Raw genomic sequence first — 57,671 nt, forward strand, 5'->3', positions numbered from 1 at the left:
GGCACCGCCGCCGCCCGTAGCAACCGCCGAAACGCCGTCCGCAGCCACGCCCGCGCCGCCACCCACGGCCGAGCCCGCGCCCGCGCCGCCGCCTACAGCCGCCTCCGCGCCGCCACCCATGGCCGAGCTCGCACCCGCGCCGCCGCCTACAGCCGCCTCCGCGCCGCCACCCACGGCCGAGCCCGCGCCGCCACCCACACCCGCACCGGCACCGGCACCGCCGCCGCCCGTAGCAACCGCCGAAACGCCGTCCGCAGCCACGCCCGCGCCGCCACCCACAGCCACGCCCGCGCCGGCGCCCGTCGCCATCCGCGGGGCGCCCTCTGCGGCAACCGCGGGCGCACCCGCGGCTGCCATCGTTGCGGCGGCGGTGTCGGGCTTGGCCTCCATGTCGCCGAGGGTTGCCGGTCGCGGGTCCTCCGGCGTGGGCGGCGCGTCGGCCGACGGCGAGTAGGTGATCGTCGAGGGCGCTTCCCATTGGATGTGGGGCGGCTCGGCGATGGCCTGGCCGCCGAACTCCGCCAGCCAAGCCGCCACCAGGGCCAGATTTTCCCGCCACTGAGCCTCGGGAATCACCGGCAGGATGTCGTCCCACAGCGAGAGGAACGTGCCCCGCAACTGGAGGCGCCCGTAAGGCCGGGCCAGGAACCAGAGGTGGAGGTGGGCAGAGCCGTCGCCCCAACGGTTGACGTGAACCCGCGCCACACCGTCGAGGGAACGGATCGCGCGCTCGAGCCGAACCGTCATGACGCCGAGCTCGGCGGCCAGCAGGTTCGGTAGGTCTCCGAGGTCGAGGTGCGAGCGGCACTCGAGGATCAGAACCATGGGGAGGCCCGTTGGCCGGTCCATGGCCCGCACCCGCCATCGCTCGCTGACCCAGATATACGCGTCGTCGGGCGTGCCGCAGGCGATGCAGTCGGCCGCGTCCTCGCCGCTGCGGGGCGGCTCAACCTCGACCGGGGCGGCCAGCGGTTTGACCCGCATGTCGCCCTCGAAGGGGAACGAAGGCCATCGTGTGAAGTCGGGCAGGGGGACCGTGTTGTCGGGCACGGGCGAACTTTAGCCCAGGCCAGGGCCCGTGTCCCGGGTCAATTTTCGGCCTGTGGAGCAACGGTGCGTCAGCCCTCAAATCGTCGAGATCAACGTCGATGCTCATCACCGTCGGTGGGCACCACAACACCCGCAAAGTTATCCACAGAAGTTATCCACAGCCCGCCCAGTTTCACGTGAAACACGACGTCGCAGGCTTGCACCGCCTGTGGATGAACCGTCGGACGCCGCCACCCACATCGGCCATGTTTCACGTGAAACGCCTCGGGCCGGTTTCTCAACAGCCGTTACACACAGCCTGTGGATAACCCACCCAGGTTCGGATCCTCAGTTTGATTTGCTCTCGGGTAGGCACACACTCCATCGACAGAGGGACGACCCGTTCGGCGATATCGGTTGAGCGGAGCTTCTCATCGCCGGGGATCGCCAGGGCGAGCAACCGGCTCCCTCTCTTTGGGCGTCGCTCCTCACCGTGCCCCTCCGACCGCCGGCCCGCCCGTGCCTCCCCTCGACGGTCTGGAAGGCGTTACGCCCATCCACTTGCCTTCCGACCTTCGAGGCCACGCCGATGCTCTCTTGTCTTCCGCCATCATCGCGCCAGGGTCGCGAGCGAGCGAGTCACGTTTCACGTGAAACGGGCTCCGGGCTCCGGGCTCCGGGCTCCGGGCTCCGGGCTCCGGGCTCCGGGCTCCGGGCTCCGGGCTCCGGGCTCCGGGCTCCGGGCTCCGGGCTCCGGGCTCCGGGCTCCGGGCTCCGGGCTCCGGGGGATTGTAGAGCGGACGGTTTCACGTGAAACAAGGCGAACTCTGAGATCCCCATTCGGCAAACGCAGTCCGACGAGCCCCGGCCCGCACGCCATCCGACAGCAGCGCGACGCACCGTGCCCGGCACAGCGTTCAAGCCAGCGCACCGTCTCGGCTCTGGAGGATCGGTCCGAGGATCCGCCAACACGACGGTCGGCCTATTCGCCGACGGCAGTCACGGGATACAAGGCCCGCCCGTCGCCCGTCCGACCGATCCCCGGGAGGCGCGTCTGGTGCCGCCAAAGTCGCGCTTCGTGCAGAGGGCGCGGCACGCCTGGCGTTTCACGTGAAACGCCGACACGGGAGCGCGCCGCACTAACGGCTGCGGCCATTTGAGCGGTCAGCGTCGCCCGCCTGATCGGTCCGACACCCACGACGCGCCGAGTTCGAACTGGAGGCGCAACGAAGTATGGGAAGCGGGCACAGACGGCGCCCGGGGTTGCCGTTAACGGCGGCGGCTCGACCGAGGCGATGCCGACCCCGCGGACCCACATTGGGCACGCGAGCAACGCGCCGTTTCACGTGAAACCTCCGGAGAGAAGTGCCGATGCCAAGAAGACCGCAAGCCGCACCAACCACCACCTCCAAGCGGGTCGGTCGCTAGATGGTCACGAGAAAGCCCTCCCGTAAAGAGACGATGATCAACGCCAACCGAGGACGAATGCCCAGTTCGGTTCTGTCAGAGCCATTCTCCTGAGATTTCTCGGCGGCCAAGATCTCGGGACGGACGCTTCCCAAACCGTGACAAAATGATCGGGCACCGGCCAAGTGCCCGCAGCCATGAGAACGGGGCTCAACAAGAGCCGGGGCCAGCAGTAAAGGCCACGAGAAGACAACAAGAAAGGCACGTGACGAATCACGTGCCTCCAAGACCAACGAATGAACTCTAGTCTGTCGACGACAAGCCCTCGTCCTCCACGCCGATCATCCCGACTATCCGTTCGAGGTCGTCCACCGTCGCGAACTCGATGGTGATCTTTCCCTTGTTTCGGCCGATGTCTACCTTCACCCTGGTGTCGAACCGATCCGACAGCCGGTCGGCCAACTCGTTCAGGGCCGGCGCGTGCACCTTCGCCCGCCGAGTGGGCGCGGCCTTCTTGGCCGGCGACCCGTCCGCGAGAGCCAGCGTCACGATCTCCTCGGTGGACCGCACGGAGATCCCCTCGGCCACGATCCGGTTCGCCAGATCGATCTGCGCCTGCCCGTCGCTCAACCCGAGCAGCGCCCGAGCGTGCCCGGCGGACAGCACCCCGGCCGCCACCCGCTGCTGCACCTGCGGCGGCAGATTCAACAGCCGGATCGTGTTGGAGATCTGCGGCCGGCTGCGCCCGATCCGCTTGGCCAACTCCTCGTGCGTGGCGCCGAACTCCTCCAGCAGCTGCTGATAGGCGGCCGCCTCTTCGAGCGGGTTCAGGTTCGCTCGGTGGATGTTCTCGAGGAGCGCGTCTCGCAGCATCGCATCGTCGCGGGTGTCGCGCACGATCGCGGGAATCGTCTCCTTGCCGACGGCCTGCGCGGCCCGCCAGCGACGCTCACCCATGACGAGCTCGAACTGCCCGTCGCCCAGGTCGCGCACGACGATGGGCTGAAGGAAGCCGACCTCCCGGATCGAGGTCTTCAGCTCCTCGAGCGCCTCCTCGTCGAAATGGTGCCGCGGCTGCTTGGCGTTCGGCACGATCGAGGTGACCGGCAGCTCGGCGAAGCGCGCGCCCGGCACCGGCGCCAACTGATCATCGGCGGCCGGCGGGGCAGAGGTCTCCAGCGGAGGCGGCGCCGGCATCGGCGCCACCGGCGGAGATGACGGGTCGACGGCCGGCGCCGTCGGGATCAGCGCGCCCAGGCCGCGGCCCAGGCCGCCCCGTGGACGATTTTTCATGCCGTGCCTCCCGTGTTGACGCCACGCATCGCGATCTCCAGGGCGGCCTCGAAGTAGCTGGTGGCACCCCTCGATCCGGGATCGTAGGTCATCACGGATTGCCCATAGCTCGGAGCCTCGGACACCCGCACGTTCCGCGGGATGACGGCATTGAGCACCTTGTTGCCGAAGTGATTGCGCACGTCCTGCTCGACCGCGTCGGCGAGCCGGGTCCGGCGGTCGTACATGGTCAGCAGGATGGTGGAGACGTCGAGGGTCGGATTCAGGTGCTGACGAACCAGGTTGATGTTGTTGATCAGCTGGTTCAGCCCTTCAAGCGCGTAGTACTCGCACTGGATCGGGATCAGCACCTCCTGTGCCGCGCAGAGCGCGTTGACCGTGAGGAGGCCGAGCGACGGCGGGCAGTCGATGAAGACGTAGTCGAACTTTTCCGGATGGGCCGCGATCGCCCGCGCCAGGCGAGACTCGCGCGCCACCACCGAGACCAGCTCGATCTCCGCACCGGCCAGGTCGATCGTGGCCGGCACGCAGAACAGGTTCGGAATGCCATCGACCGGCTGCGCGACCTCGGACAACGGCACGTTGTCGATCAGGCAGTCGTAGACATCCGGCACGCCGGCGTGGTGGGGCACATTGAGACCGGTGGAGGCGTTGCCCTGCGGGTCGAGGTCGACGACGAGCACACGGTTGCCATGCAGCGCCAGGGCGACCGCGAGGTTCACGGTCGTGGTCGTCTTGCCGACGCCACCCTTCTGGTTCGCGACGCAGAGCACCCTCGGGTGGTCCGGACGCGGCATGGTGATTTCGCCGCTCGGGTTGAGGATCTGCACAGCTCGCAACGCTTCCATGGCTAGCGGGGGATCGTCTTCATCCTGGCTCGGCGTTTCACGTGAAACATGCTCGTCAGCGCCGAAGGTGGGACTCGCCGGCCCGAATGACGGCCCCGCGGGCGCGACCGGGCCACCCGATTCCGAGGTCGGCGCGGGCGAGGACGAGACGGGGGACGACGAAGCCGCGGAAGGGGAAACCGGGGCGGACGAGACCGGCACCGGCGACGACGCAACCGCGGGCGGGCCCGAGCGGGGCGCCGGAAGGCGCGGCTCTTCCGGGCCGGGCTGCGGCGCCGGCGTCCCATAGACCTGCCCGGAAGAGGCCCGCGGCATGTAGCCGCTGCCCGCCCGAGGCGAAGGCACGCCCTGGTCGAGAATGAACGCGCCAGTGGGGACGCCGAAGCCGGTGCCCGCGGGGCCGGTAGGACCTAGAGGCGACTCGGTTTCACGTGAAACACCGAACTCATGCACCGTTTTATCCCTGTTGGTGAGGAACGGGTCGGTAGGCGACACATGCGTTCCGGAAGCAGCGGACCGGTCCACACTATCGACGCCCGGCCAGCCTACGGCGGTCGGGCGAGCCTCGCCACGGCCGTCCGCCTGTTGAGGCGAGTGCAACGTAGACAGATCGTCGACCGGCGGCGCCGCAAAGACCATCATGCCCGGCACCAGCCGTAACGCCGCGGCCTCGGCACAGCCACCTCGGCGCGCGCCGTCCCCCTCAAAACCACCCAAAAACCCCGCGACCTCATCGTTGAGCCGATCAACGCGAGGCGGCTGATTCTCGGTGACATTTTTATCCGTACGCGATAAAGCGTCCGCTCGCCGCCGCTCCCGAGGCTCGGGCGCCTCCTCCCGGCCACCTCGCGAAGATGGTGGCTTGGCCGCGTCGGGACGTCGGTTCTTGACGTTTCTCTTCCGGGCGCCCCGCTTGGCCATTTATCCCCTCCGCGTTCTCCTTCGCCCGGAGTCGCGCCCGCCGGCCCTTCCGCCGGTGCCGCGCCCCTGAGCCTCCGCCCGGCTGGACGGCTTTGGCCGTGGCGGCACAACTTCGCGCTCCTTGACGATCTCCACGACCGTCGTCGGCGGGTCGATGACCCCCACTCCGCAGGCGTGAAGCACCGGCGCGGCGCCGCCCAGCGAGGCGATCACCGCACGGTGCTCCGCCACCTCGTCGGCCGCCGAGCTGCCCTTCAGCGCCAGCAGCCGCCCGCCGGTGCGGGCAAGCGGCAGGCACCAGCCGGCCAGCCGGTCGAGCGGGGCGACCGCCCGCGCGGTGACGACGTCGGCGCCGGCGGGGGGTCCGTCGACAACGTCCTCGGCGCGGCCCCGGACGACCGTGACGGTCGACTCGAGGCCGAGGGCGGTCACCGCCTCCGACAGGAACGCGGTTCGTCGTGCCAGCGGCTCGACCAGGGCGATGCTCAGATCCGGCCGGGCCACTGCCAGCACGATACCGGGCAAACCGGCACCAGACCCAACGTCGACGACCGAAGCGCCGATAGGGATGATCTCTGCCATAACTGCACAATTCACTAGGTGCCGCTCCCAGATCCGCGGCGCCTCCCGTGGACCGATCAGCCCCCGCACGACTCCGTCGGTGACGAGCAGCCGCGCATACTCCACCGCCAGCCCGAACCGGTCGCCGAAGACCCGCTCCGCTTCCGCCGCGAACTCCGCAGGGGGAGCAGCGCCGACCGAGTCGGATGCGGCCGGCGGTGAAGGAGAAGGCGGAGTCGAAGCAGGCGAAGCAGGCGAAGGGGGAGACGGCCGCGAAGGGACAGACGAAGAAGCAGGCGAAGCGGGAGACGCAGGCGCGGCAGACGAGGGCTTACGCCCGGGAAACGCGATGGGCCGTCGCGGAGTCCGGCGCCCCGGGAAAGACGACGGCCCGGACGAAGACTCGCCCGGGCCGCTCTCACCCGCGCCGAAGCGGGGTTCGGTCATGCTCAGTCCGCCGCCCGCACCACGATGCGGCGATTCGGCTCGACGCCCTCCGATTCGCTCTCCACGCCCGGGATGGCGTTGACCACGTCGTGCACGCATTTGCGCTCGAACGCCGACATCGGCTCGAGCCGCACCGGGTCGCCGTGCTCCTTGACCTTCTCGACCGCGTTGCGGGCGACCGCGGCCAGTTCCTTGCGGCGCGACGCCCGGTAGCCGCCGATGTCCAGCAGCAGGCGTGACGGCGATCCGGTGGCCCGGAAGATCGCCAGGCGGGTGAGCTCCTGCAGCGCCTCCAGCGTGGCGCCGCGCTGGCCGACGAGCGGTTGCAGCCGGCCGCCGACCACCTCGACCATCGGGCGCCCGGCCGACACGAGTTCGTCGATGTCGCCGTCGTAGTCGAGGATGTCCAACAGCCCCTCGACGTAGTCGGCCGCGATCTCGCTCTGCCGGAACAGGTCACTCTCGGAGGTGACGGTCTCCGACTTCTTGGTCTCCTCGGTCGCCTCCTCCGCCGCCGGCGCCTCGGGCGCGGACGACGGGGCGGGCGATTCGGCGGAGACCGAAGAATCGGGAGTGCTGGTGTCGGTCACGGTTCATCTCCGTACTCATCGGGCCGGACCTGCTCGGTCCGCTGTTTCCCGCGGCGGCGCCCGCGGGCAGGTTCAGGAAGGGGAGCGCTCGGACGCCGTACGACGCCCGAGCCGCGATCATCCCTTGGGTTTGCTCGCCGGTCGGGCGCCCTTCTTCGGATTCACCGGTTTGGCGCCGGGCCGCGGGGCGAGCTTCTTGGTGTCCACGACCGGGGTCTCGGGCTCGGCCTGCGCCTTGTTGCGGCCGAACAGGCCACCAGTGCGGCCGGGCTGGACCGGGTTCTTCGGGGCGCCGGTCGGCTTCTTGGTCGGGCCGGACGGCTTGGCCGGCGAACCGCCACCCTTGCCGGCCATCGGCGGCGGCGGGAACTTGCGGAGCACCCACTGCTGCTGGGCCAGCGTGAACAGGTTGTTGGTGACCCAGTAGATGATCACACCGATCGGGAACAGCGAGCCGGAGACGAGCAGCGACAGCGGGATGCCGTAGAGCATCAGGCGCTGGATCATCTTCTGCTGCGGGTCCTCGGCCCAGCCGGTCTTGAGGATCATCTGCCGGCTGGTCGCGTACGTGGTGGTCATCATGATCAGGACCAGCACGCCGGCGACGATCTTGACGGTGGCGCTGTTGGCCTGGAGGGCGGTCAGCTCCTGCGCCGTCGAGCCGAATTTCGAGGCCAGCGGGGCGTTGAACAGCGACGCGTGGGTGGCGTCCCGGAACTGGTCGGTGGTCCAGCCGTACAGCGTGGTCTGGGTGTTCGACGGGTTGAGGCGGCGCAGCACGTGGAACAGGCCGAGGAAGACGGGAATCTGCAAGAACATCGGAAGGCAGCCCATCAGCGGGTTCGCCTTCTCGGTCTTGTAGAGCTCCATCATTTCTTTCTGGAGCGTCTCGCGGTCGCCCTTGTGCTTCTCCTGCAGAGCCTTGACCTTGGGCTGCAACGCCTGCATGGCCCGCTGGCTCTTGATCTGCTTGACGAAGACCGGGAACAGGATGACGCGGACCGTCACCACCAGGAAGACGATGGCCAGCACCCAGGACCAGTTGGTCCCGAGGAACTTGCCGTCCATCCCGATGGAGCTCCACAGGGATTGCCAGCGCAGGAGGATCCACGAAATGGCGTAGTAGATCCAGTCGAGGCTCAATTCAGGCTCCAGTCACATCGGCAGGACGGTGACGGATCGGGTCAGGCACCGGGTCGTACCCGCCAGGGTGGAAGGGGTGGCAGCGCAGGAGCCGCCAGATCGTCAGGCCCGTCCCTCGGATCGCACCGTGCTTCTGCAGCGCCTCCAAGGAGTACGCGCTGCACGAGGGGTAGAACCGACAGCGGGCCGGCAGCACCGGGCTCACATAACGACGGTACGCGACGACCATCGCGGTCAGCACACGGGCGAGCACGCTCATCGCTGCCGCCTGGGCCGGCGGGCCGCCGCGAGGGCCGCCGCGAGATCGGCGCCCAGCTCGGCGTACGACGCCGACGCCGACGCCGGGAGCGCCCGGACCACCAGCAACGACCCGTCGGGCAGGTCGCCGAGCAGCGGCCGGACCAGGTGACGGAGCCGGCGGCGGACCTTGTTGCGCACCACCGCGTTGCCGACCGCCTTGGATACGACGAAGCCGGCGCGTGCCGTGGAGGCTCGCACCGGCTCCTCGAGAAGCAGATGAACGACGACCGTGCCCCGGCCGGCTCGCCGGCCACCGCGAATGGTCGCGGCGAACTCGGCGCTACGCCGCATACGCTGCGCGGCGGCCAGCACGACTACCTGGGCATTCCGGCCCGCAAGCCGCCGGCTCAGGCCGACAGCTTGGCGCGACCCTTGGAGCGACGGCCGGACAGGATGGCACGGCCGGCCCGGGTGCGCATCCGCAGCCGGAAGCCGTGGGTCTTGGCGCGCCGGCGGTTGTTCGGCTGGTAGGTGCGCTTGCTCACGTCGAAACTCCGTCTTCATTACTGACGTCTGTTGAGGACAACGTCCAGGGGGCATCAGGGCTGCAAGACGCCACTTTACCAGAACGCGGCGGAGCAACCGCCCGACCCTACGCAGGGCGGCGATGCAGGTCAACCATATCGTGCGTCGGCACGCCGACATCCGGGACGACCACCTCGCGGTGGGTGGTCTTTCTGCGCGGGTCGTGAATCTTTTCCCGCGCGGGGGCGCTTGTCGGCCGGTGGGACAGTTGTAGCTTCGGCGACCTCGCTGTTAGCGTGCCCGTTTGCTGGTCATCAGCGCTTTGTGCATACCACGACGTACCTGGCCAAAACCGGACAAGCGGGTGAATCGTTCGGCACGGTGAGCCTGTACAACCGCGCCGTACCAGGCTCCGGTAAGTCTGCCGACCGTCCGGCCGGGAGCGACCGCCGGTCAGTGCACAGGTTGTGGATAACCTGTGGACAACCGGTGGCGTCGAGCGTGTTCAGCACGTTAAATGTGGTGCTGGATGGGGGGAGCTGTCGGACGCCCCAGAGGCGGCGGGGCAAAGGCGGTAAGCCGGACAAGGTCCACCGGGGGTCGGTGGCGATGGGGGTGGCGCGGCGGTGGCCGATCAGGTCGACCTGAGCGACGTGTGGAAGGCGACGCTGGAGGAGCTGGCCGACGAGATCTCGTCGCGCCAGCAGCGGGCATACCTCCAGCTCACCAACCTGCGCGCCATCGTCGAGGACACCGCGCTGTTGGCCGTGCCGGACGCCTTCACCCGGGACGTGATCGAGTCGCGGCTGCGCCCGGCGATCACCGAGGCGCTGAGCCGCCGGCTGAACCGGCCGATCCAGGTCGCCGTCACCGTGAAGCCTCCGGAGGACGGCACCGGGCTGCCCGGCACCGTCTACGGCACGCCCGTCGACCAGCCGACGGAAGCCGAGCCGCAGCCGCGGCACTACGCCGAGCCGGAGCAGCGCCCGCAACCCGAGGCACAGGCGTACGCGGATGACCCGTACGCCGAAAATCTGCCCTCCTATCGCAACGTGCCCACGGCCCGGGGTGGGCAGGAAGCCCTTTTCGACGCCGCGCCGGCGGCGTCGCCACCGGCCGCGCCGATACCCCCCGCGCCGATCAGTCCGATGAGCCGTCCGCCGATGGCGCCAGAGCCGCCCCCGGCCGGCGAGCCGCCGCACCGGATGCCGCCCGACCAGCTGCGTGACCAGCCGCGCCCGGACAATCGCCCCACGCTGATCGAGGACGCGCTGCCCACCCGCGGCGACAACGGCCCCGGCCGCGCGCCCATGGACATCCGGCCGGCGAGCAACCCGCGCGGTACCAACGACGGCAACCGGCTCAACCCGAAGTACATGTTCGAGACGTTCGTCATCGGCTCGTCCAACCGCTTCGCCCACGCCGCCGCCGTCGCGGTCGCCGAGTCACCGGCCAAGGCCTACAACCCGCTGTTCATCTACGGCAGCTCCGGTCTGGGCAAGACGCACCTGTTGCACGCGATCGGTCACTACGCGACGACGCTAGGTCACGCCCGCGCCGTGCGCTACGTCTCGACCGAGGAATTCACCAACGACTTCATCAACAGCCTGCGCGACGACAAGACCCAGGCGTTCCAGCGGCGCTACCGCGACGTCGACATCCTGCTGATCGACGACATCCAGTTCCTGGAGAACCGCGAGCGCACCCAGGAGGAGTTCTTCCACACCTTCAACACGCTGCACAACGCCAACAAGCAGATCGTGATCAGCTCCGACCGCTCCCCGCGCCAGCTGGCCACCCTGGAAGACCGCATGCGCACCCGCTTCGAGTGGGGCCTGCTGGCCGACATCCAGCCGCCCGACCTCGAGACGCGCATCGCGATCCTGCAGAAGAAGGCCGCCCAGGAGCGGATGTACGCCCCCGACGACGTGCTCGAGTTCATCGCCAGCCGGGTCTCCAACTCGATCCGCGAGCTCGAGGGCGCCCTCATCCGGGTGACCGCCTTCGCCAGCCTCACCCGCTCGGCGGTCCAGCTCTCCCTGGCCGAAGAGGTCCTGCGCGACTTCATGCCCGACGGCGCCGGCCCCGAGATCACCGCCGACCAGATCATGGTCTCCACCGCCGACTACTTCGGCGTCTCCCTCGAAGACCTCCGCGGACACTCCCGGTCACGGGTCCTGGTCAACGCCCGCCAGGTCGCCATGTACCTGTGCCGCGAACTCACCGACCTCTCCCTGCCCCGGATCGGACAGGCCTTCGGCGGCCGCGACCACACCACCGTCATGCACGCGGACCGCAAGATCCGCCAGCACATGGCCGAGCGCCGCTCGCTCTACAACCAGATCGCCGAGCTGACCAACCGCATCAAGCAAAACACCTGAAACCCCCTTTTCCGTACGGGTTGACGGGTCGACACACGCAGCAGCCCCGGTCCCCGCTGCTCCGCCGGCAACGACGCGCTTCCTTTCCCGAGCTCGGCCGACCGCCGTCCGTGGCATGGCTCGTCAGCGACTCGCCCGGCCCCTCCAGCTCACTCGCTCGGCTCGCTTACCCGCTTGGCCCGCTGGGCTCACTTGCCCGGCCCGCTCAGCTCGCTGGGCCCGCCCGGCTCACTGGTCCCCGCTCGGCTCACTCGGCTCACTTGGCTCGCCCGGCTCGGCTCCTCGGCTCCTCGGCTCCTCGGCTCGCCCGGCTCGCCCGGCTCGCTCGGCTCGCCCGCTCCCAGTGCCGCGTCCGCGCGCGCCGAGCCGTCTCTCCGGCGCGCGCCCATACTCGCCGAGCCGTGATGAGTTCCCGCTCGCTGCGTGCGCCGAATCATCAAGAGTGCCAACGCGACGCGCCCCCCGGCGACGGCTGCCGCGCTCGAGCGAGATGCCGTCCCTCGGTGGCGACACCAGCCTTGATGAATTGCCGCGCGCCCGGCACCCCAACTCATCACCGCTCCGCCACCCGCCGCGCTAGCCCGGGCCGCCTTGATGAATTGACGCGCGGCCGTCGCAGCACCTAATCAAGATCGACCGCTCGCTCGCCCGCCCGCCACGTCCGCAAGATCGAAATCGCGACGCCACCCCGCCGGCCACGAACCGCCCCCACCCGGTAGGGCGGGGCGAGTTTGGCACCTGGGTGTGACAAGAAGTCGCGGTCGTCCACAGCGGGGGCGCCTCCGAGGTGAGCGGTGCCGGGCGAGAACTCGCGGATCACACCTCGCAGTCGTCCACAGCATGGAGAGTTACCCACAGGCCGGTACCCGAAAGAGTATCGTTTGGGCGTTTTCCATACCTTTGCCCACAGCCTGTGTATAACCCCGGTGCATATCTCTGGGACCGGATCTCCGCGCTCACTCACACACAGCCGACGCTTGTCAACGCTGGAACCGGACGGCTTCGTGCCAACGTTTTCCACACCAATCCACAGGACCTCACAGGGGTTTATCCCCAGCGGTGGACAACCCTCGGCCCGGCAACCCACAGATGTGGATGAGGCCTGGGGAAATCGATGTGGACAGACACTCTCCGTCACCTCGTTGTCCACCGCCTGTGGAAGCGTGTGGATTTCCTGTTGAAGGTTCTGGGGAGAACGACCCGGTACCGTTCCGACGCTATGCACAGGTCGGGGGACAAACCCCGTGGATATCCGGTGGATATCCGGTGGATATCCGGTGGACAACGGTGGACAACCGAAGTCAGGTCGACGACTGTGGACGCAGACCAGGGTTTGTACCCTGGTTGCCCACATGTGAATCACCGGTGGATAACCTTCTGACCTGCAACAACTCGAGTTCTCCACAGTGTGCACAGGCCCGATGAAGACGACTAGAAGTTTTCTAGTAGAGAACAAAAAGCAATCAACGGCGTTGGGGATGTTGTGGATGGGGCCGCCGGCGGCTCCTGCCTCCTCGCCCTGAAGGAAGCAACGGCAGGGCCGGGCACGCACGGACTTGCTGCCCGCAATAAAGTTCGTGGGGGTCGAAGCCCCCGATATGAGGAAGCGACGCGGAGGACAGCATGAAGTTCCGGGTGGAGCGAGACGCACTCGCCGACGCCGTGGCGTGGACGGCCAAGAGCCTGCCCAGTCGTCCGTCGGTGCCGGTGCTCGCCGGCGTCATGCTGCGAGTCACCGACGGCCGGCTGCACGTTTCCGGCTTCGACTACGAAGTCTCCAGCCAGGTGAGCGTCGAGGTGCAGGCCGACGCCGACGGGGCCGCCCTGGTCTCCGGTCGCCTGCTGGCCGAGATCACCAAGGCGCTGCCGGCCAAGCCGGTCGACATCGCCGCGGTCGGTGCGCACCTGGAGCTCGTGTGCGGCAGCGCCCGGTTCACGCTGCCGACGATGCCGGTGGAGGACTACCCGACGCTGCCGGAGATGCCGTCGAGCGCCGGCACGGTCGACGCCGCCGGCTTCGCGGCCGCGGTCGCGCAGGTGGCCATCGCGGCCGGCCGCGACGAGACGCTGCCGATGATGACCGGTGTGCGCATCGAGCTGAACGGCTCGACGATGGCAATGCTGGCGACCGACCGCTACCGCCTCGCGATGCGCGAGATGGAGTGGAACCCGGACGACCCCGAGATCAGCCTCAACGCGCTGGTCCCGGCCAAGACGCTGAACGACACGGCCAAGACCCTCGGCCCGCTCGGCGGCTCGGTGACGCTGGCACTGTCCCAGGGCAACGCGGGCGAGGGCATGATCGGCTTCGCCGGTGGCACCCGCCGCACCACGAGCCGCCTGCTGGACGGCGCCAACTATCCGCCGGTCCGCTCGCTGTTCCCCGCGAGCCACAACGCGGAGGCCCGGGTCGCCGTCGCCGCCCTGGTGGAGGTGGTCCGCCGGGTTGCCCTGGTCGCCGAGCGCACCACCCCGGTGCTGCTCAGCTTCAGCGAGGACGGGCTGGTCGTGGAGGCCGGCACTACCGAGGAGGCGCGGGCCAGCGAGGCGATGGAGGCGACGTTCACCGGCGAGGCGCTGACGATCGGCTTCAACCCGCAGTACCTGATCGACGGCCTGCAGAACCTAGGTGCCCCCAACGCGGTCCTGTCGTTCGTCGACGCGTTCAAGCCGGCTGTGATCTCCCCCGCAGGCGAAAACGGCGAAATCGTGCCCGGTTACCGCTATCTGATCATGCCGATCCGGGTAACGCGCTGATACTGGGCTTCAGAGAACCGCACATCTAGGGGGAACACCATGCAGCTTGGCCTTATCGGTCTCGGGCGGATGGGCGGCAACATGGCCGACCGTATCCGCAAAGCCGGGCACGAAGTGGTCGGATACGACCATCACCCGGAGAAACGGGACGTAAACTCGCTCGCCGAGATGGTCGAGAAGCTCCAGGCGCCGCGGGTCGTGTGGACCATGGTCCCGGCCGGCGAGATCACCGAGAACACGATCGACGAGCTGAGCGAGCTGCTCTCCGCGGGCGACCTGATCATCGACGGCGGCAACTCGAAGTTCACCGACGACGGCCCGCGCGCCGAGCGGCTCGCCGCCAAGGGCATCGGGTACATGGATTGCGGCGTCTCCGGCGGCATCTGGGGCAGCCAGAACGGCTATGCCCTGATGGTCGGCGGCAGCGCGGCGGACGTGGCCAAGGCCCAGCCGATCTTCGACGCGCTCAAGCCCGAGGGCCCGTACGGCTTCGTGCACGCCGGCCCGGTCGGCGCCGGCCACTACACCAAGATGGTCCACAACGGAATCGAGTACGGCATGATGCAGGCGCTCGCCGAGGGCTGGGAGCTGCTCGAGGCCTCCGAGTACGTGGACAACGTCCCCGGCGCGATCAAGAGCTGGCGCGAGGGCAGCGTCGTCAAGTCGTGGCTGCTCGACCTGCTCGACCGGGCACTCGACGGCGACCCCGAGCTGGGCAAGCTCAAGGGCTACGCCGAGGACACCGGCGAGGGCCGCTGGACGGTCGACGAGGCCGTCCGTCTCGCCGTGCCCGCCCACGTGATCGCCGCGTCGCTGTTCACCCGCTTCGAGTCCCGCCAGATCGACTCGCCGGCCATGAAGGCCGTCGCCGCGCTGCGCCAGCAGTTCGGCGGCCACGCCGTCATCAGCTGAGCCGGCCGAGCTGCCACGGCGGCTTCGCCGCACGACGAAGGACAATCAGGGGATGTACGTACGCCGGGTCGAGTTGAGCGACTTCCGCTCGTACCAGCGGGTGGCGGTCGACCTCGACCCGGGCGTGTCGGTGCTGGTCGGCCAGAACGGCATGGGCAAGACCAACCTCGTCGAGGCGCTCGGCTACGTGGCCACACTGGACAGTCACCGGGTGGCCACCGACGCACCCCTCGTCCGGGCCGGCGCCGCGTCGGCCGTCATCCGGTGCGCGATCGTCCACGATGGACGCGAGTTGCTGGTCGAGCTCGAGATCGTCCCGGGCAAGGCCAACCGGGCCCGGCTCAACCGCTCGCCGGTGCGCCGCCCCCGCGAGGTGCTGGGCGCGCTGCGCATGGTGCTGTTCGCTCCCGAGGATCTCGAGCTGGTCCGCGGCGACCCGTCCGCGCGCCGCTGCTACCTCGACGACCTGCTCGTCGCCCGCCAGCCCCGCTACGCCGGCGTCCGCGCCGACTACGACCGGGTGATCAAGCAGCGCAACGCCCTGTTGCGCACGGCGTACCTGACCCGCAAGGTCGGCGGCACCCGCGGCCAGGATCTGTCCACGCTGGCGGTCTGGGACCAGCACCTCGCCCACCACGGCGCCGAGCTGCTGGCCGGCCGGCTGGAGCTGGTCGCGGCGCTCGGCCCGCACCTCACCAAGGCCTATGACGCGGTGGCGGCCGGGAGGGCGGCCGCCTCCATCGCGTACGCCTCGGGCCTGGGCGACGCCCTCGCACCCGACCGGGAGGCGCTCGAGCAGGCGCTGCTCGCCGCCCTGCAGGAGCGCCGGACGGCCGAGATCGAGCGCGGGGTGACCCTGGTCGGCCCGCACCGCGACGACCTCACCCTGACGCTGGGCGACCTGCCGGCGCGGGGCTACGCGAGCCACGGCGAGTCCTGGTCGTTCGCCCTGGCGTTGCGCCTGGCCGCGTACGACCTGCTGCGCTCCGACGGCATCGAGCCGGTGCTGGTCCTCGACGACGTGTTCGCCGAGCTCGACGGCGGCCGCCGCGACCGCCTCGCCGCCCTGGTCGCCGACGCCGGCCAGCTGCTGGTGACCTGCGCGGTGCCCGAGGACGTCCCGCCCTCGCTGCGTGGCGCCCGCTTCGACGTGACCCTCGGATCGGTGTCCCGTGCCCAGTGACGATCGCCCCTACGACCCGACCGCCGAGCGGTTCTTCCCCAAGGGCCGCTTTCCACAGCCCGATCCACACCTCGGCGAGGGTGACACCGCCCCGTCGTGGTACGACACGCCACCCCCGGACGACATCGCGCCCGGGCGCGGAAGGGGACGGGAAGCTCGCGGGCCGGAAGGTCGCGGACGCGAAGCACGTGAGCCGGAATCTCTCGGGCCGGATGCGCGCGGGTCCGAACGCCGCGAGCCGGGGCGAGGGCCGGAAGGTCGCGCCGGCCGGACGACGGGTGGGGGTCGGGCCGGGCCGGACGAGCGGGCCGCTGCGGCCGACCGTGCGCCGGGGGCAGGAGTGGATCAGGGCGAGGGGGCTTCGGAGGCTCAGCGAGGCGCTGAGGGGGCTTCCGGGCCCGAGTTGGCGCGGGCCGTGCTCGACGCCGCGCTCGCCAAGCGCAAGGCCGCCACGGCCAACCCGCGCCGCCGGGGCGATGGCGGCACCGCAGGCAAGCGCCCGCGGGGCTATTCGGGCCCGGGTCCCGACCCGCGCGATCCCCAGTTGTTCGGCGACGTGCTGGCCCGGCTGATGAAGGCCCGCGGCTGGGAGAAGCCGAAGGCCGAGGCCACCGTGTTCGGCGCGTGGGAGCGGGTGGTCGGCCCCGAGATCGCCAAGCACAGCCGGCCGGTGAAGCTCGACGACGGCGTGCTGACGGTCGAGGCCGAGTCGACCGCCTGGGCCACCCAGCTTCGCCTGCTCGCCGCGTCGCTGCTGCGCAACATCGGCACCGAGGTGGGCCACAACGTGGTCAAGAAACTCAACATCCACGGCCCGGCCGCGCCGTCGTGGAACCGAGGCCCGCGCCGGGTGCAGGGGCGGGGCCCGCGGGACACGTACGGCTGAATGGTGCTCTTGATTTTGAAGTTTCAGGCGGTTTGCGCGCTTGCTCAGTAGTCGGCGAAAACGGCAAAGCCGCGATCGGCGCATCTGCGGTAGAAGCCGCCCAAAATCGCCAGCTCGGAGCGGGCGAAGCTCCAGTGCGGCGCGTTGCCGGCGTCGTCGCGCAGGGCCGACAGGCGGTTCTCCAGCCAGCGCAACTGCTGCTCGGCGAGCCGGCCCTGGTTGATCGCCGCCCGCATGACCTCGGCGACGGTGTCGAAGGTGACCAGGTCGCCGAACTTCTCATGGCCCTCGACGAAGCGCTCGAGGCCGCCGGCGATCCACGCGCAGCCGTCGGGATCGATCACCGGATCCTCGTCCTCGGCGGCCGCGTCGGTCGCGTAGAGCACCCCATCCAGGCCGAGCAGCAGGTCGACCAGCTCGGTGTACGCGGTGGCGCGCACCGTGCCGGTCTTCGCGATGTGCAGGGCCAGCGCCCCGGTCGGTGCGGCGATCTCGGGCGCGTCGGCGATCGCCCCGAAGTCGACGAACTCGGCGGGAGCCACCGGGTCGTAATACTGGTTCGTGCGCGGCCAGTGCACCGCGACGTTCTCCAGCCCCTTGTCGTGCGCCATGTTGGGGGCCACCCCTCCTCGACCTGCTGCGCGGCCGTCCGGCCGTCCACCGGATCCGCGCGGGCGAGAGTACGACACGACGGCCCGGTGTTGTGAGGCAGTGTCGCAGCGCGTGGCCGCTCGGTCCGGCAGGCGCGCGGTGACGATCGACAGCCGGATGACTTGTCGTTGCGCGAGACGGCTCTTCCGTGTAGGGGGAGACTCGGGTGGCGGCTCCGACGGCGCTACGGCGATCTGAGGCACCCGGACGGGGTGCCGGACCCTCGCAAACTCGTTCCGGCGAGGTAGAATCGACGCAGACCGGGAAAGCATTGCGTAGCGGTCCAAGACGATGGGCGTTGACGCCCGTCACGCTACGCGGTTTTTCCAGCCGATCACGATCCGCGGGCTCGCCGCGGCGACCGGCGTGCACGGTTCCACCGGTGGTCCGCTCCTCCCCGCGGCTTCTGCCTTTGGTGCGCCATGCCCGCCGGCTGCCCCGTCACGCGCCCGACAACCCCGCCGCGGGGCCTCCCACCAGGGGCCCGGCGCGAGAAAGTGGCCGAGGGTGGCAGAGAAGAAGCAGGAATACGGTGCCGGTCAGATCACCGTGCTCGAAGGCCTCGAAGCAGTCCGCAAGCGTCCCGGCATGTACATCGGCTCCACCGGTGAGCGCGGTCTTCACCACCTCGTCTGGGAGGTTGTGGACAACGCCGTGGACGAGGCGATGGCCGGGTACTGCGACACCGTCGATGTGGTCCTGCGGGCCGACGGTGGCGTCTCGGTCACCGACAACGGCCGCGGTTTCCCGGTCGACCTGCACCCGAAGCTGAAGAAGCCGGGTGTCGAGGTCGCGCTGACCGTCCTGCACGCCGGCGGCAAGTTCGAGGGCACGGCGTACAAGGTCTCCGGCGGCCTGCACGGCGTCGGCGTCTCGGTGGTCAACGCGCTGTCCACCCGGATGCACGTCGAGATCCACAAGGACGGCTTCGTCTGGCGTCAGGACTACCACAACTCCAAGCCCGGCCCCCTGCAGAAGGGCGAGCCCACCACTACGACCGGCTCGACCGTGCAGTTCTGGCCCGACGCGGGGATTTTCGAGACCACCGACTTCGACTTCCAGACCATCTACCGCCGGCTGCAGGAGTACGCGTTCCTCAACAAGGCGCTGACGATCAACTTCACCGACGAGCGCTCGGTCGACGAGGAGGGCAACCAGCGCAAGGTCACGTTCATGTACGAGGACGGCATCTCCGACTTCGTCCGCCACCTGAACATGACCAAGAACCCGATCCACAAGTCGGTCATCGACTTCGGCTCGGAGTCGACCGAGGAGGGCATGGCCGTCGAGATCGCCATGCAGTGGAACGAGTCGTACGGCGAGTCGGTCTACACCTTCGCCAACTCGATCAACACGCACGAGGGCGGCACCCACGAGGAGGGCTTCCGGTCGGCGCTGACCAGCATCGTCAACCGCTACGGCGCCGAGAAGAAGTTCCTCAAGAGCGACGAGAAGCTCTCCGGCGAGGACATCCGTGAGGGTCTCGCCGCGATCATCTCGGTGAAGCTGCAGAACCCGCAGTTCGAGGGCCAGACCAAGACCAAGCTCGGCAACACCGACATGAAGAGCTTCGTCCAGCGGGTCGCCAACGAGCAGCTGGCCGACTGGTTCGACCGCAACCCGGCGGACGCCAAAACCATCATCACTAAGGCGTCCCAGGCCGCCCGGGCGCGCATCGCCGCCCAGCAGGCCCGCAAGCTGGCCCGGCGCAAGTCGCTGCTGGAGTCCGGCTCGATGCCGGGCAAGCTGGCCGACTGCCAGTCGACCGACCCCCGGGTGTGCGAGCTGTTCATCGTCGAGGGCGACTCGGCCGGCGGCTCGGCCAAGCAGGGCCGCAACAGCGCCATCCAGGCCATCCTGCCGATCCGCGGCAAGATCCTGAATGTGGAGAAGGCCCGGATCGACCGGGTGCTGAAGAACAACGAGGTCCAGTCGCTGATCACCGCGCTGGGCACCGGCATCCACGACGACTTCGACATCGCCAAGCTGCGCTACCACAAGATCGTGCTGATGGCCGACGCCGACGTCGACGGCCAGCACATCCAGACGCTGCTGCTCACCCTGCTGTTCCGCTTCATGCGGCCGCTGGTCGAGCAGGGCCACGTCTACCTGGCCGCTCCGCCGCTTTACAAGATCAAGTGGAACAAGCGCGGCGACGACGCGCAGTACGCCTACTCCGACCGGGAGCGGGACGGCCTGATCGCGCTGCGCCAGCAGAAGAAGCCGAACGCCAAGCCGGACGACATCCAGCGGTTCAAGGGCCTCGGCGAGATGAACTTCCACGAGTTGTGGGACACGACGATGGACCCGGCGACGCGCACGCTACGTCAGGTGACGCTCGACGACGCCGCAACAGCGGACGAGCTCTTCAGCGTCTTGATGGGTGAAGACGTCGAGGCGCGGCGCTCGTTCATCCAGCGCAACGCCAAGGACGTGCGCTTCCTCGACATCTGAGGGCGTCGGGGTGCTGTGGATATCCACAGCACCCACCGGCTTTCCACAACGTTATCCACAGCAAGATGCGTGCTTTCGGCCGTACTTGTCTGGTTTCACCTTGAGTAAGGGTTAACAGTGACTGACACTCCGGAAACCCCCGTCGGCGACGACTCCCCCGAGGAGGCCGGCGGTGGCGTGACCCAGCGAGTCGAGCCGGTCGGCCTCGAGGTCGAGATGCAGCGCTCGTACCTCGACTACGCGATGAGCGTGATCGTGGGCCGGGCGCTGCCCGACGTGCGGGACGGCCTCAAGCCGGTGCACCGCAAGATCCTCTACGCCATGTACGACTCCGGCTTCCGCCCCGACCGCGGCTACGTCAAGTGCGCCCGCGTCGTCGGCGACGTGATGGGCAACTACCACCCGCACGGCGACTCGTCGATCTACGACGCCCTGGTCCGGATGGGCCAGCCGTGGTCGCTGCGGTACCCGCTGATCGACGGCAACGGCAACTTCGGCTCGCCCGGCAACGACCCGCCGGCCGCCATGAGATACACGGAGTCGAAGCTGTCGCCGCTGGCGATGGAGATGCTGCGGGACATCGACGAAGACACCGTCGACATGCAGGACAACTACGACGGGCGGACGAACGAGCCGACGATCCTGCCGGCCCGGTTCCCCAACCTGCTGGTCAACGGCTCCGAGGGCATCGCGGTCGGCATGGCCACCAAGATCCCGCCGCACAACCTGCGCGAGATCGCGGCCGCCGTGCAGTGGTACCTGGACAACCCGGAGGCGGACGAGGAGGCCACGCTCGAGGCGGTGCTGGGCCTGGTCAAGGGCCCCGACTTCCCGACCAAGGGCTTGATCGTCGGTCAGCAGGCGATCCAGGACGCGTACCGGACCGGGCGCGGCTCGATCCGGATGCGCGCGGTCGTCGAGGTCGAGGAGGACCCGCGCGGCCGGCCGTGTCTGGTCGTCACCGAGCTGCCGTACCAGGTCAACCCGGACAACCTGGCCGAGCGGGTCGCCGAGCTGGTCAAGGAGGGCAAGCTCACCGGCATCGCCGACATCAAGGACGAGTCCTCCGGCCGTACGGGAATGCGGTTGATCATTGTCCTCAAGCGCGACGCGGTCGCCAAGGTCGTGCTCAACAACCTGTACAAGCACACCCAGCTGCAGGAGACGTTCGGGGCGAACATGCTGGCGCTGGTCGACGGCGTGCCGCGCACGCTGAACCTGGCCCAGTTCATCCGCTATTACGTCGACCACCAGATCGAGGTCATCCGCAGGCGTACGGCGTTCCGGCTGCGCAAGGCCGAGGAGCGCGCGCACATCCTGCGCGGCCTGGTCAAGGCGCTCGACATGCTCGACGAGGTGATCGCCCTGATCCGGCGGTCGCCGACGGTCGACGACGCCCGCACCGGCCTGATTCAGCTGCTCGACATCGACGAGGTGCAGGCCGGCGCCATCCTCGACATGCAGCTGCGCCGGCTGGCCGCGCTCGAGCGCCAACGGATCATCGACGAGCTGGCCAAGATCGAGATCGAGATCGCCGACCTCAAGGACATCCTCGCCAAGCCGGAACGGCAGCGGGCGATCGTCTCCGAGGAGCTCGGCGAGATCGTGCAGAAGTACGGCGACGAGCGGCTCACCCAAATCATCCCGTTCGACGGCGAGGTCTCCATGGAGGACCTCATCGCGCGCGAGGACGTTGTGGTGACCATCACACGTACGGGATATGCCAAGCGCACGAAGGTCGATCTGTATCGATCGCAGAAGCGCGGCGGCAAGGGCGTGAGCGGCGCCACCCTGCGGCAGGACGACATCGTCTCGCACTTCTTCGTGATCTCGACACACGACTGGATCCTGTTCTTCACCAACAAGGGCCGGGTCTACCGGGCCAAGGCGTACGAGCTGCCCGAGGCGGCCCGCGTCGCCAAGGGCCAGCACGTCGCCAACCTGCTCGCCTTCCAGCCCGACGAGCACATCGCCCAGGTGATCCAGATCCCGAATTACCAGGTCGCGCCGTATCTTGTGCTCGCCACCAAGAATGGGCTCGTGAAGAAGACCCGGCTCGAGGAATTTGACTCCAACCGCAGCGGTGGCATCATCGCCATCAACCTGCGGGAGGATGACGAGTTGGTGGGCGCTGCCCTGGCGGCATCGGAGAACGATCTTCTGCTCGTCTCCAAGCACGCCCAGGCGATTCGATTCAACGCGACCGATGAGGCGCTGCGGCCGATGGGCCGGGCCACCTCGGGCGTCATCGGCATGCGCTTCGGTGACAACGACGAGCTCCTGGCGATGGAAGTGGTTCGCGAGGGCATGGATGTGTTGGTCGCCACCGACGGTGGGTATGCAAAGCGGACGCCGATCGAGGAGTATCCGGTGCAGGGCAGGGGCGGCAAGGGCGTTCTGACCGCCAAAATCACGGAACGCCGTGGTGGCCTGGTCGGCGCGCTCGTGATCAGCCCGGAGGATGAACTATTTGCCATCACCAGCAATGGTGGTGTCATCCGGACTCCCGTGAAGCCTGTACGGCGCACGCGGGATCGGAACACAATGGGGGTCAAGCTGATGGACCTCCCAGAAGGTGTAACCATCGTGGCGCTTGCTCGCAATGCCGACGAGCCTGACGAACAGGACTAGTTGATGCCGGAGACACAGGCGAAGTCGGGGGCCGCGGGGGCCTCAGCGACTCCGGGCGAGGCGGCCAAGAAGGACGCCGCGAACGGGCGCGATGGTGCGGCACGCGCCGCGAACCCCGCCGAAGCCCCGTCCCCGCCGAAGTTCACCCGGGCGCCGGGCATGGCCCCGCCGCCGGGTGAGCCGCCCGCCGACAGTGACGGTTCGTCCGACCCGAAACGGCCCGCCGGCCCGGCCGTGGCCAAGGGCTCGGCGACCGTGCCGATCGTCACCAAGGGCAAGGGCGCCACGCCGTCGCGGCCCGGTCCCCCGCCGGCCGCTGCCCCTCAGCGGCCCGGCGGCCCCGGCCAGCCCGGCACCGTGACCGGCGGCGCCAAGCCGCAACAGCGTCCCGGCGGTCCCGGCCAGCAGTCCGGGGCGGTCGGCGCGGCCCGGGTCACCGAGGCGGTTCGTTCGGCCCGCTCCACGGTCACCGGGGCGGCCGCACGCGGCCCGCGGCGGGCCCGGCTGAACCTCAAGCGGATCGACCCGTGGTCGGTGATGAAGTTCTCCTTCGCCGTCTCCGTCGTGCTGTTCATCGTCGTGGTCGTCGCCACCTCGGTGCTCTACCTGGCCCTCGACGCCATGGGCGTCTGGAGTGAGGTCAACAACAGCCTCAAGGAACTGGTGAGCGCCAGCGGCGGCACCGACGCCTCCTCGAGCGGCGGCTTCCGCATCACCGCCTGGGGCGTCATCGGCACGTCGATGCTGGTCGGCGCGGTCAACGTCGTCCTGTTCACGGCGCTGGCCACCCTCGGCGCGTTCATCTACAACGTCTGCGCCGACCTCGTCGGCGGCGTTGAGCTGACGCTCGCCGAGCGCGACTGAAATTGACGCCAGCGCGGGCCACCCCGTTTTGGTGGCCCGCGACCCGGTGCGGTAACCTTCGGTGTCGCAATCGCGCGGGGCTATAGCTCAGTCGGTTAGAGCGCAGAGCTGATAACTCTGAGGTCGCTGGTTCGATTCCAGCTAGCCCCACGAGCGACGGGCGTTCCCCTGTCCGCGGAAGGCGCGGACCCTGGTCGCTCGTCATATCTGCTCCGGGGGCCGAGCCCCCGGAAACCCCGCGATCCAGTGGTTGCGGTGGGCGATGTGGATCCGCTTGGCGGCCGCAGAACCCCGGCGATCTGGTGGGCGCGGTGGCGGTGCGGATCCGCTTGGGGCCGCAGCCCTTAGAGTGAGGGGTCAGCTGTGCTGAAGAAGCTCCTGATTGTTGCCGGCATCGTGGGGGTTGCCGCCCTCGTGGTCAAGAAGGTCAAGGCCTCCAGTGACGAGCGGGCGCTGTGGCACGAGGCGACCACGGCCCCTGACCTCCGATAGGCTCATTGGTAGACCGGGGGCCCTAGCTCAACTGGCAGAGCACCGCCTTTGCAAGGCGGGGGTTAGGGGTTCAAGTCCCCTGGGCTCCACGAATCCCTGGAATCCCCCTGTCCGCGGAAAGCGCGGACCAGGGGGATTCGTCATATCTGCTCCGGGGGCCTAGCCCCCGGAAGCCCCGCGGTGCGGTGGGCGCGGTGGGCGGCCGCGCTGCGGCCGGGGGAACGAGGCCCGCGTCCCCGCGGTGCGGTGGGTGCGGTGAGCGGCCCCGCTGCGGCCGGGGAACAAGGCCCGCGTGCCCGCGGTGCGGTGGGTGCGGTGGGCGGCTTCGCTGCGGGCGCGGTCGAGAGCGGTTAGCCGTCGGCACACCTGCCTGATGAACGCCTGCCGTTCCTGCTGGCAGCGAAACCACTGCGCACCTGCGGCGGCATGCCACCACGGCCATCGGGTGCCCGGGATCGTCGTGTGTGGGCGGTCAGGCCGGCAGGACGACGATCATGGGTGGGATCGGGACTCCGTGGTGGGACTCGATGGGGAGCTCGGGGGCGGGGAGCCAATCCAGACCCAAGGGCTCGGGGCCGGTGCCGTCGTCGTGGGGGAGGCGCGGCTCGCCGTCGGCCACCGTGACCGAGAAGACTGAGGTCATGCCGGAGGGGTAGGGCATCTCGAGGACATGGCGGGCGGTGGAGACGACCAGGCCGGTTTCCTCGAAGACCTCGCGGCGCAGGGCCTCCTCGAGGGTCTCGCCCGGCTCGACGCCGCCGCCGGGGAGGGTCCACCACTCACCGCCGCCGGAGCGCCGGGACCGCTCGTGCACCATCAGGACACGGCCGTCGCGGACGATCACGGCGGCGGCCCGTTTTCGTTCATCCACGAACCGCAGGCTAACCGCTCGGCCGAGATTGTGCTCAATGTTGTGGATAACTTGCGGAGGTATCGGGCGGTAACCGGCACGTCACTAACCGATATGGACGGTTGGCCGGTCCTGTGCAGAGCCGTGGTGCCCCATCGGGGCAGGTGACGGAGCACCACGGCGGCGCGGGGTCAGGACGCGAAGGCCGCCCGGGTGGCGGGCATGTCGCTGCCGCCGTTACGGTGCGTTTTGACGGCCAGCACCTGATTTACGCCGATGCGGGCCTGCTCGAAGGCGAGCGCCGACGCGGCCATGTAGAGGCGCCAGACGCGCGCGCGGCCGGGACTGGTCAGGGCGACCGCGTCGGACCAGTCGGACTCCAAGTTGGCCACCCAGGCGCGCAGCGTCTTGGCGTAGTGCTCGCGCAGGGCGTGCACGTCGCGCACCTCGAAGCCGGCCTGCTCCAAGAGGGTGACCGTCGTGCCGATGGGCGCCAGCTCGCCGTCGGGGAAGACGTACGCGTCGATGAAGCTGCGCGGCTGGTGCGGCTGCTTCGGCGGCAGGTGCAGCCGGCCGATCTGGTGGTTGAGCAAGCGGCCGCCCGGCTTGAGCTGGGCGTGCAGGATCTCGGCGTACGCCTTGTAGGGGCCGGTGCCCACGTGCTCGGCCATGCCGACGCTGGAGATCGCGTCGAACGGGCCGTCGTCGAGGTCGCGGTAGTCCTGGATGCGGATCTCGACCTGGTCGGTGAGACCGGCCTCGGCGACCGCCTTGCGGGCGTACTCGGCCTGCTCGCCGGAGAGCGTGATGCCGAGCACCTGCACGCCGTACTCGCGGGCCGCGTGCATGGCGAGGCTCCCCCAGCCGCAGCCCACGTCGAGCAGCCGCATGCCGGGCTTGAGGTCGAGCTTGCGGCAGATCAGATCGAGCTTGTCGCGCTGGGCGTCGGCCAGGCCGTAGCCGGGCGCGTCCGAGGTCCAGTAGGCGCAGGAGTAGACCATGCTCTCGCCGAGCACGATCCGGTAGAAGTCGTTGCCCACGTCGTAGTGCTGGCTCACCGCCTGCTTGTCCCGGCGCTTGCTGTGCTGGGCGCCGGTGACCCGCATCTCCTCGGGCGGCGGCTTGGGCTGGGTGCCGAGCACGCCGAGGCGTACGACATCGGCCGCGACCGTGCGGAACGGCAGGTCCTTGATCTCGGGTGATCGCCAGACGAGGGCTTCGAGCCGGGCGAGGGCGTCGTAGAGATCGCCGTCGAGGTCGACCTCGCCGGCGACGTACGCCCGGGCCAGGCCCAGCTCGTTGGGCTGCCACATGATGCGGCGCATCGCGCGCTTGTGGCGAATGATCAGGGTCGGCGCGTCGGCCGGGCCGGCGGTCGAGCCGTCCCAGGCCCTGATCCGGACCGGCATCGGGGTCTGCAGGACCGATTCGAGGAGGCGGCTGAGCCTGGTCGCGACGGTGGATGGAGGGGTGCTGGTCGGCATGGGAACCTCCCGGGGGCGCAGCCAGTCGCGCTGCGAGATCGCATCGGCGCGGCCGGGGTCTGCTGCCAGGCTGATGCCCTGGCAGCAAGGGTTGAACTGATCCACTATCCGCCCGCCGCGGCAATCTTCATAAGGTCCTTTTGTAGCTTTGTGATCGATGACTCACACTGCGCGTAGCACTCGCTCGAGCTTTTCCGGCGGCACCTGACGCGCGCGGTCGCGCCGGCTCTCGGTCAGCGCCTCGAGCACCGTGCGGCGCTCCACTTCGGACAATATGCCGGTGAAGGGCGACGTGCCACGCAACTCGATCGCGTACTCGGCCGAGGACGTCATGGCGTCGAGGACCGCCTCCGCACCGCTGTCGATCACGGCCTGCCACCGGTCGAGCCACTCCCAGGAGTGGCCCTCGGGGTGCAGGCGGCGCAGTCGCCGCAGGGTGATCGAGGCGGCCGCCAGCAGCGCCGCCGGGTTCGACACGAACTTGCCGGCGATCGCCCGGTGCAGCCAGAGCTGCTCGAGTTGCTCGCGGGTCAGGGCGGGCCGGATGAGGGCCTCGACGTCGGCCCGGCGCAGGCGCCGGTGCGTGCCGACGGTGACGTACGGCAGCAGGCCGCGCGCGCAGAGATCGACGACCTGCTGCCGCGAGGAGCGCAGCAGGATCGCCGCCTCGCCGATGCTCAGCAACTCGGATGAACGCATCGTCACAGGCGAATGTTGGACCCGGCCGATCGCGAATGCAACGACCGAACGGCTGTTGACTCTTTCAAGCCCTCTTCAATTCGTAGGGCGGGGGACCTCCGTGAACAGGTACGTGTTGGTGCGCAACAGCTCCTCGGTCAACGTCGTGCCGGTCAGCCGCTCGGCCAGCGCGAACGCCGCCCGGATCGGCCGCGCCGGGTCGTCGCCGACGCCGAAGCCCACCGACGCGATCATCGGCCGGAGCTCCGCGGCCCGGCCGCCGGCAGTCTTCGCGGGCGTCGACGGATCGAAGTCGAGCTGGACCGCGCCGTCCTGGAGCAGCAGGAACCGGCCGTGCCCGTCGGCGCCGCGCTGGTGGGTCACGACGGTGGTGTCCCTGGAGAGCGGGCGCACCAGCCGTTCGTCGACCCCGAGCTGGCCGTTGTCCTCGACGATCAGCGTCCAGCCCTCGACCCGGGTGACGCCGATGTAGTACCGGTCGGTGACGCCGGTCGGGCCGTCGCCGGCGCCGACCAGCTGGGGCCAGGTGATCCGCTCGAGCTCGTCGCCGTTGAGCCGGGCGAGGACCTGCCGCGGGGTGAGCCCCTTGACCCAGGTGAAGCAGAAGCCCTTGCCGAAGTCAGGCTCGACCGTGAACCACCGGTAGTCGTCGGCGACCGCGGCGCGCGGGGTCGCGGCGGCGGCCGGCGTCCCGGAGCGCCGCGAGCTGCACGCCGCGAGGCTGCCGGTGGCGAGGCTGCCGGTGGCGAGAAGAAGGACGAGTGATCGACGACGCACGGCGACAGTAGATCAAAGACGGGGGCGCGCCGGGAGCCTGTCATCGGATGCTTCCGCGCCGCCCGGTCGGTCGGTGGCCTGGGGCGCGAGCGCTCGCCGCCGCTGCGTGACGAAATAGGCGCAACTTGCGGTGTACGCGGCGGCGAGCAGCCCGCCCACTACGCGCACCGGGACCGGTCCCGCCTCGAGAATCGTGAGGATGAGGGCGGCCTCCGCCCAGCAGGCCAGCAGGACCGCGTTGATCGTGTCGGCCCGGGTCCAGCCGCCCGGCGTCGACCGCCGCGCCTGCCTGCGGATCTCGACCAGCAGCGCGTGGCCCATGCCGAGGGCGAGCAGCCCGAGCAGGATCGTCGCGAAGACCGAATGCGCGCCGCCGGCGACCGCCGCGACGGCGGTGCCCCCGGCCAGCAGAGCGAGACCGCTGACGGTCCCGATCCGGGCTTTGCGACGTTCCCTCACACCCCCTGACGGTCGGCAAGATCCGCGTCGGGCTGAGCGGTCGAGGTGATCGAGGCCACGTCACGTTGCCGATGCGTCGATCGTCCGGATGGCATGACTGAGAACGCGAACAAAACAGTGCTGGTGACCGGGGCGAGCGGGACGCTGGGATCGGCGGTGGTCCCGGTTCTGGAGAAGGCGGGTTACCGGGTACGCCCGATGAGCCGGCACGCCAAGCCCGGCTGGGTGGTCGGCGATCTGCGTACCGGCGAGGGCCTGGCCGAGGCGGTCGAGGGAGTGGACGTGATCGTGCACCTGGCGTCGTCGGCGGGCAAGCCGCGGCAGACCGACGTCGAGGGCACCGAGCGGCTGCTCGCGGTCGCCAAGCCGGCCGGTGTGCGGCACGTCCTGTACATCTCGATCAACGGTCTCGACCGGGTGCCCTTCGGCTACTACCAGGCCAAGCTCGACACCGAGAAGGTCGTCCAGCGCAGCGGCAGCCCGTACACGATCCTGCGGGCCGCCCAGTTCCATCCGTTCGTCGAGATGCTGGTGTCGGCGTCCAGCAAGCTCGGCCCGGTGATCATCGATCCGAGCTGGCGGGTGCAGCCGGTCGCGATCGAGGACGTGGCCGGCCGCATCGCCGAGCTGCTCGCCGTGCCGCCGACCGGCCAGATCATCGAGTACGCCGGGCCGCAGGTCATCACGTTCGACGAGATTGCCCGCTCCTGGCTGACGGCTCGCCGGGCGAAGCGGCCGGTCTGGCGGCTACGCATCCCCGGCCGCATGGCCAAGGCGGTCCGCGACGGCGCGCTGACCACGCCCGCCACGACGACCGGAACTCGATCGTGGGAGGACTACCTGGCCACCAAGTATTGAGCGAGGATGGCGGGCGTGATGGGAACCCTCAAGCTCGAGCCCGCCCAGTCCCGCCTCGACCTGGTGGCCCCGCCGGTGGCCAAGGCCCTGGCGGTGTGGCCGGATGACGCGCCGGTCGACGTCGACCAGGTGCTGGTCGCGCCGATCGACCCCGATCTGGCCGACACCGCGGCGTTCTGCGAGGCATACGAGGTGGGCATGGACGTCTCGGCGAACTGCGTGATCGTGTCGGGTGCGCGCGGCGGGGTCACGAAGTACGCGGCGTGCATCGTCCTCGCGACCACCCGTGCCGACGTCAACGGCGTGGTCCGCCGCCGTCTGGACGTCCGCAAGTGCAGCTTCGCGCCGATGGACGAGGCGGTCCGGCTGACCGGGATGGAGTACGGCGGCATCACCCCGATCGGGCTGCCGGCCGACTGGCCGATCCTGGTCGACGCCCGGGTGGCGGCCACGCCGCACGTGATCGTGGGTTCCGGGGTGCGGCACAGCAAGATCGCGATAGCCGGACCCGCGCTCGGCGCGCTGCCGCACGCGGAGGTCATCGAGGGCCTGGCCAAACAGGTTTAAGGTCTGTGCCGTAGTCGGAGACGGGCTGCGGCCCCGACTTCGACACAGACCATAAATGCGTCGATGTCGTTCCACGTGAAACGTCATCGATCGATGTCGACGACGTCGACCGTCTCGCGGCGGGCGATCTCCGCCAGGGCCGCGAGGATGGTGGCCGGTTCCTGGGCGCCCTGGATCGCGTACTTCCCGTCGATCACGAAGGTCGGGACGCTGGTGATCCCCAGCTCGCGAGCCTCGGCGAGGTCGGCGTTCACCGCCTCGGTGCCGGCCGGCGACGAAAGGTACTCGAACGCGGCGCCCCGGTCGAGCCCGATCGACCCGGCCACCTGGGCGAGCGCCTGCCGGGAGCCGATGTCGATGCCATCGGTGAAGTGCGCGCGCTGAAGGGCGTCGAGCATCTCGGCCTGCCGGTTCCGGCCCGCCGCCCAGGCGATCAGCCGGTGCGCGTCGAAGGAGTTGGCCGCGATCGACCGGTCGAAGTCGAGACGCAGCCCGTCGCCGGCGGCGACCGACGTGACGTGCGCGAACATCTGGTCGGCCCGCTCGCGGCCGCCGAACTTGGCGGCCAGCGCGTCCTTGGTGCGCACCGGGTGGGTCACCGGCCGGGGATCGAGCTGGTATGCCCGATAGGTCACCGTCACGTCGCCGGGGAACTCGGCGAGCGCCCTCTCGAGCCGGACCTTGCCCAGGTAGCACCACGGGCAGACGACGTCGGACCAGACCTGAATGTCCACCGGCACCCCCTAGACCTGAGCGGCGATCTGCCGCTTGAGCCGGGCGAGGATCGCCGACCCGCCGCGGATGCGCAGCGGACTGATCGCCTGCGCCAGCCCCATCCGGGCGTAAAGATCATCGGGAACGGCCAGGATCTCGGCCGTCGACGCTCCCTCGAGGCCCTCGGCCAGCACGCCGGCGAAGGCGCGCGTGGTCGGCGCCTCGGGCGGGCAGTCGAACCACGTCGTCACCGTGTCGTCCGGCTCGACGACCGCCTTGAGGAAGAACTGGGTCTGGCACTCGGGCACCTGTTCCATGCCGTCGTGCCCGGCCAGCTCGGCCGGCAGCGGTGGCATCGCGTCGGCGAACTCGATCAGCATCTCGAGCACGACGTCGCGCGGCGCCGACGCGAACTCGTCGACGATCTCGGCCAGCTTCGGGGGCATGTCGGTCACGACATCGACCCTACGCGGAGCTGCTACGCCGGCGCCGAGGTCGGGAGGAGGGCCACGTCACTCAGGCTGATGATCCCGACGACCTTGCGATCGGCGTCGCAGACCAGCAGCCGCCGGACACCCCGCTCGCGCATCGCCTGCACCGCCTCCTCCACAGTGGCCGACTGCTCCACCATGATCAGCTCGTGCGAGACGATCGAGCCGAGCGTGGTCTCCTTGGGCGGCAGGTTCTCCGCGATCGCCCGGATCACGATGTCGCGGTCGGTGACCACGCCCACCATGGTCGGCCCGCTGGTCACGACGACGTCGCCGATGCCCTGGTCGCGCATCGCCTGCGCGGCCTCGTCCAGCATCGTGCCCTCGGGCAGGTAGACGACCTGCCTCGTCATCACCTCACCGATCGAGACCTTGGCCACGTTGATACCTCCCGTTATGAGACTCCTGTTACCCGAGTGCATCCCTGATTACACGCGGTAGGTCGGCCATCGCCACCTCGGATCGTTCGCCGGTGCGCCGGTCGCGGAATTCCACGAGACCGTCGGCGAGCCGGCGCCCGACCACCACCGAACGGGCGATGCCGATCAGCTCGGCGTCGGTGAACTTCACCCCGGCGGAGAGCTGCGGCCGATCGTCGACGAGCACCCGCAGCCCGGTGGCGACCAGCCTGCCGGCGAGCTCGAGAGCGGCCTCCACCTGCCCGTCCTTGCCGGCCGCGACGACATGCACGTCGGCCGGCGCGACCTCGTCCGGCCAGAGCAGGCCGCGGTCGTCGTGGTGCTGCTCGGCGATCGCCGCCACCGACCGGGACACCCCGATCCCGTAGCAGCCCATGGTGGGGCGTACGGGTTTGCCGTCCACCCCGAGGACGTCGACCTGGAACGCGTCGGTGTACTTGCGGCCGAGCTGGAAGACGTGCCCGATCTCGATGCCGCGGCGGACGGTCAGAGCCCCCTCGGCGCAGGCCGGGCACGGGTCGCCGGCCCGCACCTCGGCCGCCTCGATCGTCCCGTCGGGGGTGAAGTCGCGGCCGGCGACCACGTTGGTGGCGTGCTTGCCGGGCTCGTTGGCGCCGGTCAGCCAGGCGGTGCCGAGTGACACCCGCGGGTCGGCCAGGTAGCGCACCTTGATCCCCTGCGGCCCGATGTATCCCTTCACCAGGTCAGGCCGGGACGCGAAGTCGTCGAAGAGGGTGGCCGAGGCCGGATCGAGAACGGCATTGAGCCGCTTGAGGTCGACCTCGCGGTCACCGGGGACGCCGATGACCAGAAGCTCGTCTTCCGCGCCCGGGTGGTGCACGGTGACGACGACGTTTTTCAGCGTGTCGGCGGCCGTCCAGTCGGTGCGGCCCGCCAAGGCCCGGGCATTGGCGAGGTCGACCAGGGAGTCGATGGTCGGGGTCGATGGTGTGTCGTGCACGGTGAGCGGGCCGGCCGGCGCCGGGGAGCCGCGATAGACGGTGACGACCGCCTCGGTGTTGGCCGCGTAGGTGCACGACGTGCACGCGACGAACGTGTCCTCGCCCACCTCGGAGGTGGCGAGGAACTCCTCCGAGGCCGAGCCGCCCATGGCGCCGGACATCGCGGCCACGATCGTGTGCGACAGCCCGAGCCGGTCGAAGATGCGCTGGTAGGCCGCGCGGACCTCGCCGTAGACCGACACGAGCTCGGCGTCGGTGAGGCTGAACGAGTAGGCGTCCTTCATCAGGAACTCGCGCCCGCGCAACAGGCCGGCCCGCGGGCGCGCCTCGTCGCGGAACTTGCTCTGCACCTGGAACAGCAACCGCGGGAAATCGCGGTACGAGCTGGTCATGTCCTGCACCAGGAGGGTGAACATCTCCTCGTGGGTGGGCGCCAGCAAATACTCGCCGCCCCGCCGGTCGCGCAGGGTGAACAGGTCGTCGCCGTACTCCGTCCAGCGGTTGCTGATGTCGTAGGGCTCGCGCGGCAGCAGCGCCGGGAACGACACCTCCTGCCCGCCGATCGCGACCATCTCCTCGCGGACCACGGCGGTCACCCGGTCGAGGACGAGCTTGCCGAGCGGGAGCCAGGTGTACCCACCCGGGGCGGCGCGACGGATGAACCCGGCGCGCAGCAGCAGCCGATGGCTCGGCACCTCCGCGTCCGCCGGCTCCTCACGCAGGGTCTTGAGCAGCAAGGTGGACATCCGCAACAGCATGCCGAGCAGCGTATTGAGGGGGTGCGACACAAGCCACCGGTTAACGGGTGTGTCGTCAGCGTCACGCTGCGGTGACCGGCGGCGAGGAGTAAAGCTAACTGTCATCTACAGGTGAAGGACGTTAGGGGGACGGCCGATGGCCTGGCACAGCTTCGTGGCGATGGGCGACAGCTTCACCGAGGGCTTGGACGACAGGTATCCCGACGGCACCTTCCGCGGCTGGGCCGACCTGGTCGCCGCCCGGCTCGCCGTCGACTACGGACCCGATTTCGGCTACGCGAACCTGGCCATCCGCGGCCGCCTGCTCAACCAGATCATCGACGAGCAGCTCGAGCCGACCCTGGCCATGCGGCCCGGGCTGGTCAGCTTCGCCGGCGGCGGGAACGACGTGCTGCGACCCCGCGTCGACCCGCACGCGCTGGTCGCCCGGATGGATCCGATGGTGGCCCGGCTCCGCGAGGCCGGCGCCGACGTGATCCTGTTCCGCTTCGCCGACGTCACCGCGCACCTGCCCGGCCAGCGGATCATGAGCCCGCGGGCGGCCGTGCTCAACGACGGCGCCACCATGCTCGGCGAGAAGTACGGCGCGTACGTGATCGACCTGTTCGGCGACGACAAGTTCCACCACCCGCACATGTGGGCCCCCGACCGCCTGCACCTGTCGGCCGCCGGCCACCGGCGCGTCGCCGCCCACGTGCTGAGCGCGCTCGGCGTCGGCGTCGACGACGAGTGGATGCTGGTGCCGCCGGCCCCCGAGCCGACCCCGTGGCTGCTCGCCCGCGGCGCCGACCTGCGCTGGGCCCGCGAGCACCTGGTGCCGTGGATGGGCCGGCACCTGCGCGGCCACTCCAGCGGCGACAGCATCACAGCCAAACGTCCGGCATTGGCGCCCATGGAGTGAGCCTTCGAGCGATAGCGTGAACAACATGTCCGTTGCGAACGATCCGGCGCCGTCCCTGCAGGCGTACGCGCACCCCGACAAACTGGTCACCACCGAGTGGCTGGCCGCCAACCTCGACACGCCCGGCCTCGTGGTCGTGGAGTCGGACGAGGACGTGCTGCTCTACGACACCGGGCACATCCCGGGCGCGGTCAAGGTCGACTGGCACCTCGAGCTCAACGACCAGACCACCCGCGACTACCTCGACCCCGCCGCGTTCGCCGCCATGTGCGAGGCCAAGGGCATCGGGCGGGACGACACGATCGTCTTCTACGGCGACAACTTCAACTGGTGGGCCGCGTACGCCCTCTGGGTCTTCAGTCTCTTCGGCCACCGCGACGTCCGCCTGCTCGACGGCGGCCGGCAGAAGTGGGTGGCCGAAGGCCGCCCGCTGACCCGCGACAAGACCGAGCGCCCGCGGGCGGAGTACCCGGTGCCGGTCCGCAACGACGCCGAGATCCGGGCCTTCCGCGACCAGGTGATGGGCCACATCGCCAGCGGCCGGCCGCTGGTCGACGTGCGCTCGCCGCAGGAGTACACGGGCGAGCTCACGCACATGGCGGCCTACCCGCAGGAGGGCGCGCTGCGCGGCGGGCACATCCCGGGCGCGCTGAGCAAGCCGTGGAAGGCGGCGGCGAACGAGGACGGCTCGTTCAAGCCGGCCGACGAGCTCACCAAGATCTACCGCGACGAGCTCGGCCTCGAGGCGGCCGACGACATCATCGCCTACTGCCGGATCGGCGAGCGGTCCAGCCACACCTGGTTCGTGCTGCACCACCTGCTCGGATACCCGCAGGTCCGCAACTACGACGGCTCCTGGACCGAGTGGGGCAACCTGGTGCGGGCGCCGATCGCCAAGGGCCCCGAGCCGGGCGGCATGCACTAAGTCGTGCGCTGAAGAGCGGGGACGGGCGAGAAACTGTCGGGGGCATTCGGTAGCTTTCTCGCCCGTGAGCAACACGTTCCAGGTCGATCTACGGGGCATCGTCGATCTGCTGAGTCACCACCTCTACGCGAGCCCACGCGTCTACGTCCGCGAGCTGCTGCAGAACGCGGTGGACGCGATCACCGCGACCGGTTCGGCGGCCGACGGTCAAGTCCAGATCACCACCGGCGAAGACGAGCTGCGGATCACCGACAACGGGGTCGGGCTCACCGAGGCGCAGGTGCACGAGTTGCTGGCCACGATCGGCCGCAGCTCCAAACGCGACGAGCTGGGCTTCGCCCGCCACGAGTTCCTCGGCCAGTTCGGCATCGGCCTGCTCTCCTGCTTCCTGGTGGCCGACGAGATCCACGTGCACACCCGGCGGGCCGGGGCCGAGCCGGTGCGCTGGATCGGGTACTCCGACGGCCGCTACGAGGTCCGTCCCGGCGAAGAACGCGAGCCGGGGACATCGGTCACCCTGCTGCCGCGCCGCGGCGCCGAGCATTTGCTTTCCGGTACGACGGTGCGCGAGCTCGCCACGTTGTACGGGTCGCTGTTGCCGGTGACGGTCGAGGTGGACGGCGAGCGGGTGACCGCCGACGCGGTGCCGTGGGAATCCGGTCGCGCGGCGCTCTACGCGTACGCGGAAAAGGTCTTCGGCTTCGTCCCCTTCGACATCGTCGAGCTGGACGTGCCGCAGGCCGGCCTGAAGGGCGCGGCGTTCGTGCTGTCCACCCCGGTCAATCCGGCGACCCGCGGCGGCCATCGGGTCTATCTCAAGCGCATGCTGCTGGCCGAGAGCGTCGAGGGCCTGCTGCCCGAATGGGCGTTCTTCGCCCGCTGCGTGGTCGACAGCACCGAGCTGCGGCCGACCGCGAGCCGCGAGGCGCTCTACGACGACGGCCTGCTCGGCGAGACCCGCGACGCGATCGCCGACCAGCTGCGCGGCTGGCTGGTGCGGCTGGCCACCACCGATCCGCGCAAGCTCGGCCGGTTCCTGACCGTGCACCATCTCGGGGTCAAGGCGCTCGCCCTGCACGACGACGAGATGCTGAGCATCGTCGATCAGTGGTATCCGATGGAGACCAACATGGGCCAGGTCACGCTCGCGGAGTTCCGCGAGCGGCACGGCCTGATCCGGTACGCGGCCACCCCCGACGAGTTCCGCCAGCTCGCCGCGGTGGCCGCCGCGCAGGACGTCGGCCTGGTCAACGGCGGGTACGTGTACGACTCCGACATCATCGAACGACTCGCCACAGTGGATCCCGAGATCCGCGCCGAGCGGCTCGAGCCCGCCGACCTGGCCACCCGCTTCACCGGCCTGGACGCCGAGGCCGAGCTGCGCCTGCGGCCGTTCCTGGCGGCCGTGCAGCGCCGCCTCGACCGGCTCGGCTGCGAGGTGGTGATCCGGGCGTACGAGCCGGCCACCCTCCCGGCTCTCTACCTGGTCAGCCGGGCCGCCGCGTTCCACGACGAGCTCACCGCGAGCCGCGACCGCGCCGACGACATCTGGGGCGGGGTGCTGGACGCGCTGGCCACCACCGCGCCGCCCGACCGCCCGCAGTTGGTGCTCAACGCGCGCAACCCGCTGGTGCGCCGGATCACCGCGATCGGCGATCCCGAGCTGGCCGGGCTGGCCGTCGAGTCGCTCTACGGCCAGGCGCTGATGCTCGGCCACCACCCGATCCGACCGGCCGACGCGGCGCTGCTGACCTCGTCGATGCTGGGCCTGCTCGACCGCGCCGTCCCCGGGAGTGAGCGATGAAGTCGGCCGACGACCTGTGGGACCTGCTGCGCCAGTCGGGCGACCTGCCCTACGGCGCTGCCAAGATCGCGCTGATCGAGGAGGTGCTGCGGCACGTCGAGGCGATCGGCGATCCCGACCTGGCGTTCACCACCCGCATGCTGGCGACCTCGGCGTACATCTACGGTGGCGAGCCGGTCAAGGCGTTCCCCACGTTCGCGTGGTGCGTCGCCGACTTCGACCACCATCCCGGCCCGCACCACCAGCGCTGGGCGCACACCCTGCTGTGGGACTTCAAGGCCATGGTGTCCGGCCTGACCCGCTTCCCCGAGGTGCCGCTGGACCGCGCGTACTCGGTGCTGGAGGACATGGAGCGCCGCTATCGCGAGGGCGGCCACAGCCTGCAGGCCGTGCACAAGCGGCGGCACCTGGTCGCCCGCCACCTCGGCGACACACCGCAGGAGGACGAGTGGTTCGAGCGCTGGCAGGCGACGCCGCGCGACGACCTCTCCGATTGCGCCGGCTGCGACCCGACGACGGTGCTGGTCCACCTCAACCGCCGCGGCCGGTACGAAGAGGCGGTGGCGCTGGCCGAGCCGGTGTTGGCCGGCGAGTTGTCCTGCAACGAGCAACCGCAGAGCATCCTCAGCGAGCTGATGGAGCCCTACGTGATGACCGGGCGGCTGGCGGAGGCGGTCGACGCGCACCGACGGGCGTACCGGGCGCATCGGTCCCGGCTGGCCGACCTCGGGGACATCGGCTGGCACGCGGTCTTCTGCGCACGCACCGGCAACGAGCACCGCGGCTTCGAGATCCTGCAGCGGCACATCGACTGGCTCGACAAGGCGCCCTCGCCGTACACGGCGATGACCTTCGCGACGAACGGGGCGTACGTGTTGCGCCGGCTCGCCGCGCTCGGTCACGGCGACCTGATGGTGCGCCGCCGCGACCGCGAGGACATCGCGGCCGCCGAGCTCGCCGACGAGCTGGCCGCGATGGCGACCGGGATCGCGGCGCGGTTCGACGCCCGCAACGGCACCGGCGCGCAGGGCGCCTGGGTCGCCGATCAGCTGGCCGCCGAGCCGTTCGGCATCCACCTGATCCTCGACCCGGCGGCCCGGCAGACCCGCACTGTGCCGGTCGCCGAGGCGGTCGAGCCCCCGCCCGAGATCCCCGAGCACCTCGGCGCGAAGGAACTGCTCGACCTGGCCGAGGAGCACAGCCGCGCCGAGCGGCAACCGGCTCTCGGGGCCGCGCTCGACGCGCTGGACGCCCGGTTCACCACTCTGGGCGATCCGCTGCTCAAGGCGCGGCGCGCCGAGCTGAGGGCGATCCAGGCGCGCCCCGACGACCGCGACCGTGCGCTGGAGCTGTGGGACGCGGCGGCCGATCTCTATGCCGCCGCGGGAGCCGACGGCGACGCCTCCGAGATGCGGGCGATCGTGGCGCTCGAGCAGGCGTTCTCCGGCGCGACCGAGGCCGGCGAGACGCTCAAGGCCGATGTCGCCTGGCAGGAGGAGCACGGTGGCCCCCGCGAACGGGCGCTGGCCTGGGCTCGGTTGTCGGTGTTGCACGGGGTGCGCCAGGAGATCGAGGCGGCCAACGAGGCCGGCGACCGTGCCGACGTCCATGCGGCGCAGGCCGGTGACCCGCGGCTGATCGCGAGGCACGCGCTGCTGCGGGCCCGCAATCGTGCGGCTGCCGAGCGTGGGGAGGAAGCCCTCGCGGCGGCTCGGCAGGCCTACGAGTTCTTCCGCGAGCACGGCCCGGCGCGCCGGCTGGCCGAGGCGGCCACGATCCTGGGCAACCTGGCCGACGATCCGGCCGAGCAGGCCGAGCTGTTCGGCGTGGCGATCGGCACCGGCGACCCGTCGAGCGCGCTGCTCGCCCGGATGGGCCGCGGTGAGGCGCTGCGACGGCTGGACCGGGCCGGCGAGGCAGTGGCCGACCTGGCCGAGGCGGTCGCGCTCTGCGCCGAGCACGAGGTCGAGGACGGCGGCGCTTTCGCCCGCTACCGGCTGGCCGAGGCGTACGCGCAGGCCGAGCGCCCGGTCGAGGCGGTCGAGGTGGCCGAGGAGGCGGTGCTGCTCTTCGATCGGGCCGGCGACGAGCATTTCGGGTCCAACGCCCGGTATCTGCTGGCCAAGCAATACCAGGTGCTCGGCGACACCGACGCGGCCCTGGCCCGCTACCGCGAGCTGATCGAGCGGCTCACCGACAACCCCTGGGGCCGGGCCCAGATGGGCGAGGAGGCCGGCGCGCTGCTGTTCGATCTCGACCGGGACGCCGACGCGGCCGAGGCGTTCGGCGCCGCGGCGAGCACCCTGCACGAGGTCGGTGACCTGGTCGCCGAGCTGCGCCTGCTGCGGCGCCGGGTCGCGGCGCTGCACTTCGCCGACGACCCGGCCGCCGCCGAGGAGGCGATCGAGCTCGCCCAGCGGCGCTGGGCCGAACTGCCGGCGGAAAAGGCGGCCGAGCCCGAGGCGATCTGGCACCACGGCATGACAATGTGGGAGGCGGGCCGGGTGCTGATGTCCCGCGGCCGGTGGGCCGACGCGCTGCCGTACGTGCGGGATGCCGCGCAGCCGCTGCGGGCGATCGGCGCGACCGACGACGCTGACCACCTCGGCGGGATGTACGCCGAGGCCCTGTTCCGCACGGGCCGGGCGGCCGAGGCCGAAAAGGTGCTGGGACCGCTGCTGGCGGGGATGGCGCCGGACGCTCCGGGGCGTTCGGTGGCCGAGACGGTATGGGCCGAGATCCGGCGCGAGCTTGGCAAATCCTGAACGCCCGTTAAGGCATCGGCTTGACAGGGGGTTAAAGTTGCCCTGTGACTACGGTTGATCAGGAGCAGCGACCGGGGCCGCCCGCGCCCCGGCGGCGGTCGCGGCGTGACGAGATCCTCGAGATCGCCATGGGCCTCTTCGCGGCCCGCGGCTATCACGGCGTCTCGATGGACGACATCGGCTCGGCCGCGGGGGTCACCGGCCCGGCCCTCTACCACCACTTCCGCGGCAAGGAAGCGATGCTGGTGGCCGCGCTGATCCCGGTCAGCGAAAATCTGCTGCACGGCGGCAAGGCCCGGGTCGCCGAGCATCCCGACGACGCCGGCGCCGCGCTGGCCGACCTGATCGACTTCCACGTCGAGTTCGCGCTGGCCAACCCGGCCGTGATCGCCCTGCACCTGCACGAGCTCGACCGCCTGCCGGACGAGCCGCGCCGGCAGATCCGCCGCCTGCAGCGCCTCTACGTCGAGGAGTGGGTGGTCGTGCTGGGCCAGGTGCGTCCCGAGCTCGAGGCGGCCGAGGCCCGGGTGCTGGCCCACTCGGCGTTCGGCCTGATGAACTCGACGCCGTTCCTGGGCGGCGAGGTCGACCGCCGCCGCCGGGCCGCCCTGCTGCGCGATGCCACCATGCACGCCCTCACCGGCCACTGATTTCCCTCAACACCGGGCCGAAGCCTGGCCACAAGCCGGGCAGAGCCGACTTTCCGGCCGGGGTCACCACCCGCGGCCGGTGAAAGGGTCTCCATGATCGAGTCATTGCTGATCGCCAACCGGGGCGAGATCGCCCGTCGGGTGATCAAAACCGCCAGGCGGCTGGGCGTGCGCACTGTCGCCGTCCATTCCGAGGCGGACGCCGGCCTGCCGTTCGTCGCCGAGGCCGACGAGGCGGTGTGCATCGGCGCGCCGCAGAGCTACCGTGACGCCGACGCGATCCTGGCCGCCGCGAAATCGACCGGCGCCCAGGCCATCCACCCCGGCTACGGCTTCCTCAGCGAGAACGCCGACTTCGCCCGCGCCGTCGAGGCCAACGGCCTGATCTGGGTCGGCCCGCCGGCCGGCGCGATCGCCGCGATGGGCGACAAGATCAACGCTCGCAACCTGATGGCCGCGGCCGGCGTGCCGGTCGCGGCGGGCACCCACGACCCGGCCGCCACCGTCGAGCAGGCGATCGAGGCCGCCGCCACGATCGGCTATCCGGTGATGGTCAAGGCCGCGGCGGGCGGCGGCGGCATGGGCATGGCGGTCGCCGCCGACGAGAGCGCCCTGCGCACCGAGTACGACAAGGTCCGCGCGTTCGCCGAGCGGATGTTCGGCGACGGCTCGGTGCTGATCGAGCGCTACTTCCCCCGGGTGCGCCACGTCGAGGTGCAGATCCTCGGCCTCGCCGACGGCCGGGTGGTCGCGCTCAGCGAGCGGGAGTGCTCGGTGCAGCGCCGCAATCAGAAGCTGGTCGAGGAGGCGCCGTCCCCCGCGGTCGGCCCTTCGACGAGAGAAGCGCTGCTGGCCGCGGCGGTCAAGGCCGGCGAGGCGGTCGGCTACCGCAACGCGGGCACGGTGGAATGCCTGCTCGACCCGGCCACCGGCGAGTTCTTCTTCCTCGAGATGAACACGCGGCTGCAGGTCGAGCACCCGATCACCGAGCTGATCCACGGCCTGGACCTGGTCGAGGAGCAGCTGCGGATCGCGTCCGGGCTGGCACCGACCTTCGCCGAGACGACGACGAAGGGCCACGCGATCGAGCTGCGGATCAACGCGGAGGACCCGAAGCGCTTCCTCCCCGGCCCCGGCAAGGTCACCACCTGGGTCGAGCCGAGCGGCGACGGCGTCCGCGTCGACGCCGGTTACGCCGAGGGGACGACGGTCACCCCGTTCTACGACTCCCTGATGGCCAAGCTGATCGTCTTCGGCGCCGACCGGGCGGACGCGATCGCGAGGGCGCGCGCCGCGGTGGCCGGGTTCGCCATCGCCGGCCCCAAGAACAACCTGCCGTTCTTCGCCGAGCTGCTGGAGAACGAGGAGTTCCTCGCCGGCGACTACGACACCGGCATCGTCTCCCGGATGAGGTGAGTTTGATGAGCTCTGTCAGCATTCGCGAGGTCGCCCCGCGCGACGGCCTGCAGAACGAGGAGCCGATTCCGACCGAGTCCAAGGTGCGGCTGATCGACGCGCTGAGCGAGACGGGCGTGCGGCGGATCGAGGCGGTCTCGTTCGTCCACCCAAGGGCCATTCCGCAGATGGCCGACGCCGACGACGTCTGGCGCCAGATAGCGAAAAATCCGGACATCCGGTACTCGGCGCTCATCCCCAACGCGAAGGGCGCACAGCGCGCGATCGCGGCCGGATTCCGCGAGATCGAGGTGGTGGTCTCGGCCAGCGACACGCACAACCGCCGCAACCTCAACCGGTCCACAGCGGAGTCACTGGACGGCATCGCGGCCCTGATACCGCAGGTCCACGACGCCGGGGCCACCCTCGAGGTGATCGTGGCGACCAGCTTCGGATGCCCGTTCGAGGGCGACATCGACCCGGACCGGGTAGCCGGCATCGTGGCTCGGGTCCGCGCCGACGGCGCGGACCGCATCGCCTTCGGCGACACGACCGGCATGGCGACTCCGCGCCGGGTGCGTGATCTTCTTTCGGCCGTACGTCCCGACCTGCTGCACTTCCACAACACCAGGGGTACGGGTCTGGCGAACATCCTGACCGCGCTGGAGCTCGGGGTGACCGAGTTCGACGCGAGCGTCGGCGGGATCGGCGGCTGCCCGTACGCGCCGGGCGCCTCCGGCAACGTGGCGACCGAGGAGGTCGTCCACATGCTGCACGACATGGGCATCGACACCGGAATCGACCTGGATCGCCTGATCGAAACGGCCGAGATGGCCGAGAAATTGCTCGGCCGCACCCTCCCCTCGGGCGTCCTGCGCGCCGGCCCGCGGACGAGACTGGTGTGATTTCGGCGGCGTCCCGCTGCGACCGTTTTTCCTATTTGCCCGCGTGACCCTCGCTCGGCCGCTTCGTTACCAATAACGAGTGGCCGATGTCGCTCGAAGGTCGACGACGAGGGGCGGACCGATGACGGGCAGGGGAGTCGAGCGCGTCGCGCGCGCGGCGTACCGGCCGTCCGTGTCCCCCGCCGCAGCGGCCGCGCCCTTGCCACCTCACATCCAGGGGGTGGAGCGGCGCCGGAGCCGGTGGGGTCTGCGCCTGCTCGTCGTCGGTGGCCTGGCCGGTGCGGCCTGGCTGCTCACCGGCGCCGCCGCGAACGCCGCCGACCGAACCGGCGAGCCCGACGGCTCGCTGCTCGGCGCGGTCGTCGACGGCGACGCCACCGCGCCGGTCACCGGACTCCTGACGGCGGCCGTCCAGCCGCCGGAGGCCGTACCGGCCCACAGGCACGAAGTCGTGGCCGACATCCTCGACGTTCCGCGGCGGGTGCTCGCCCATCCCGTGGAAGCTGTCAGCGAGGTCACCCACGGCCACACCGGGACCACAGCGGACCCCACCGTCGGTGGGATTGCCACGGTCCTGCGGGAGGTCGCCGGACCACTCCGCCTCACCGGCGGACCGGACCTCGCCCCGCAGCGGGTCATCGCCACGCTGACCGGCACCGATGTCGCCGTTCCGGACGCTGGTCCGGTTGTGGCACGGCCCCAGCCGGCGGTTGCGCCGGTGCCGGCCGAGACCGGGATTCCGGAAATGCCGGCGGCGCCGGTCGACGAAGCGCCGATGACGCCCGCACAGGTCAGCAAGGCCTTGCCGGTTCCGGCCGCCGCCGCGGTACGCGCCGGCGCCGCGCTCCGGCTCACGAGGGCCGCCTCGCATCACTTCGCCCGCCGGCATCGTGCCGCCCATCCGGCGGTGACCGAGCGGGCGACGGCCGACGAGCACTGGGCAACCGGTGAGCGCCCGGCCGGCGACGGGCCGGCCACACCACTGCAACTGCACCTCGGAGACGTCAGCGGCACCCCGACCACCGGGTCGGGGACACGGACGGACGGTGGCTCCGCGGCCTTCCTGCCGGCCACGATCGTGAGCAGCGCGATGGCGAGCCATCCGCCGGCGATCGTGTCCGACGTCGAGGTCCGGCGGCACGACGCCGAGGCACCGACCGTCTCACCTGACTGAGTGATGGCGTCCGGCGGTCCGCCCGACCGCCGGCAACCGGCCGGCACCGGCTTCGGTGTCCGCGTTCCGGCTCGATTCCTCAACCGTTTGCGAACAAGCGGCGAATCGCACGACGCCTGAATCACACGCAACCGCACCGAAGCGCCAACCGGGGCGCATGTCGACAAGCGGAGTCAGGGCAAGAACAAAAAGAGCCAGGGCACCGCTGCGCCCGAAATGCAGTACCGGAAATGCATAACTGAATATGTCACACCATTTGCCGAAACATTTATGAAAGGCACTTCTTCGTATGAAGACTTGGGTTCGCAAGACTCTGAGCGTCGGTGTCCTGGCCGCTGGCGCCCTGCTGTTCGCCCCGGGCGCCGCGCAGGCCGACAACGGCGGCATCCGCCAGACCACCGGCGTCAACAGCGGGATCCTCAACGGCACGCAGATCGCGGTGCCGGTGCGGGTGCCGGTGAACGTCGTCGGCAACTCGCTCGGCATCCTCGGTATCGCAAACGCGCAGGGCGTCGGGGTCAACGACCTGGAGAGCGCCCACACCACCGAGGGACGCCGTCGCGGCCCGCGGGCCGTTCAGGCCACCGGGGTCAATAACGGCATCCTCAACGGCACCCAGGTGTACCTGCCGATCAACGTGCCGGTGAACGTCGTCGGCAACTCGATCGCCGCGCTCGGCGTCGCCAACGCGACCGGCGTGGGCGCCAACAAGATCCACGAGAGCGCGCACACCACCGAGGGTGGCTGGGGCGGCGACCGCCAGATCACCGGCGTCAACAACGGCATCGCGAACGGCACGCAGATCTACGCGCCGATCGACGTTCCGATCAACGTCTGCGGCAACTCGATCGCCCTGCTGGGCGGCGCCTACTCGCAGGCCCTCTGCGCCAACAACCTCGGTGGCGGTTTCGGCCACGGCGGTTTCTGGAAGAAGGAGAGCGCCCAGGCCGCCGGCGGCGCCCGGCAGATCACCGGCGTCAACAACGGCATCGCGAACGGCACCCAGCTGCTCGCCCCGATCAGCCTGCCGGTGAACCTCTCCGGAAACTCGGTCGCGGTGGCCGGCGTCGCCAACTCCCGCGCCATCTCGAGGAACGAGTCGGGCCACGGCGACGACTTCGTCCAGGCGACCGGCGTCAACAACGGGATCCTGAACGGCACCCAGATCGGTATCCCGATCAACGTGCCGATCAACGTCTGCGGTAACTCGCTCGGTATCCTCGGTGCGGCCAGCTCCACGGCCGGCTGCGTGAACGACCTCGGCGACGACGACTGGGGCCGGGACGGTGACCACCACGGTCACCAGGGTCACGGCCACAAGGGCCACGGCCACAAGGGTCACGGCAACGGTCACGGCGACAACGCCGGGGACAACGGCGTGGCGGACGACAACGGCCCCGACTACATGGGCAACGGCGGCGTCGCCGGGTACGGCGACACCAAGCCGGCGAACGACGACGTCACGGGCCAGGCCGACGACTCGTACGGCAGCGTCCAGGCCACGGGCTCGAACAGCCGCTCCAACGGTGGCCGCGAGGCCGCCGAGGGCTCGCCGGTCGAGGACCTGACCGAGGCCGTCGGCAGCGTCTCGGACACGTCGGGCCTGGGCAAGCTGGGCCTGCTCAACACGCTGCGCTGAACGGAGGCGACAGCAGGTAGGACCGGGTAGCGCCGTCCCGGGCGCGACCCGTGCGACGCCGGAAGGCGTCGGGCAGGGCCGGTGTCCCTCCACGGCACCGGAAGCAGGAAAACGGACGGGAGTTCTCGCAGCCGGCGAGGGCTCCCGTCCGCGTTGTCGGTGGTCGGCAGGTTGCGCTACCCTAACGGTCGTTAAGGTTCTAACGCTCGTTAAGGAGCCCAACTTGACCATCGACGAGGAGGCGCTCGCGCAGACCCGCAAGCGCGTGCTGGCCGGCGGGGCCGAGCGCTATCACGCCGCCAACGCGGCGAAGGGCAAGCTCTTCGCCCGCGAGCGGGTCGCCCTGCTGGTCGACGAGGGCTCCTTCGTCGAGGACGGCCTCTATGCCAACAGCCTCGCCGATGGCCTGCCCGCCGACGGTGTGATCACCGGAACCGCCCGGATCGACGGCCGCGATGTCTGCCTGATGGCCAACGACTCCACGGTCAAGGCGGGCTCCTGGGGCGCCCGTACGGTCGAAAAGATCATCCGCATTATCGAGCGGGCTTATCAGTACGGCGTTCCGATGATCTACCTGGTCGACTCGGCCGGCGCGCGGATCACCGACCAGGTCGACCTTTTCCCGGGCCGCCGCGGCGCCGGCAAGATCTTCCACACCCAGGTGCGGGCGTCCGGCTCGATCCCGCAGGTGTGCGCGCTGTTCGGCCCGTCCGCGGCCGGCGGGGCGTACATCCCGGCGTTCTGCGACGTGGTCGCGATGGTCGACGGCAACGCGAGCATGTACCTCGGCTCCGACCGCATGGTCGAGATGGTCACCGGGGAAAAGACGACGCTCGAGGCGATGGGCGGCGCGCGGGTGCACTGCGCCGAGTCGGGCGTCGGTCACTTCCTCTGCAAGACCGAGCAGGAAGCGCTCGACACCGTCCGCACCTACCTGTCGTACCTGCCGTCCAACTGGCAGAACGTTCCGCCTGCGGCGGAGGCGAAGGAGCCGGCGGGTGGCGATCTGGCCGCCTTGGTTCCGGCCAGCGAGCGTCAGGCTTTCGACATGCGGCGGTACGTCAAGGGCCTGGTCGACGCCGGTTCGTTCCTGGAGATCCAGGCCCTGTGGGCGAAGGAGCTCACGGTCGGGTTCGCCCGGTTGAACGGCGAGGTGGTCGGCGTCCTCGGCAACAACTCGATGTTCAAGGGCGGCGTGCTCTTCGTCGACTCGGCCGACAAGGCGACCCGCTTCATCCAGCTCTGCGACGCGTTCAACGTGCCGCTGATCTTCCTCTCCGACGTGCCCGGCTTCATGGTCGGCTCGGCGGTGGAAAAGCAGGGCATCATCCGGCACGGCGCCAAGATGATCACCGCCGTCTCCGAGGCCACGGTGCCCAAGATCTGCGTGGTGGTCCGCAAGGCGTACGGCGCCGGCCTGTACGCGATGGCCGGCCCCGGCTTCGATCCGGACGCCACGATCGCGCTGCCCACCGCCAAGATCGCGGTGATGGGGGCCGAGGCCGCGGTGAACGCCGTCTACGCCAACAAGATCGCGGCTCTGTCCTCGGCGGAGGAGCGGGCGGCCTTCGTCGCCGAGCGCCGCGCCGAGTACGAGCGCGACATCGACATCATGCGGCTGGCCAGCGAGCTGGTCGTCGACACGGTCGTCGAGCCGGGCGACCTGCGTACCGAAATCATCCGCCGACTCGCCGCCGCCCGCGGCAAGGACCGCGGCTTCTCGCGGCGCCGGCACGGCGTCACGCCCGTCTGACAGGAGTAGGACCATGGTGGACTTCCGGCTCGACGAGGAGCAGGAGGCGCTGCGCGCGACCGTACGGGACTTCGCGCGTGAGCAGGTGGCGCCGGTCATCGCCGAGCACTACGAGAACAAGTCGTTCCCGTACGACCTGGTGCGCCGGATGGGCAAGATGGGCCTGTTCGGGCTGCCGTTCCCCGAGGAGTACGGCGGCATGGGCGGCGACTACTTCACGCTCTGCATCGCGCTCGAGGAACTGGCCAGAGTGGACAGCTCGCTCGCGGTGACCCTGGAGGCCGGGGTCTCGCTGGGCGCCACGCCGATCTACCGGTTCGGCACCGCCGAGCAGAAGGAGCGGTGGCTGCCCCGGCTGACCAGCGGCGAAGGGCTGGCCGCGTTCGGGCTCACCGAGCCGGGCTCGGGCACCGACGCCGCCGCGATCGCCACCCGCGCCGAGCTCGACGAGTCGACCGGCGAATGGGTGATCAACGGCAGCAAGGCGTTCATCACGAACTCCGGCACCGACATCACCCTGCTGATCACCGTGATGGCCGCGACCGGCACCAACCCCGACGGCTCCAAGGAGCTCTCCACCATCATCGTGCCGGCCGGCACGCCGGGCCTCACCGTGGCGCCCGGCTACTCCAAGGTCGGCTGGTGCGCCTCCGACACGCACGAGCTGTCGTTCGACGACGTACGCGTCCCGGCCGGCAACCTGCTCGGCGCCCGCGGCCGCGGCTTCGCCCAGTTCCTGCGGATCCTCGACGAGGGCCGGATCGCGATCGCGGCGCTCGCCGTCGGCCTCGCCCAGGGCTGCGTCGACGAGTCGGTGAAGTACGCCGAGGAGCGGCGCGCCTTCGGCCGTCCGATCGGCGATTACCAGGGCATCCAGTTCATGATCGCCGACATGGAGCTGCGGGCACACACCGCGCGCCTCGGCTACTACGACGCCGCGGCCCGGATGCTCGCCGGCGAGGACTTCAAGCGGTACGCGGCGATCGCCAAGCTGCACGCCAGCAACGCCGCCATGGAGAACAGCCGCTACGCCACCCAGGTGCACGGCGGGTACGGCTTCATGAACGAGTCGGCGGTCGGGCGCTTCTACCGGGACGCCAAGATCCTTGAGGTCGGCGAGGGAACGTCCGAGGTCCAGCGCATGTTGATCGCCCGTGGACTGGGCCTCTGAACTGGACATATCTCGTAAATGATGGCCAGCCTTCGGTCCGCTTTCCGACATCGTTGGATGTGCGCTCGCCGCTATGGACGTACGTGCATAGGTTCGGACCATGGCACAGGCGGAAGCGGGCCCGAGCGGCTCAGGCTTCGACGTCGTGCTGCGCCGGCACCGGCTGCGGGTCAGGCTCACCCAGGAAGAGCTGGCCGCCCGTGCCGCGATCGGGGTGCGGACGGTCCGTGACCTCGAGCGTGGCCGCGCCTCCCGCCCGCAGCGCACGACCGTCGAGCTGCTCGCGGCCGCGCTCGGCCTGTCCGGCGCCGAACGGGATGCCTTCCTCGCGGCGGCCCGCGGCCAGGTCTCCGACGATCCGCTGCCGCCCACCTCGTTTCTCAAGATCCCGCCGACCGCCGAGCTGATCGGCCGCGACGACGACGTCGCCGAGCTGGCCGCCCGGCTCGGCGCGCCCGACGGCCCGCGCGGCGTCACGCTGGTCGGCATCGCCGGCGTCGGCAAGACCAGCCTGGCCGTGGTGGTCTCGCACCGGGTCGCCGAGGCCTATCCGGGCGGCGTCGCGGGCATCGTGATCACCGATGGCTCGTCGGTCGGCGAGATGCTCGGCAGCGTCGCCGCCGCGTTCGAGGTCGGCCACCCCGATGACCTGCGCGGACGCTTCGCCGGGCGGGCGGCGTTGCTGTTCATCGACGCGGTCGAGCGCTCGCCCGAGGCCGTGGCCGAGATGGTCGGCCGGCTGCTCGACCGCATACCGTCGCTGCGCTTCCTGGCGACCGGCCGCCACCCCGTCGGGTTGCCGGCCGAGCGGGTCTGGCCACTGGCGCCCCTGGTCGCGCCGCCGGCCGACACGGCAAACTCGCTGGCGGCCGTCTCGGCGTACCCCGCGGTGGCCTTGTTCTTGGAACGACTCGGCCGGGTCCGCCGCACCCACCTCGAGCCCGACGAGATCGCGCCGCTCGCCGATCTGGTCCGCCGTCTCGGCGGGCTCCCGCTCGCCATCGAGCTGGCGGCGGCGCGCGGCCGGGTGCTCACCATCCCCGAGATCCTCGACCGGTACGGCGATCGCGTCCTCGACCTCGATCGGCCCGGCGGCGGCGCGGTCTCGCTCCGCCACGCGGTCGCCGCCAGCTACAACCTGCTCAACCCCGGCGAGCAGCGGGCGCTGCGGCTGCTCGCGATGTTCCGCTACCGCTGGTCGCTGGCGCTCGCCGAGCAGATCACCGAGGGCGCGCAGACCGACGGCGCCGACGTCGTCCACCTGCTCGACCGGCTGCTCGAGCTGGGCCTGGTCAGCGTGCGCGGCAGCCGGACGGTCCGGTTTCGGCTGCTCGAGTTCGTGCGCGACTACGCGGCCGAGCGCGCGGCCGCCGAGGGCGAGATCACCGAGGCGCGTCGCCGGCACGCCGTGGTCCTCGCCGACCTGGCCCAGCAGATCGCGCCCGACCTGATCGGCACCAAGCTGGCCGAGGCCGCGAGCCGGCTCGACGACGTGGCCGGTGACCTCGGCACGGCGCTCGCCTTCGCGGCCGGCGAGGACCCGCACACCGCGCTGCGTCTGGCGGCCGCGCTGCCGCGCTGGTGGCGGTTCCGCGGGCGGGATGTGAGCGGGCGGCAGTGGCTGCGGCGGCTGCTCGCCGATCCGCGCACCGCCGACGCCGACCCGTGGACCCGGGCGTGGGCCAAGGTCGGCCTGGCCCAGCTGGCGATCGAGCACGGCGCCGCCGCCGAGGAGATCGATTCGGCGACCGCGGCGGTGGCGGAGTTCGAGCGGCTCGGCTCGGTCGGCGGGCAGCTCGCCGCGCACACCCAGCTGGCCGGTCTGTTCATGGCCACCGGCGGCTACGACGCGGCCCGGCGCCACGGCGAGGCGTCGCTCGCCCTGGCCCGCCGCAACAGCCAGGTGCGCGACATGGCGGTGGCGGAGAACAACCTGACCTGGCACGAGATCCGCGAGGGCGACCTGGCCGCGGCCCGTCGCCGGCTCGCCGCGGTGGACGACCTGGCCAGCCAGTGCGGGGAGGAACGGCTGCGCGCGCTGGCGATGGCCAACCTCGCCGAGGTGGCGCGGCTGGAGGGGCGGCCGCAGGAGGCCGAGACGCTGGGCCGCCGGGCGATGCGCGAGCTCGAGCGGGTCGGCGACCCCAACCATCGGCGCCGGCTGCGGGCCACCATCGGGCTGGCGCTGGCCGAGCTGGGCCGGGTCGACGAGGCGCTCGAGGTGCTGGAGCGGCTGCGGCTGCCGGAGGACCTGCCGCCGGACGGGCCGGCCGCGGTGGTGGAGGCGGCGATCGCGCTACGGCAGGGCGAGCAGAAGCGTGCGGCCGAGTGTTTCGCGCGGGCGGCCGAGGCGTACGACGGGGCGCACGACCGGCGCGATCTGGTGGAGGCGCTGGTCGGCCTGATCGTCAGCACACCCGACCCGGACGAGAAGGTCGTCACGACTCGCCGGCTGACCGAGTTGTGTCGAAGCGGCGGGATCACCCTGCTGCCGCGCGAGCGGGAGCGCCTCGGCAGGTAGCTCCGCTGGGCCGGCGTTCATGCCCGCTGCGTGTTGGGGCTCTTGGCCCTGCGCGGCGGGTTCTTGCCCCTGCGCGGCGGGTTTGTCCTGCGCGGGGGGAGGGAGGTGTGGCGTGGACGGCCGGCGTTCGTGCCCCCCACGCGCCGGCCGTCGCAACGCCCCACCAGTAACGCGGCGAGAACGATGGCTCCCCCGTCAGCCCCGTAGTCGCCATGTCGCGCCGCATCCCCCTTGCGCAGAGAACAGTAGCCGCGGCTGGCGCGCCCGACGGGGAGATATGTCCGTTAAGACCCCCGAGTCGCCCGGTTCTGCCGGTACTTCTGCCGGTTTGGCGTTCGGTGCCCTCCGCCCGGGCCGCCTCGCTCCGCGGGGGCCTCAGGCCGCTTCGACGGCCGGCTCGCCGGCGCCGGCGGTGGCGCACGGATTCACGGCGTCGCGGATCTTTCGCAGCGACTCGAGCGTGCCCGCGAGCTGCTCGGGAGTGAGCTGCCCGATGAACCACTCCTGCACGAGGGCGAGGTGACCGGGGAGAACGGCCTCCAGGCGCTCGCGTCCGGCGTCGGTGATCACCGCGTACGAGCTGCGGCGGTCGCTGGAACAGGCCTCGCGGCGCACCAGGCCGTCCCGGTCCATCCGGTCGACCACCCGGGTCACGCCGCTGGTCGACAGCGAGGTCTGACCGGCGAGATCGGTCATCCGGAGGCGGTGGCCGGGCGAACGGGCGAGGCGCATGAGCACCTCGAACTCGACGGCGGAGAGGCGGTGCTCCTCGAATTGCGCGGCGAAGCGAGCGGTCAGCCCGATGTACGCCTCGGCGAACAGGCCGACCGCCGTGAAGCGGGGGTCATCCAGGTTGGTACTCACAGGTGCCATCCTACCTCACTTCACTTGACAAGAGGAATGTTGCACGGTCTATAGTTGTTACGTCACGCAAACGACCCACATCAACGCTTGAAAGAAGGATGAAGTCATGACCGAGTCCGTCGCCGCCGGCACCCGTCCGTTCGAGGGTCTTCAGATCCCGGCCGCTGGCACCTACGTGCTCGACGCCGCACACAAGCGAGTCGGTTTCGTGGCGAAGCACCTCATGATCGCCAAGGTTCGTGGCCATTTCGCCGAGGCCACCGCGACCATCACCGTCGGCGACGACCCGCTGCAGTCCTCGGTGACCGCGTCGATCAACGCGGCCAGCATCGAGACCGGCCAGGTCGACCGCGACAACCACCTGCGCAGCGGCGACTTCTTCGAGGCCGAGAAGTACCCGACCCTCGAGTTCCGCAGCACCGGCATCAAGTCGCACGCCGGCGCCGAGTTCGTCCTCGACGGTGAGCTCACCATCAAGGGCGTGACCAAGCCGGTCGAGCTGGTCGTCGAGTTCGAGGGCGCCACGGTCAACGGCTACGGCAAGCCCATCTTCGCGTTCAGCGCGCACACCGAGATCGACCGCGAGGACTGGGGCCTGACCTGGAACATGGCCCTCGAGTCCGGCGGCGTCATGGTCGGCAAGAAGGTCAAGATCGAGATCGAGGGCGAGGCCGTCCGCCAGGACTGACCCTTTCCCGGCACGAGCTGGGCATTCGTCCACAATCGAGCCGCCGTCCGCATCGTGGACGGCGGCTCGATGCTGTCTGGCGTTCTCGCGGTCCGGGATGGCAAGGTGGACCGAGCGCATTCGTGCGCTCACAGCGGGGTGATCGAAAGTCCATCTCGTCCCTGTGCCGGGAGGGTACGTGGGCAAGGAACTCGCAACGATCGCCTTCGCGCCCGAGGACCGGGTCACGTACCGGCGCAAGGTGCGCCGATGTCTCGACGTGCTCGCGCGACTGCTCGACGACGACGCGTTCGCGACCACCGACGGGATGACCGGCCTGGAGATAGAGCTCAACCTCGTCGACGACGCCGGCCGGCCCGCCATGCGCAACGCCGAGGTGCTGAGCTACCTCGCGGACCCGACCTTCCAGACCGAGCTGGGTCAGTTCAACCTCGAGCTCAACGCGCCGCCGCGCCTCATCGGGGGCGACGGCTTCGGGGCGTACGAACGGGAGATCATCGAGTCGCTGCGCCGCGCCGCCGACCGGGCCGGCAAGGCCGACAGCGGGGTCGTGCTGATCGGCATGTTGCCCACGCTCTCCCCCGACGACCTGGTGCTTGCCAACCTCTCCGCCAACCACCGGTACCGCCTGCTCAACGACGAGATGGTCGGCGCTCGGGGCGAGCAGTTCCACCTCGACATCCGCGGTGTCGAGCGGCTGCAGACCGCCAGCGACTCGATCGCGCCCGAGGCCGCGTGCACGAGCGTGCAGTTCCACCTCCAGGTGTCGCCCGACCGGTTCGCCCGGTACTGGAACGCCGCCCAGGCGATAGCCGGCGTGCAGGTGGCGATCGGGGCGAACTCGCCGTACTTCCACGGCCGGCGGCTGTGGGCCGAGACCAGGATCGCCTTGTTCGAGCAGGCCACCGACGTGCGCCCGGACGAGCTCAAGGCCCAGGGCGTACGCCCGCGGGTCTGGTTCGGCGAGCGGTGGATCACGTCGGTGTTCGACCTGTTCGAGGAGAACGTCCGCTATTTCCCGCCGCTGCTGCCGATCATGACCGATGAGGACCCCGACCGGGTCCTGGCCGCGGGTGGCGTGCCGCACCTCGGCGAGTTGCGCCTGCACAACGGCACGGTCTATCGCTGGAACCGCCCGGTCTACGACGTGATGGAGGGCCGGCCGCACCTGCGCGTGGAAAATCGGGTGATGCCCTCCGGGCCGACGGTCGTCGACCTGCTGGCCAACGCGGCCTTCTACTTCGGTCTGGTGCGGCAGCTGGCCGAGGAGGAGCGGCCGGTCTGGTCCCAGCTCACCTTCGCGGTGGCCGAGGACAATTTCCATCGCGGGGCACGGGACGGCATCGCCGCCGTCATGAACTGGCCGTCGCTCGGCGAGGTGCCGGTGACCGAGTTGATCAGCGCGGTGCTGCTGCCCAAGGCTCATCGCGGGCTCGACCGCCTCGGTGTGGACCCCGCGCACCGGGATCGTCTGCTCGGCATCATCGAGGGGCGCTGCCGGGTGGGCCGCAACGGCGCCGCCTGGCAGACCGAGGCGGTCTGCGCGGCCGAGCTGCGCCGCGGGCTCAGCCGCCAGGCGGCGCTGCACGACATGCTGATGCGTTACTGGGCCTTGCAGCAGAGCAACGAGCCCGTGCACACCTGGCCCACCGACTGACTGCCGCCGTTCCGAATCGGCCTAATCGGTGGACTTCGGGTTGATTCGGGCGATGGTCGGCGTGGCCGGCGGCGGAGTGACGGTCGACTTGGGATCGGCGGGCTCGGTCGGCTTGGCTGCCTTCTTGGCGCGCGGACGGCCGGTGCGGGCGGCCGCGGCGATCTCGGGGTCGGCTGGGTCGGTGCGGTCGGTGGTGTTGGTGGTGTTGGTGGCGTCGGGTCGCGCGCCTGGGTGGCCGGTGACCGGGGCCGGTGCCTTGGGCGCGGTGGTGATCGGGGCCGGTGCCTTGGGCGCGGTGGTGATCGGGGGCGGGGCCTTGGGCGGGTCGGTCAGGGCATTGGGGGTGCGTGTCGAGGACGAGTTGGGCTTGGGGCCGGGCTTGGGACTCTGCGCCGGGGTGGGGGCTGGGCGCGGGTCGGGGGCTGGGGTTGCGGTCGGCCGTGGGCGGGGCGCGGGGGTGGGCTCGGTCGGGCGGGGTGTGGGGGCGGGCACCGCGGCGTTGCCGGCGGTGGCATCGGCGTGGGGTGTGTCAGCCAGGGCTGCCGTGTCGGGGGTGTCGGTGTCTTCGGTGGTCTGGTCGTCCGCGGCGGGGGTTTCCGGGCGGATGGCCATGGATTTTCCGGCGGCCACGGCCAGGGCGGAACCAGCCAGGCCGGCCAGGACCGCGTAGGGGGCGATCAGGTAGGCCGACTCGATGGCGGCGGGGGTGCCGGTCAGCCGCGGGGAGAGGGCCAAAAAGGACACGGCGACCAGGAGTGGGCCGACCGCGCCGGAGGTCGCGGCACCCACGCCCAGGTCGCCTCGGCGGACGGCGCCGAGGACGGCGATGACGCCGATCAGGAAGGCGGCGCTGAGGGTGAGCAGGGCGCTCGGCCAGGAGATCACGCCGTAGCGGGCGGCGATGGTGGGCTCGGCGAACTGCCAGCTCGACAGGTACGTGGCGCTGTCGCGGCCGGCCGCGAGCTCCACGATGATCGCGGTGATGGCCAGGGCCCAGAGCCAGGCCGAGGTGGCGATCAGGTTCGCGGCGACGGGACGGGACCAGATCGCCCAGTAGGCGACGATCACGCCCAGCAGCACGCCGAGCAGGGCGTAGCCGGCGGCGATCAGTTGGGGGGAGTGTGCGTCCAGCCGTACGGCGGAACGGGCCGGAAGCGCGATCAGCGCGACGGCCACCAGGGCCCCGACCCCCGCAAAGGCCGCGAAAGCCACCCGCCAAGGCCAGGTGAGCCGCCTCGCCGGCGCCGCACCGAGCCGGCTCGCGATGACCGCGCCGAAGACGGTGGCGCTCGCGGTGATCCACGTGGCCCAGCCGAGGCTGCCCAGCCACTCGCTCCGGTCCTCGGTCACGGTGACCGGCCAGACGATGACGCCCAGGCCGTAGCCCAGACCAAGTTGCGCGGCGCCGGTGCCCGCGGCCACTCCGGCCGCGGTGGCGACCCGTGCTGTCCAGCCCTTCTCGGCCATGCGGGGCACTGTAGCGGTCACTGCCTATACCTGCTAATCCATCGGCGGTGGTCGCAACGGGAGCGCGGTTACCACGTGTCCCGCAAGATTGGATACGTTGACCCGGGCGGGTGACGATCGCGGAGGAGCGACCCATGTCCGACGAGAGCGACGAGACGCGGCGCGTCCCGCCCGTGGACGACTCGACCATTCCGGTGGACGACTCGACCACTCCCGCGGACGACTCGGCTCCCGGCGGGCGGCTCGACGACACGCTCGCCGACGATGCCGAGGTCGGGCCGGCCCCGGCGGATGACGATGCCACCCGGGTCGCGCCGGCTGTGTCTGCGGGTGACGATGCCACCCGGGTCCAGCCGGGCGTGTCTGCGGGTGACGATGCCACCCGGGTCGCGCCGGCCGCCGGGCGGGATGACGACTGGGCGGCCAGCCGCGCCAATCCGGTGTGGTCGGGGCGGGCCGAGGTGCGTTCGCCGCTGCCGGGGCAGGCGAGCTACGACACCGACTGGTCGGACGCGCCGGTGGCGGTGCCCGAACAGCGCGACCGGTGGTGGATGCCGATCGTCGTCGGGATCGTCGTGCTGATCCTGCTCGGCGTGCTGGCCTGGGCGATCTATCTGATCGTGCAGAACTCGGGCGGCACCGGGCCGGCCCCGACGACGCCCTCGACCGCACCGGCCGCGACGACGACCACCCCGCCGTCGACGGCGCCGAGCACGGCGCCGTCGACCGAGCCGACGACCACGGCTCCGACCACGACGGCCACGACGCAGGAGCCGACGACCTCGGTCACGGTGCCGGCGCTCAAGGGCCTGTCGCTGGCGGACGCGCGGGCGGCCCTGAACCGCATGGGGCTGCGGTATCGCGTGCTTCCGATCGACAGCACGGCGGCGCCCGGGACGGTGATCGACAGTGATCCGGCGGAGGGGCAGGAGGTACCACCGGACACGAGAATCACCATCGTGGTCGCCCAGCCGGCCGGGGCGCCGACCACCACCGCGACCACCGCGCCGACCGGCGCGACACCGACCGACTAGCGGCCGACCGACTAGCGGTTGGTGCGGGCCCGGGTGGGAACGGTGCCGGAGACCATGCCGGGCTGGCGGCCGTTGCGCATCCGCGGGTCGGGCGCCTTGCCGACCGCTCGCAGGCCGCTGACCTGGACGAAGATGGAGCGCCGCTCGACCGCGTCGCCCGCCGTGTTCAACTCGTACCCGTCAAGCCAGATCCAGCCCTCATACGTCGGCCAGTCGTGGACCCGGATGACCCGGAAGAGCATGGGCGCCGCGAACTGGACGCTTGCTGCCTTCGTCACTTGTATGACATCGCCGGACCGAGGTAACACGTCGTCTCCTGCCCTGGAACTTGTCGCGCGGTCAACCTTGACACAGAAGCACTAAGTGTGCCCGGTCGAAACACCATTGCAAGCTCATGACAATGCCAATCGCCAAAAGCGTTGCAGAACGTTACCGTCGCCGATCTCGCCAACGTCGTAGAGTGGATCAGTCCACCCTGGACGATGGGTTTGCCGGACCCCCGTGGACGATGCCGTTTCGGCGTGCCGGGCCGGACTCGGCTGCATCACCCGAGGTGGCGCAGTGACGCGGGCCGTACCGAAAAGATTGCACCACGAGTCGTGTCGATGCAAGTTGCATGTACGTCTTCCGTGATTGTCGGTCTTGTCGGACGGGTTGTCTTGAACGAATAAATGATCGACAGAGAGACTGAAGAAGTGAATCAGCACCGCAGTCCCACCATTCGACGGCGCCGTCTCGGGGTCGAGTTGCGCCGGCATCGGGAGGACGCGGGCATCACGATCGACGTCGTGGCCGATCGGCTCGGATGCTCGCCGTCCAAAGTGTCCAGAATTGAGACGGGGCATACCAGTGCCACACCCGGCGACGTGCAGCACATATTGGACATTTACGGCGTAGACGACTCGATCACGGCGGAGCTGGTGCAAATCGCTCGCGAGGCCCGGCAAAAGGGATGGTGGCATCCATACTCCACCGTTCTCACCGGCGCCTACGTCGGCCTCGAGACCGCCGCTCGCTCGATCGGGGCATATGAGCAGCAGGTCGTTCCGGGATTGCTGCAGAGCGAAGAGTATGCAATTGCCCTAATTCGTGGTGCCCGTCTGGG

General features: G+C 70.3%; 48 protein-coding genes, 2 tRNA genes and 1 pseudogene (1 of these 51 running past the window's edge). 29 read left to right on the forward strand and 22 right to left on the reverse strand.

What is annotated here, in order from left to right:
- From ACFQS1_RS31795 to rpmH, 9 genes are all read right to left on the reverse strand, one after another.
- Positions 1–825: hypothetical protein (locus ACFQS1_RS31795; protein WP_417629339.1), on the reverse strand; the 825-nt coding region annotated here is incomplete at its 3' end.
- A 1,914-nt stretch (positions 826–2,739) separates the two neighbouring features.
- Positions 2,740–3,729 (reverse strand): ParB/RepB/Spo0J family partition protein, encoded by a 990-nt coding sequence (locus ACFQS1_RS31800; RefSeq protein ID WP_378975568.1) that lies wholly within the window; start codon positions 3,727–3,729, stop codon positions 2,740–2,742.
- Complete coding sequence (locus tag ACFQS1_RS31805; RefSeq protein WP_378975673.1) at positions 3,726–4,892, reverse strand: ParA family protein; 1,167 nt, start codon at positions 4,890–4,892, stop codon at positions 3,726–3,728. The genes ACFQS1_RS31800 and ACFQS1_RS31805 overlap by 4 nt, the downstream gene beginning before the upstream one ends.
- Before the next feature lie 606 nt (positions 4,893–5,498).
- A complete protein-coding gene (rsmG, locus tag ACFQS1_RS31810; RefSeq protein WP_378975675.1) occupies positions 5,499–6,410 on the reverse strand; it encodes a 16S rRNA (guanine(527)-N(7))-methyltransferase RsmG in 912 nt (303 codons plus the stop codon).
- 98 nt (positions 6,411–6,508) lie between these two features.
- On the reverse strand, positions 6,509–7,096 hold the full coding sequence (locus ACFQS1_RS31815; RefSeq protein ID WP_378975570.1) for a Jag family protein: 588 nt from the start codon (positions 7,094–7,096) through the stop codon (positions 6,509–6,511).
- A 117-nt stretch (positions 7,097–7,213) separates the two neighbouring features.
- Positions 7,214–8,239 carry a membrane protein insertase YidC gene (yidC, locus tag ACFQS1_RS31820; protein WP_378975572.1) on the reverse strand — a complete coding sequence of 342 codons (1,026 nt, stop codon included), beginning with the start codon at positions 8,237–8,239 and terminating at the stop codon, positions 7,214–7,216.
- Between the two features lies 1 nt (position 8,240).
- Complete coding sequence (yidD, locus tag ACFQS1_RS31825) at positions 8,241–8,498, reverse strand: membrane protein insertion efficiency factor YidD (protein ID WP_378975574.1); 258 nt, start codon at positions 8,496–8,498, stop codon at positions 8,241–8,243.
- Complete coding sequence (rnpA, locus tag ACFQS1_RS31830) at positions 8,495–8,851, reverse strand: ribonuclease P protein component (RefSeq protein ID WP_378975576.1); 357 nt, start codon at positions 8,849–8,851, stop codon at positions 8,495–8,497. The genes yidD and rnpA overlap by 4 nt, the downstream gene beginning before the upstream one ends.
- Before the next feature lie 35 nt (positions 8,852–8,886).
- Complete coding sequence (gene rpmH / locus ACFQS1_RS31835) at positions 8,887–9,024, reverse strand: 50S ribosomal protein L34 (RefSeq protein ID WP_015626276.1); 138 nt, start codon at positions 9,022–9,024, stop codon at positions 8,887–8,889.
- 606 nt (positions 9,025–9,630) lie between these two features.
- Between rpmH and dnaA the strand changes: the two genes are divergently transcribed.
- The 5 genes and pseudogenes from dnaA to ACFQS1_RS31860 all read left to right on the forward strand — a co-directional run bounded on the left by dnaA (position 9,631) and on the right by ACFQS1_RS31860 (position 17,123).
- On the forward strand, positions 9,631–11,385 hold the full coding sequence (gene dnaA, locus ACFQS1_RS31840) for a chromosomal replication initiator protein DnaA (RefSeq protein ID WP_378975578.1): 1,755 nt from the start codon (positions 9,631–9,633) through the stop codon (positions 11,383–11,385).
- A 1,623-nt stretch (positions 11,386–13,008) separates the two neighbouring features.
- Positions 13,009–14,142 carry a DNA polymerase III subunit beta gene (gene dnaN, locus ACFQS1_RS31845; RefSeq protein WP_378975580.1) on the forward strand — a complete coding sequence of 378 codons (1,134 nt, stop codon included), beginning with the start codon at positions 13,009–13,011 and terminating at the stop codon, positions 14,140–14,142.
- Between the two features lie 30 nt (positions 14,143–14,172).
- Positions 14,173–15,054: pseudogene (gene gnd, locus ACFQS1_RS31850) on the forward strand (phosphogluconate dehydrogenase (NAD(+)-dependent, decarboxylating)); the annotation flags it as partial.
- A gap of 52 nt (positions 15,055–15,106) precedes the next feature.
- Positions 15,107–16,237 carry a DNA replication/repair protein RecF gene (gene recF / locus ACFQS1_RS31855; RefSeq protein WP_378975582.1) on the forward strand — a complete coding sequence of 377 codons (1,131 nt, stop codon included), beginning with the start codon at positions 15,107–15,109 and terminating at the stop codon, positions 16,235–16,237.
- Between the two features lie 340 nt (positions 16,238–16,577).
- The gene (locus tag ACFQS1_RS31860) at positions 16,578–17,123 is read left to right on the forward strand and encodes a DciA family protein (RefSeq protein WP_378975584.1); all 546 of its coding nucleotides are present in this window, start codon (positions 16,578–16,580) and stop codon (positions 17,121–17,123) included.
- Positions 17,124–17,167: 44 nt separating this feature from the next.
- Here the strand turns inward: ACFQS1_RS31860 and ACFQS1_RS31865 are convergent, their stop codons facing one another.
- On the reverse strand, positions 17,168–17,734 hold the full coding sequence (locus tag ACFQS1_RS31865) for a hypothetical protein (RefSeq protein WP_378975586.1): 567 nt from the start codon (positions 17,732–17,734) through the stop codon (positions 17,168–17,170).
- Between the two features lie 547 nt (positions 17,735–18,281).
- On the opposite strand from ACFQS1_RS31865, the gene gyrB reads away from it, so the two are divergent.
- The 6 genes from gyrB to ACFQS1_RS31895 all read left to right on the forward strand — a co-directional run bounded on the left by gyrB (position 18,282) and on the right by ACFQS1_RS31895 (position 24,304).
- A complete protein-coding gene (gyrB, locus tag ACFQS1_RS31870; RefSeq protein WP_378975588.1) occupies positions 18,282–20,228 on the forward strand; it encodes a DNA topoisomerase (ATP-hydrolyzing) subunit B in 1,947 nt (648 codons plus the stop codon).
- A 117-nt stretch (positions 20,229–20,345) separates the two neighbouring features.
- A complete protein-coding gene (gene gyrA / locus ACFQS1_RS31875) occupies positions 20,346–22,859 on the forward strand; it encodes a DNA gyrase subunit A (protein WP_378975590.1) in 2,514 nt (837 codons plus the stop codon).
- 3 nt (positions 22,860–22,862) lie between these two features.
- Complete coding sequence (locus ACFQS1_RS31880) at positions 22,863–23,723, forward strand: DUF3566 domain-containing protein (RefSeq protein ID WP_378975592.1); 861 nt, start codon at positions 22,863–22,865, stop codon at positions 23,721–23,723.
- 76 nt (positions 23,724–23,799) lie between these two features.
- Positions 23,800–23,873: transfer RNA gene (locus ACFQS1_RS31885), tRNA-Ile, on the forward strand.
- A gap of 213 nt (positions 23,874–24,086) precedes the next feature.
- Entirely contained in the window at positions 24,087–24,215 is a 129-nt protein-coding gene (locus ACFQS1_RS31890; protein WP_211268820.1) for a DLW-39 family protein, read from the forward strand.
- Positions 24,216–24,231: 16 nt separating this feature from the next.
- Positions 24,232–24,304: transfer RNA gene (locus ACFQS1_RS31895), tRNA-Ala, on the forward strand.
- A 383-nt stretch (positions 24,305–24,687) separates the two neighbouring features.
- On the opposite strand, the gene ACFQS1_RS31900 is transcribed toward ACFQS1_RS31895, so the two are convergent.
- The 5 genes from ACFQS1_RS31900 to ACFQS1_RS31920 all read right to left on the reverse strand — a co-directional run bounded on the left by ACFQS1_RS31900 (position 24,688) and on the right by ACFQS1_RS31920 (position 28,484).
- Complete coding sequence (locus tag ACFQS1_RS31900) at positions 24,688–25,086, reverse strand: NUDIX domain-containing protein (RefSeq protein WP_378975595.1); 399 nt, start codon at positions 25,084–25,086, stop codon at positions 24,688–24,690.
- A gap of 170 nt (positions 25,087–25,256) precedes the next feature.
- Positions 25,257–26,549: a class I SAM-dependent methyltransferase gene (locus ACFQS1_RS31905; RefSeq protein ID WP_378975597.1), complete on the reverse strand. Its 1,293-nt coding sequence runs from the start codon at positions 26,547–26,549 to the stop codon at positions 25,257–25,259.
- 162 nt (positions 26,550–26,711) lie between these two features.
- Positions 26,712–27,248 (reverse strand): helix-turn-helix domain-containing protein, encoded by a 537-nt coding sequence (locus tag ACFQS1_RS31910; RefSeq protein ID WP_378975677.1) that lies wholly within the window; start codon positions 27,246–27,248, stop codon positions 26,712–26,714.
- A 75-nt stretch (positions 27,249–27,323) separates the two neighbouring features.
- The gene (locus ACFQS1_RS31915; protein ID WP_378975599.1) at positions 27,324–28,025 is read right to left on the reverse strand and encodes a DUF6461 domain-containing protein; all 702 of its coding nucleotides are present in this window, start codon (positions 28,023–28,025) and stop codon (positions 27,324–27,326) included.
- A gap of 12 nt (positions 28,026–28,037) precedes the next feature.
- Positions 28,038–28,484 carry a hypothetical protein gene (locus ACFQS1_RS31920; RefSeq protein ID WP_378975601.1) on the reverse strand — a complete coding sequence of 149 codons (447 nt, stop codon included), beginning with the start codon at positions 28,482–28,484 and terminating at the stop codon, positions 28,038–28,040.
- 93 nt (positions 28,485–28,577) lie between these two features.
- On the opposite strand from ACFQS1_RS31920, the gene ACFQS1_RS31925 reads away from it, so the two are divergent.
- Together ACFQS1_RS31925 and ACFQS1_RS31930 are read left to right on the forward strand one after the other, a co-directional pair.
- Positions 28,578–29,342 (forward strand): SDR family oxidoreductase, encoded by a 765-nt coding sequence (locus ACFQS1_RS31925; RefSeq protein ID WP_378975602.1) that lies wholly within the window; start codon positions 28,578–28,580, stop codon positions 29,340–29,342.
- A gap of 18 nt (positions 29,343–29,360) precedes the next feature.
- Entirely contained in the window at positions 29,361–29,909 is a 549-nt protein-coding gene (locus ACFQS1_RS31930; RefSeq protein WP_378975679.1) for a YbaK/EbsC family protein, read from the forward strand.
- An 83-nt stretch (positions 29,910–29,992) separates the two neighbouring features.
- Here the strand turns inward: ACFQS1_RS31930 and ACFQS1_RS31935 are convergent, their stop codons facing one another.
- From ACFQS1_RS31935 to ACFQS1_RS31950, 4 genes are read right to left on the reverse strand one after another with little or no spacing between them, the layout of a single operon-like run.
- Positions 29,993–30,643, reverse strand: coding sequence for a DsbA family oxidoreductase (locus ACFQS1_RS31935; protein WP_378975604.1), 651 nt, complete (start codon positions 30,641–30,643; stop codon positions 29,993–29,995).
- Between the two features lie 9 nt (positions 30,644–30,652).
- Complete coding sequence (locus ACFQS1_RS31940) at positions 30,653–31,078, reverse strand: SufE family protein (RefSeq protein ID WP_378975606.1); 426 nt, start codon at positions 31,076–31,078, stop codon at positions 30,653–30,655.
- A gap of 23 nt (positions 31,079–31,101) precedes the next feature.
- Positions 31,102–31,494, reverse strand: coding sequence for a CBS domain-containing protein (locus ACFQS1_RS31945; protein ID WP_378975608.1), 393 nt, complete (start codon positions 31,492–31,494; stop codon positions 31,102–31,104).
- A gap of 28 nt (positions 31,495–31,522) precedes the next feature.
- Positions 31,523–33,253 carry a proline--tRNA ligase gene (locus tag ACFQS1_RS31950; protein ID WP_378975610.1) on the reverse strand — a complete coding sequence of 577 codons (1,731 nt, stop codon included), beginning with the start codon at positions 33,251–33,253 and terminating at the stop codon, positions 31,523–31,525.
- Between the two features lie 136 nt (positions 33,254–33,389).
- On the opposite strand from ACFQS1_RS31950, the gene ACFQS1_RS31955 reads away from it, so the two are divergent.
- The 12 genes from ACFQS1_RS31955 to ACFQS1_RS32010 all read left to right on the forward strand — a co-directional run bounded on the left by ACFQS1_RS31955 (position 33,390) and on the right by ACFQS1_RS32010 (position 50,856).
- Positions 33,390–34,154, forward strand: a complete 765-nt coding sequence (locus tag ACFQS1_RS31955) for an SGNH/GDSL hydrolase family protein (protein ID WP_378975612.1) — start codon at positions 33,390–33,392, stop codon at positions 34,152–34,154.
- A 25-nt stretch (positions 34,155–34,179) separates the two neighbouring features.
- The gene (locus tag ACFQS1_RS31960; RefSeq protein WP_378975614.1) at positions 34,180–35,079 is read left to right on the forward strand and encodes a sulfurtransferase; all 900 of its coding nucleotides are present in this window, start codon (positions 34,180–34,182) and stop codon (positions 35,077–35,079) included.
- A 64-nt stretch (positions 35,080–35,143) separates the two neighbouring features.
- The gene (locus ACFQS1_RS31965; RefSeq protein WP_378975616.1) at positions 35,144–36,883 is read left to right on the forward strand and encodes an HSP90 family protein; all 1,740 of its coding nucleotides are present in this window, start codon (positions 35,144–35,146) and stop codon (positions 36,881–36,883) included.
- On the forward strand, positions 36,880–39,648 hold the full coding sequence (locus ACFQS1_RS31970) for an ATP-binding protein (RefSeq protein ID WP_378975617.1): 2,769 nt from the start codon (positions 36,880–36,882) through the stop codon (positions 39,646–39,648). Before ACFQS1_RS31965 ends, ACFQS1_RS31970 begins: the two co-directional genes overlap by 4 nt.
- A 44-nt stretch (positions 39,649–39,692) precedes the next feature.
- Positions 39,693–40,298 (forward strand): TetR/AcrR family transcriptional regulator, encoded by a 606-nt coding sequence (locus ACFQS1_RS31975; RefSeq protein WP_378975619.1) that lies wholly within the window; start codon positions 39,693–39,695, stop codon positions 40,296–40,298.
- A 93-nt stretch (positions 40,299–40,391) separates the two neighbouring features.
- Positions 40,392–41,714, forward strand: a complete 1,323-nt coding sequence (locus ACFQS1_RS31980) for an acetyl-CoA carboxylase biotin carboxylase subunit (protein ID WP_378975621.1) — start codon at positions 40,392–40,394, stop codon at positions 41,712–41,714.
- 2 nt (positions 41,715–41,716) lie between these two features.
- Positions 41,717–42,598: a hydroxymethylglutaryl-CoA lyase gene (locus ACFQS1_RS31985; protein WP_378975623.1), complete on the forward strand. Its 882-nt coding sequence runs from the start codon at positions 41,717–41,719 to the stop codon at positions 42,596–42,598.
- A gap of 121 nt (positions 42,599–42,719) precedes the next feature.
- On the forward strand, positions 42,720–43,772 hold the full coding sequence (locus ACFQS1_RS31990; RefSeq protein WP_378975625.1) for a hypothetical protein: 1,053 nt from the start codon (positions 42,720–42,722) through the stop codon (positions 43,770–43,772).
- A 289-nt stretch (positions 43,773–44,061) separates the two neighbouring features.
- Entirely contained in the window at positions 44,062–45,411 is a 1,350-nt protein-coding gene (locus ACFQS1_RS31995; protein WP_378975627.1) for a chaplin family protein, read from the forward strand.
- Between the two features lie 223 nt (positions 45,412–45,634).
- On the forward strand, positions 45,635–47,164 hold the full coding sequence (locus tag ACFQS1_RS32000; protein WP_378975629.1) for an acyl-CoA carboxylase subunit beta: 1,530 nt from the start codon (positions 45,635–45,637) through the stop codon (positions 47,162–47,164).
- A gap of 16 nt (positions 47,165–47,180) precedes the next feature.
- The gene (locus tag ACFQS1_RS32005) at positions 47,181–48,335 is read left to right on the forward strand and encodes an acyl-CoA dehydrogenase family protein (RefSeq protein WP_378975681.1); all 1,155 of its coding nucleotides are present in this window, start codon (positions 47,181–47,183) and stop codon (positions 48,333–48,335) included.
- Positions 48,336–48,435: 100 nt separating this feature from the next.
- Positions 48,436–50,856, forward strand: coding sequence for an ATP-binding protein (locus ACFQS1_RS32010; protein WP_378975631.1), 2,421 nt, complete (start codon positions 48,436–48,438; stop codon positions 50,854–50,856).
- Between the two features lie 375 nt (positions 50,857–51,231).
- On the opposite strand, the gene ACFQS1_RS32015 is transcribed toward ACFQS1_RS32010, so the two are convergent.
- A complete protein-coding gene (locus ACFQS1_RS32015; RefSeq protein ID WP_378975633.1) occupies positions 51,232–51,729 on the reverse strand; it encodes a MarR family winged helix-turn-helix transcriptional regulator in 498 nt (165 codons plus the stop codon).
- Positions 51,730–51,826: 97 nt separating this feature from the next.
- Here ACFQS1_RS32015 and ACFQS1_RS32020 point away from each other — a divergent pair, with 97 nt between their 5' ends.
- Complete coding sequence (locus ACFQS1_RS32020; protein ID WP_378975635.1) at positions 51,827–52,408, forward strand: YceI family protein; 582 nt, start codon at positions 51,827–51,829, stop codon at positions 52,406–52,408.
- A gap of 178 nt (positions 52,409–52,586) precedes the next feature.
- A complete protein-coding gene (locus ACFQS1_RS32025; protein WP_378975637.1) occupies positions 52,587–54,065 on the forward strand; it encodes a glutamate-cysteine ligase family protein in 1,479 nt (492 codons plus the stop codon).
- A 21-nt stretch (positions 54,066–54,086) separates the two neighbouring features.
- Here the strand turns inward: ACFQS1_RS32025 and ACFQS1_RS32030 are convergent, their stop codons facing one another.
- The gene (locus ACFQS1_RS32030; RefSeq protein WP_378975639.1) at positions 54,087–55,532 is read right to left on the reverse strand and encodes a Hansenula MRAKII killer toxin-resistant protein 1; all 1,446 of its coding nucleotides are present in this window, start codon (positions 55,530–55,532) and stop codon (positions 54,087–54,089) included.
- A gap of 134 nt (positions 55,533–55,666) precedes the next feature.
- On the opposite strand from ACFQS1_RS32030, the gene ACFQS1_RS32035 reads away from it, so the two are divergent.
- Positions 55,667–56,566, forward strand: a complete 900-nt coding sequence (locus tag ACFQS1_RS32035) for a Stk1 family PASTA domain-containing Ser/Thr kinase (protein ID WP_378975641.1) — start codon at positions 55,667–55,669, stop codon at positions 56,564–56,566.
- 11 nt (positions 56,567–56,577) lie between these two features.
- Here ACFQS1_RS32035 and ACFQS1_RS32040 read toward each other — a convergent pair whose 3' ends face one another.
- Positions 56,578–56,874, reverse strand: a complete 297-nt coding sequence (locus ACFQS1_RS32040) for a hypothetical protein (protein WP_378975643.1) — start codon at positions 56,872–56,874, stop codon at positions 56,578–56,580.
- A 387-nt stretch (positions 56,875–57,261) separates the two neighbouring features.
- Between ACFQS1_RS32040 and ACFQS1_RS32045 the strand changes: the two genes are divergently transcribed.
- Positions 57,262–57,671, forward strand: partial view of a helix-turn-helix domain-containing protein gene (locus ACFQS1_RS32045; RefSeq protein ID WP_378975683.1) — the start only. Its footprint extends 472 nt past the window's final position; the window shows 410 of its 882 coding nt (coding positions 1–410); its start codon is at positions 57,262–57,264; its stop codon lies beyond the right edge, outside the window.

Origin of the sequence: Paractinoplanes rhizophilus, assembly GCF_042664765.1 — a bacterium.
Lineage (GTDB): Bacteria > Actinomycetota > Actinomycetes > Mycobacteriales > Micromonosporaceae > Actinoplanes > Actinoplanes rhizophilus.

Excerpts from the sequence above, each read along its gene's own strand:
- ACFQS1_RS31800 (WP_378975568.1), bottom strand. The coding sequence starts at position 3,729 with ATGAAAAATCGTCCACGGGGCGGCCTGGGCCGCGGCCTGGGCGCGCTG.
- ACFQS1_RS31805 (WP_378975673.1), bottom strand. The coding sequence starts at position 4,892 with ATGCCGCGGGCCTCTTCCGGGCAGGTCTATGGGACGCCGGCGCCGCAG.
- yidD (WP_378975574.1), bottom strand. The coding sequence starts at position 8,498 with ATGAGCGTGCTCGCCCGTGTGCTGACCGCGATGGTCGTCGCGTACCGT.
- dnaN (WP_378975580.1), top strand. The coding sequence starts at position 13,009 with ATGAAGTTCCGGGTGGAGCGAGACGCACTCGCCGACGCCGTGGCGTGG.
- recF (WP_378975582.1), top strand. The coding sequence starts at position 15,107 with ATGTACGTACGCCGGGTCGAGTTGAGCGACTTCCGCTCGTACCAGCGG.
- ACFQS1_RS31865 (WP_378975586.1), bottom strand. The coding sequence starts at position 17,734 with ATGGCGCACGACAAGGGGCTGGAGAACGTCGCGGTGCACTGGCCGCGC.
- ACFQS1_RS31880 (WP_378975592.1), top strand. The coding sequence starts at position 22,863 with ATGCCGGAGACACAGGCGAAGTCGGGGGCCGCGGGGGCCTCAGCGACT.
- ACFQS1_RS31905 (WP_378975597.1), bottom strand. The coding sequence starts at position 26,549 with ATGCCGACCAGCACCCCTCCATCCACCGTCGCGACCAGGCTCAGCCGC.
- ACFQS1_RS31910 (WP_378975677.1), bottom strand. The coding sequence starts at position 27,248 with ATGCGTTCATCCGAGTTGCTGAGCATCGGCGAGGCGGCGATCCTGCTG.
- ACFQS1_RS31925 (WP_378975602.1), top strand. The coding sequence starts at position 28,578 with ATGACTGAGAACGCGAACAAAACAGTGCTGGTGACCGGGGCGAGCGGG.
- ACFQS1_RS31930 (WP_378975679.1), top strand. The coding sequence starts at position 29,361 with ATGGGAACCCTCAAGCTCGAGCCCGCCCAGTCCCGCCTCGACCTGGTG.
- ACFQS1_RS31950 (WP_378975610.1), bottom strand. The coding sequence starts at position 33,253 with ATGCTGTTGCGGATGTCCACCTTGCTGCTCAAGACCCTGCGTGAGGAG.
- ACFQS1_RS31955 (WP_378975612.1), top strand. The coding sequence starts at position 33,390 with ATGGCCTGGCACAGCTTCGTGGCGATGGGCGACAGCTTCACCGAGGGC.
- ACFQS1_RS31960 (WP_378975614.1), top strand. The coding sequence starts at position 34,180 with ATGTCCGTTGCGAACGATCCGGCGCCGTCCCTGCAGGCGTACGCGCAC.
- ACFQS1_RS31970 (WP_378975617.1), top strand. The coding sequence starts at position 36,880 with ATGAAGTCGGCCGACGACCTGTGGGACCTGCTGCGCCAGTCGGGCGAC.
- ACFQS1_RS31980 (WP_378975621.1), top strand. The coding sequence starts at position 40,392 with ATGATCGAGTCATTGCTGATCGCCAACCGGGGCGAGATCGCCCGTCGG.
- ACFQS1_RS31990 (WP_378975625.1), top strand. The coding sequence starts at position 42,720 with ATGACGGGCAGGGGAGTCGAGCGCGTCGCGCGCGCGGCGTACCGGCCG.
- ACFQS1_RS31995 (WP_378975627.1), top strand. The coding sequence starts at position 44,062 with ATGAAGACTTGGGTTCGCAAGACTCTGAGCGTCGGTGTCCTGGCCGCT.
- ACFQS1_RS32010 (WP_378975631.1), top strand. The coding sequence starts at position 48,436 with ATGGCACAGGCGGAAGCGGGCCCGAGCGGCTCAGGCTTCGACGTCGTG.
- ACFQS1_RS32015 (WP_378975633.1), bottom strand. The coding sequence starts at position 51,729 with ATGGCACCTGTGAGTACCAACCTGGATGACCCCCGCTTCACGGCGGTC.
- ACFQS1_RS32020 (WP_378975635.1), top strand. The coding sequence starts at position 51,827 with ATGACCGAGTCCGTCGCCGCCGGCACCCGTCCGTTCGAGGGTCTTCAG.
- ACFQS1_RS32030 (WP_378975639.1), bottom strand. The coding sequence starts at position 55,532 with ATGGCCGAGAAGGGCTGGACAGCACGGGTCGCCACCGCGGCCGGAGTG.
- ACFQS1_RS32035 (WP_378975641.1), top strand. The coding sequence starts at position 55,667 with ATGTCCGACGAGAGCGACGAGACGCGGCGCGTCCCGCCCGTGGACGAC.